The organism is Bacillus sp. FSL R5-0443 (assembly GCF_038608285.1).
Lineage (GTDB): Bacteria > Bacillota > Bacilli > Bacillales > Bacillaceae > Bacillus > Bacillus velezensis.
The window spans coordinates 602,501-660,171 of the sequence record NZ_CP152013.1; the positions used below are offsets into that span (position 1 = coordinate 602,501).

Consider the following 57,671-nt stretch of genomic DNA (forward strand, 5'->3'; position numbering starts at 1 on the left):
ACCAAAAAAATAAATGGTCCGGTAGTTCAGTTGGTTAGAATGCCTGCCTGTCACGCAGGAGGTCGCGGGTTCGAGTCCCGTCCGGACCGCCATTTTTATTGTAAACGAAACGATCATGTTTTCGTTTTTTTTTGTGTTTTCTTTTAAATGCTGGCAGCTTGGTATCTAACCAAGCTTTCTTTTATATCGTTAAAGTCTTGGATATTGAAACATAATCCGATACACTAGAAAGAGCTGTATTTCACAAGAGCGTCAGAAAGGGAGACGGGAGATATATGGATGAGTTTGATTTGATTCACAGTATTACGCCGCATTCGCATTATCATCCTTCCGTCGATGTAGGGATCGGTGATGATGGTGCGGTTTATACAGCATCACCCCATATGCAGCAAATTGTCTGCCTTGATACAATGGTGGAGAATGTCCATTTTAAATTAGAGTATTCCTCTCCTCATGATATCGGTTATAAGGCGCTTGCTGTTAACATTAGTGACGTGGCGGCGATGGGAGGCATTCCGAAGTTTTATTTGGTGTCTCTAGCGGTTCCTTCTTGCTGGCAGAAAGCGGACGTCCAGGCAATGTATGAAGGAATGGCGGAACTGGCGAAACTATATCAAATGGATTTGATCGGGGGAGATACCGTCTCCGCTTCCGGTCAAGCCGTAATTACCGTTACTGTCATCGGAGAAGTTGAGAAGGATTGCGCTTGTCTGCGAAGCTCGGCAAGACCCGGAGATGTTGTGTTTGTTACAGGGGATATCGGTTCGTCCGCAGCAGGACTGTCCCTTTTATTGGGAGAAACACTCCCTTCTGCTTTTCATACGACTGATTATTTTATCCGAAAACATAAACGGCCCGTTCCGAGAGTTCAGGTCGGCCGCTTCTGCTCTCAGCTTCAGCGCGCGGCTCTGAATGATATCAGTGACGGATTGGCTAGTGAGCTGCATGAAATAGCTGGGGCAAGTTCAGTTACGATAGAAATTGAAGAACAACTTCTGCCGGTGCATCCGGATTTGCCTGAGGCAGATTCTGAGTGGAAAAAATGGGTGTTATTCGGCGGTGAAGATTTTGAATTGGTTGGAACGGTTTCTCAGCAAGAGTGGATTTCTTTGCTTGATTACTGCACTCAATCGGGCATTCCGATTGCAAAGATAGGAGCGGTAACTGAACGGAAGGAAGCATGTGTTCTTTTGACAGCCAATGATCAGAGACAAATCGTCCTTGAGAAAAAAGGATACAATCATTTTAAATAAGACGGGTGACTCACTTTGAAGACATTACAATGGAGAACGAAAAACCCCGAAGAAACGAAAGCCGTAGCCAAGCTTGCCGCTTCTTTGGCAAAGCCGGGAGACATTTTGACACTGGAAGGCGACTTAGGCGCGGGAAAAACGACTTTTACAAAGGGTTTTGCCGAAGGACTGGGAATCACGAGAGTGGTAAACAGCCCGACTTTTACAATTATAAAAGAATACCATGACGGTTCGCTTCCTCTATATCATATGGATGTGTATCGTATGGAGGATGAAAGCGAAGACTTAGGGCTTGAAGAATATTTTGAGGGACAAGGCGTCTGCTTAATTGAATGGGCTCATTTAATTCAGGATCAGCTGCCTGCTGAACGGCTGCAGATCGTCATCACAAGAGCCGGTGATGAGGCAAGGGACATTACCTTTACGGCTTGCGGAACACGGTATGAAACGCTTTGTGAGGAGATAAATAAACATGACAATACTGGCAATTGATACGTCAAATTACACGTTGGGTGCCGCGCTCGTTCGTGACAAAACGGTGATGGCGGAGTATATTACATATTTAAAAAAGAATCATTCCGTGCGGGCCATGCCTGCTGTCAATTCATTGCTGAAGGATTGCGGCCTAACACCGCAGGACCTTACGAAAATAGCGGTGGCGAAAGGACCGGGTTCGTACACAGGTGTCAGAATCGGTGTGACGCTGGCAAAAACATTGGCATGGTCGCTGAAGCTTCCGGTTTCCGCTGTCTCGAGTCTGGAGGTGCTGGCGGCTAACGGACGGCACTTTCAAGGACTGATCTGCCCGTTATTTGATGCCCGGCGCGGACAGGTATATACGGGACTTTATGAATATCAGGACGGCCGATTACAATCCGTTCTTCCTGATCAGAATGTCCTTTTGACTGATTGGCTCGGCATGCTGAAAGAAAAAGCGTCTCCGGTTTTATTTTTAGGGCACGATACAGCCATTCATGAAGAAACCATTCTGCATGAGCTGACATCTCAAGCAGTGATTGGAACGGCTGCACAGCATAATCCGCGGCCGTCAGAGCTGGCGTTTTTAGGCTTGGAAAAAGAGGAAGCGGATGTCCACAGCCTTGTTCCGGATTATTTGCGTCTGGCAGAGGCTGAAGCGAAATGGATGGAATCTCAAAAATAGGGTGATAGGGATGAAAACGAAAACGGCGATTCGAAGCATGCGTCCGGAAGATATTGATCAAATTTATGAAATTGAAACAGCATCCTTTACTTCTCCGTGGACGAAGGATTCATTTTATCATGAGCTTTTGGAAAATCCGTATGCTCACTACCTTGTCATTGAAAAGGACGGCTGTCTGGCGGGGTATTGCGGAATCTGGATTATTATAGATGACGCGCAGATCACGAACATAGCCATTAAGCCGGAATATCGGGGCCAATCATTGGGAGAAGCGCTGTTTCGCTCTGCGATAGAATTGTGCAGAGAAAAAAAGGCAAGAAGGCTCTCTCTCGAAGTCAGGGTCTCAAATCATCCCGCCCAATCCTTATATAAAAAATTCGGTCTTCAGGCCGGAGGAATCAGAAAACAATACTATACAGATAACGGAGAAGATGCGTTATTAATGTGGGTGACATTACATGAGTGAAAAACAAGATATTTATGTACTAGGAATCGAAACAAGTTGTGATGAAACAGCAGCCTCAGTCGTAAAAAACGGGAATGAAATTATTTCAAACGTTGTCGCTTCTCAAATTGAAAGCCATAAACGTTTCGGCGGGGTCGTGCCTGAAATAGCGTCCAGACATCATGTGGAGCAGATTACCCTTGTGATTGAGGAAGCTCTTTCAAAAGCGGAGATGGGCTTTGATGACCTTGATGCGATTGCCGTAACGGAAGGACCCGGACTTGTCGGAGCCCTGTTAATCGGAGTCAATGCGGCAAAGGCGTTAAGCTTTGCCCATCAAATACCGTTAGTCGGCGTCCATCACATCGCGGGCCATATTTATGCAAACAGGCTGATAGGAGAGCTTCAATTCCCGGCGCTTGCTTTGGTTGTGTCAGGCGGACATACGGAATTGGTTTATATGAAAGAGCACGGTTCATTCGAGGTTATCGGTGAAACGCTGGATGATGCCGCAGGCGAAGCTTACGACAAAGTGGCAAGAACGATGGGGCTTCCTTATCCGGGAGGGCCGCAGATTGATAAGCTGGCTGCTGTGGGAACGGATTCCATTCCGCTTCCGCGTGCGTGGCTGGAAGAAGGGTCTTACAATTTCAGCTTCAGCGGCCTGAAGTCAGCCGTGATTAACACGCTTCATAACGCCTCGCAAAAAAATGAGGTGATTCCTCCTGAGGATCTTGCCGCAAGCTTTCAGCAGAGTGTCATTGATGTACTGACGGCAAAAACCTCTAAGGCCGCGAAAGAATACGGGGTTAAACAAGTGCTGCTGGCAGGGGGCGTAGCCGCTAACAAAGGGCTGAGAGCCGCACTGCAGCAGGAATTCAGTCATTCGGGAGATCCCGAGCTTGTCATCCCGCCGCTTTCCTTATGTACGGACAATGCAGCGATGATTGCGGCTGCCGGAACCGTTGCTTTTGAAAAGGGGATTCGGGGCTCATATGATATGAACGGACAGCCCGGTTTGGAATTAACATCCTTTGATCGTCTCACGTTGTAAAACGTGAGGCTTTTTTTTACTTATTAACAGATAATTCGAACATATCCACAGGATTGTGAATACGTTCAGAAATCCAGGCTGGATAAGGGGCTGCAAGTTGTTAGTAAAGTGGATAAAGTCAGAAAATTTTGTGGATAGTGTGTATAAAACGCTTACTTACATGGCTGACAAGGAAGATAGCTGTGGATAAAAAAGCACCCCTTAAAGAGGTGCTTGACGTTTTCTATTCTTCTGAGGAGAGTTCCTCCCATTCTGCTAATAAGTTTTCGAGCTCTTGATTCAGAGCTTCATTCTCCGCGTGAATGGTCTGTACCTTTTCATGATCCTGATACACGTCAGGATCGCACAGCAGCTCCTCATTGGCGCTGATTTTCTCTTCGGCGGATGAGACGGCAGCTTCAATTTCTTCAATGCGTCTCAGGCGCTGCCGTTCTTTCTTCTTCCATTCTTTTTCTTCCTCGTAAGTTCTTTTCGTATCCTGTTTGACCTTGCCGGCAGGCTGAGCCTGCTCCTTTTCCTGCCGCTTCATTTCTTCCAGTTCCAGCTGCTGGGCTTTTTTCTCGGTGTAATAGTCATAGTCACCCAAATATTCTTCTGCATGATCCGGAGACAGCTCCAGCACCCTTGTGGCGATCCTGTTAATAAAGTAGCGGTCATGCGATACAAATAACAGTGTTCCCGGGTAGTCGATCAGGGCGTTTTCCAGCACTTCTTTACTGTCCAGATCAAGGTGGTTTGTCGGTTCATCAAGGATGAGAAAGTTTGCTTTTTGCAGCATCAGCTTGGCAAGCGCGACTCTTGCTTTCTCACCGCCGCTTAGAGAACGGACAGGTTTCAGGACATCGTCTCCGCTGAACAGGAAGTTGCCGAGGCATGTCCTGATCTCTTTTTCCGGCATGTCCGGATATTCATCCCACAGCTCGTCCAGCACGCGTTTGGACGAGGTCAGTTCAGCCTGCTCCTGATCATAATAGCCGATTGTGACATTGGAACCGTACGTGATCGATCCGGATTCGGGGCTGAGCGTGTTCATAATGGTTTTCAGCAAGGTTGATTTGCCGATTCCGTTCGGTCCGACGAGGGCGGCGCTTTCGCCTCTTGTAATGCCGAAGGTCAGGTTTTTCAAGAGCGGCGGCTGGCCGTCATAGCTGATGGAAACATCCTGTACGCGCAGGACGTCGTTTCCGCTCTGTTTTGTAATGTCAAAACGGAAGGCGGCTGATTTTTCATCCCCGAGCGGCTTTGCCATGACGTCCATCCGTTCAAGCTGTTTTCTTCTGCTTTGGGCTCTTTTCGTTGTAGAAGCTCTGGCCAGATTGCGGTCGACAAAATCTTGAAGCTTGGCGATTTCGTCCTGCTGTTTTTCATACAGCTTCAGGTCTTTCTCATACTGCTCAGCTTTTTGTTCTAAATAGGCGCTGTAGTTGCCGAGGTATTTTTTGCTTTCTGTCCGTGAGACCTCGTACACTTGGCTGACGACTTTATCAAGAAAGTATCTGTCGTGGGAAACGATCAGGATGGCGCCTGAATATCCCTGTAAATAATGCTCAAGCCATGTAAGCGTATCGATGTCGAGATGGTTCGTCGGTTCATCCAGAATAAGGAGATCAGGCTGGGTCAGCAGCAGTTTTCCGAGCGCAAGTCTTGTTTTCTGACCGCCGCTCAGGCTTTGCACTTTCACGGAATCGTCAAATTTTCCGAAGCCGAGGCCGTGAAGGATAGATCGGACATCCGCTTCATATTGATAGCCGCCTTTATCCTTGAAATCCTGCTGAAGCCTGTCATAGGTTTTCATCAGCGTCTCAAGCTCCGCGGGGGCGGCCGTGGCCATCTTTTCTTCAATAGAGCGCATCTCTTTTTCCATTGCTTTCAGGAAATCAAAAACGCTCAGCAGTTCTTCTTTTATGGTAAGCTGGGATTCCAAGCCTGTGTGCTGGGCGAGATATCCCATCGTTAATTCTTTCGGTTTGATTAATTCACCCTTTTCATATGAAAGGTGACCTGCGATAATTTTAAGGAGAGTTGATTTGCCGGCTCCGTTTCTGCCTACTATGGCGATGCGATCCCGAGATCTGACTTCAAGCTTTATATTGTTTAAAATAGGATCAGCGCCAAAAGATTTGGATAGCTGATTAATTTGTAAGATCATCATATTATTTCACCTCTGTTATAATAAGTTAAGTGTAGCTTATCAACCTGCTGTCAGCAAACAATACATCAGAATTGGAACATTATAGGATAAGACATCAGGGAGAAAATAGTGTATGATCAGAAGTAAGGAGAGTTTAAATATGAATGGATTTTCTCATTTTAATGAAGAAGGCCGTGCCCGCATGGTGGATATAAGCGATAAATCTTCAACAGTCCGTACTGCCGCTGCGATATCCAGCGTACACATGAAGCATGACGTGTACAGCAGAATCAAAAACCGCGAGATCGGAAAAGGAGACGTGCTGGCTGTCGCACAGGTGGCAGGAATTATGGCCGCAAAGCAGACGTCAGCGATTATCCCGATGTGCCACCCGCTTTCTTTAAGCAGCGTCGACATTTCATTCGGCTGGGAGGAAAAGGATTCCGAAGCCGTTCTTCATATACAGGCAAGCGTAAAAACGAAAGGGAGTACAGGTGTGGAAATGGAAGCGCTAACTTCCGCTTCAGTCTGCGCTTTGACCGTTTATGACATGTGCAAGGCGCTGGATAAAGGAATGGTCATCGGCCCGACCTGCCTCATGGAAAAGACAGGAGGCAAAAACGGTGATTTTAAAAGAGATGCATCTGAGTATAAAGTGGAGGACCAATCATGAACAAGGATCAATCAAAAATTCCACAGGCGACGGCAAAACGGCTGCCGCTTTATTATCGCTTTTTAAAGAATTTACACGCGTCAGGAAAACAGCGCGTTTCATCAGCTGAACTGAGCGACGCGGTAAAAGTCGATTCGGCCACGATCCGCCGGGATTTTTCCTATTTCGGGGCGCTCGGCAAAAAAGGATACGGCTATAATGTGGATTACCTGCTGTCATTTTTCAGAAAAACACTGGATCAGGATGAAACGACGAACGTCATTTTGATCGGTGTCGGGAATTTAGGGACGGCGTTTCTTCACTATAATTTCACAAAAAATAATAACACAAAAATATCTATGGCTTTTGATGTGAATCAGAGTAAAATAGGAACTGAGGTAGGCGGTGTGCCTGTCTTTGATCTTAATGATTTAGAGCTTCACATTAAGGATGAACCCGTGGCGATTCTTACCGTTCCTGCGGTTGCCGCCCAGTCAATCACCGACCGGCTCGTGTCGCTCGGAATCAAGGGGATCCTTAACTTTACGCCGGCCCGTTTGAATGTGCCGGATCACATTCGAATTCATCATATAGATTTAGCTGTAGAGCTTCAATCATTGGTTTATTTCTTGAAGCATTATTCTGTTTTGGAAGAAATTGAATAGCGAAAGGAGGAGCTGCACATGATCGGTCCTGGAAGCCTGGCGGTTATCGGTGTGGTAGCGGTGATTATTTTCGGTCCGAAGAAGCTTCCCGAATTAGGAAAAGCGGCGGGGGACACGCTTCGTGAATTTAAGAACGCTACTAAGGGATTAGCCGGTGAAGAAGAGGAAAAAAAGAAAGAAGAACAGTAAGATAGGATGACGCGTATGAGAGTGAATCAAATGACGCTTGTGGAGCATATTGCCGAACTTCGGAAACGATTGCTGATTGTGGCGTTATCCTTTACGGTTTTCTTTATTGCCGGCTTTTTTCTGGCAAAACCTATCATTGTGTATCTTCAAAAAGCCGATGAAGTAAAAGAGCTCACCCTTAATGCTTTTAACCTGACGGATCCGCTGTTTATCTTTTTGCAGTTCGCGTTTATCATCGGCATCATTTTGACTTCGCCGATTATTCTCTATCAGATTTGGGCGTTTGTCAGCCCGGGTCTGTATGAGAAGGAGCGCAAAGTAACACTCAGCTATATTCCGATTTCGATCGTGCTGTTTGTCGGCGGTGTGTCGTTTTCTTATTATATTTTATTTCCGCTGGTCGTTGATTTTATGAAGCGGGTTTCGAATGACCTGGATGTCAACCAGGTGATCGGGATCACCGAGTACTTTCATTTTCTGCTGCAGCTGACGATTCCGTTCGGACTGCTGTTTCAGATGCCGGTGCTGATCATGTTTTTAACGAGACTCGGTGTGATCACGCCGATGTTTTTATCGAAGATCAGGAAGTACGCGTATTTTGTGCTGCTTGTGATCGCCGCGATGATTGCGCCGCCTGAGCTGCTGTCTCACTTGATGATTACCATTCCGCTTTGCATTTTATACGAGATCAGTATCCTGATTTCAAAAGCGGCGTATCGGAAAAGGCAGACCAGCAGTGAATCCGATCAGGACGTATCAGCATAAAAAAAGCCATTTCTCAATGATGAGAAATGGCTTTTCTTTTATTTTTGGTTTTTCTTCACTTTAAATGAGAAAGCGAACATTTTAAACGAGATGCTGATATTATAAGCGGCGAAAACCATCAGCAGTATGGAATAAAAAGACCACATGCTTCCCGGAGAGCTTGCGGCCAAATACGTAAAGATACAGCCGACTGCGAAATAAATCAAGCCCCAAGTCATTGGGTTCCTCATACAAACAATCCTCCAATAATTAATTGCATTTGCTCACTATGCTGTTCAATATATTTTTGGGCGGGGCCGAGCTGCATGACCACGACAATGGTATTCATCATGACATGGGCGAATATCGGCACAATAATCCGTTTCGTCTGCACATACAAGAACGCAAAGGTAAAGCCCATGGCCGTATACAGCAGCAGGTGCGTGAGGTCTTGATGCACAATGCCGAAAATGACGGAACTGATCAGTCCGGCGATAAAGAAATTCGTTTTTTCATATAATACACCGAAAATGATCTTCCGGAAAATGATTTCTTCAAGAATCGGCCCGACGATAGAAGAAACGATAATCATGAGCGGCATGGCTTTAATAATGCTGAGAATGGCTTTCGTGTTTTCGGAACCGCTGCCCACATGAAAGACATACTGCTCAATCATCCCGGCGATTCCCTGAGAAAATAAAGCGAGCCATATTCCCGCGACCGCCCAGAGAACGGACATGCCGGCGGATGCTTTCTTCCCGTTTCTTAATGTCTGCTTCGGCGCGGTTCTCAAAATCAAGAGAACGATAATCAGGCAGATAAAAAAGCTTACGACGGAATAAATCCCCTGAGCCATGGTGAGATTCGCATTCGTAGGGTGCCCGCCCGCATAGCCGAATTTGTACATTAAAGGAATGCCGATCAATGCGGAAAGCTGCATGATAACATATGTCAAAATGATATACCAATACTGTTTTCTCAAATGATATGTACTCCTTTATCCTATAAAATCAACTTATTTGTTCTTATTGTAACACAAGTGAACTTGACGTGAAAAAAGGAGAAAATCAGTGCGAGAGAGAATCATGTAAGCGTGAAAATTTTTTATTCTTATGACTTGAAATTGGAAGTGAGATTCTTTATTATAATAACTGTGTTAGCACTCTTTAGAGCTGAGTGCTAAAATTACATATTCATACTATTGAGGAGGTTATTACATTGTTAAAGCCATTAGGTGATCGCGTTGTCATTGAACTCGTAGAATCTGAAGAAAAAACTGCCAGCGGAATCGTATTACCGGATTCTGCAAAAGAAAAGCCGCAAGAAGGCAAAATCGTGGCAGCCGGTTCAGGTCGCGTGTTGGAAAGCGGAGAGCGCGTTGCTTTAGAAGTAAAAGAGGGCGACCGCATTATCTTCTCAAAATACGCCGGTACTGAAGTGAAATACGAAGGTACTGAATACTTAATCTTACGTGAAAGCGACATTTTAGCTGTAATCGGCTAAGCAAATAAATATTTTTAAAAATTCGAGGAGGTTTCGTTAACATGGCAAAAGATATTAAGTTTAGTGAAGAAGCACGCCGCGCTATGCTTCGCGGTGTCGATGCGCTTGCTGACGCTGTAAAAGTAACTTTAGGGCCAAAAGGACGCAACGTGGTTCTGGAGAAAAAATTCGGTTCTCCGTTAATTACAAATGACGGTGTGACAATCGCAAAAGAAATTGAACTTGAAGATGCGTTTGAAAACATGGGTGCGAAGCTTGTAGCTGAAGTAGCCAGCAAAACAAACGACGTTGCCGGTGACGGTACGACGACTGCGACTGTACTTGCGCAGGCTATGATCCGCGAAGGCCTTAAAAACGTAACTGCGGGGGCTAACCCTGTCGGCGTGCGTAAAGGTATGGAACAAGCCGTGACTGTAGCAATCGAAAACTTAAAAGAAATTTCTAAGCCGATCGAAGGCAAAGAGTCTATCGCTCAGGTTGCTGCGATCTCTGCTGCTGATGAGGAAGTCGGAAGCCTTATCGCTGAAGCAATGGAGCGCGTAGGAAACGACGGCGTCATCACAATCGAAGAGTCTAAAGGATTCACAACTGAGCTTGAAGTTGTGGAAGGTATGCAATTCGACCGCGGATATGCGTCTCCTTACATGGTGACTGACTCTGATAAGATGGAAGCGGTTCTCGATAATCCATACATCTTAATCACAGACAAAAAAATCACAAACATTCAAGAAATCCTTCCTGTGCTTGAGCAAGTTGTACAGCAAGGCAAACCATTGCTTCTGATCGCTGAAGATGTTGAAGGTGAAGCTCTTGCTACACTCGTTGTCAACAAACTTCGCGGCACATTCAACGCTGTTGCCGTTAAAGCTCCTGGCTTCGGTGACCGCCGTAAAGCAATGCTTGAAGACATCTCTGTTCTTACTGGCGGAGAAGTAATCACAGAAGACTTAGGCCTTGATCTGAAATCTACTGAAATCGGACAATTGGGACGCGCTTCTAAAGTTGTGGTAACGAAAGAAAACACAACAATCGTAGAAGGCGCCGGCGACACTGAAAAAATCGCTGCACGCGTCAACCAAATCCGCGCTCAAGTGGAAGAAACAACTTCTGAATTCGACAGAGAAAAATTACAAGAGCGTCTTGCGAAACTTGCTGGCGGCGTAGCTGTCATCAAAGTCGGCGCTGCGACTGAAACTGAGCTGAAAGAGCGTAAACTTCGCATCGAAGACGCACTCAACTCCACTCGCGCAGCTGTTGAAGAAGGCATCGTATCCGGCGGTGGTACAGCGCTAGTCAACGTATACAACAAAGTCGCTGCAGTGGAAGCTGAAGGCGATGCGCAAACAGGTATCAACATCGTGCTTCGCGCGCTTGAAGAGCCGATCCGTCAAATCGCGCACAATGCTGGTCTTGAGGGATCTGTCATCGTTGAGCGCCTGAAAAACGAAAAAATCGGCGTAGGCTTCAACGCTGCAACTGGCGAATGGGTAAACATGATCGAAAAAGGTATCGTTGACCCGACAAAAGTGACACGTTCTGCTCTGCAAAACGCAGCTTCTGTAGCAGCAATGCTCTTAACAACTGAAGCCGTTGTCGCTGACAAACCGGAAGAAAACGCCGGCGGCGCAGGAATGCCTGACATGGGCGGCATGGGCGGTATGGGCGGCATGATGTAAAAAATTATGATCCCTGTTTGGACATAAGGGGTTGCCAGATGTAATGCCATACGAGGTCTCTCACAAGTTCAATGAATTTGTGAGGGGCTTTTTTTATTTCTATCATTCATCTCAAATTACGAATGAATGATGCTAATTTATTTAAGTTAGCATCGGCTATAGTACAAGATACTCTCAATTTTCCAAAAACAGATTTAATAATTCATTTGAAGCAGTTACTAAGGATGCAGAGTGCTATTTAAACACCAACAATCCTGTCTATCTGAAATTTAAACATCATTTTACTGTTAATAATTATACCCAAGAGGATGGTCAAACAATTGCACAAGCATTTGCAGATTGCCTTAAAGAAAAATAAAATCTGAATAATTAATTCTTCCCAAAAGTAATGCACATTATGAGGGGGCGCATATCATTGTGATACAGTTAAAGATTATATATAAGGCAGTATTAGTAATTTTAATAAGTGCCTGTTTATTATTGTTTAATGGATGGTATTTTCATAAATGTATTATTGATCCGCATTACTACCAATTAACAGATTTTTCGGAAGAAGATATTCAAATTTTTGAGCATTTTTATAATATTGATCTACCTTCAAACACGAAGTTTATTAAAGCAGAGCAATTTGAAACAGGGGTAGGTAATTATTCTGCGATTTTGTACGTAGCATTACCTGCCAAAAAGGTAAAGCCTTTAGTTTCTGACTATTCTTATATGCCTATCTTTTATAACAATAGGTATACAGTATTTTATGGTGTTAATATTACAAGCAGCAATAAGGAAACAGCACAAATTACATTTGGAGCAGACGATAGTTCGCTGAATGGTTCTTTATGGAGTAAGCAAGTAAGGAATCTCTTAGAATCGAAAGGGAAGTATATTGGCGTTTCAGATGAAACTTATGTTATTTCTGCGTTTTTAATTAACGTCGTTTTTATTGCATTACTTGTTTGGATCTTGAAAAAGAGCAGAAGAACTAGAGTTTGAATTAAGAAATATTTGAACTCACCAGCATAATGTTGATTAGGAATACTTAAGGGTATATCGGACAGAAAGAGTTTTCATTGCACAGATCTTTATTAAATAATAACACTAAACCAATTTTAAATGCAGTTCAAGGGTATTAGAATAGTCTTGTTTAATAGTATGGAAGGAAAGAGAAAGGGGAAACATGAGGAACTTATCATGCTGTTATTCACATTGTGTTTTCTACCCCATATCCATTGGGCGCTTGGAAGGACACCTTGGCAAAGGTTTTATAGATGATACTATACTTCAAATTTTAAGCTTCATTTCACAAAAATCTTAAATTTGCATTAATATTATAAATTTCTATCATACTTATTCATTTCTCGGAAGAAAGATATGGAAAAACCTCTGTTTTTTTTAGGAAAATATGTTATTATAATTTTGGATTTAAAATATTAAAAAGAAAAGAGGAATTCTAAAGATGAAAAAGTTAGTAATGACCCTGTTTACAGCAGTACTTTTGGGAGTTGCTATTTTCGCAGGTGGGTCAGAAGCCTTAGCTATGGATTCGAAAGGTACAATCAAATTTAAAACAGATGCTAATACATATACGAAAAGTGCTACTTCCATTGTAGTTACGGGTACTTTGGCTAGGGATTTAGATAATGGCTTTTCAGTAATTATCTTAAATAATAAAGGTAAAGTATTTGCCAGAAAAGATATTTCGCATAGTATTGGTTCACGTAATTTTCGTGTGAGTTTTTCAACGAAAAATCTTCCTGCAGGTAAGTATGATGTGCAAGTTGGACAGGATTGGGGAGGAAGATATTGGTCAGGTGAACTAAAACATTATATTACAGTACAGCATTAATACGGCTGTATAAGTATTAACCTCTTGTTGTTAAAAAGTTTAACTTTAGAAATTTGTTTTCTGTGAAAAATTAATTTTTCAATCAAGGTATCTTAATCAATTTACTGTACTGATAAAGATACCTTTTTATCTTTAAAAACAACAAGGTCATGAGTGTTTTTCAAAGCTCTTACCGCTAGCCGCAATGTATTTGTCTTTTAAATGAGAATATCCATTTGCTCCACCTCACCCCGAATCCCAATCCCAGGCTCCCACGAATCAATCAGACGAATCGCCTTTTGATTAGCTTCTATCGCTTTCGTAGTTTCTCCTTTTCGATACAACAGCTGTGCCATTCCGTAATGATAGTAAATCAGTTCAACTTGATTGGCGTTGTGTTTGTCATAGAGCATTTGTTCAAAGGCTTTTTCCGCTTTTTCGAGTTGATCACACTTGACGTAAGCCATGCCCAGGTTAAAATAGGCTTCTATCGTTTTTTCGCCGCCGTATGCGGCGCTGGTTGTGTTTGCCGCTTCGTATAATGTGATGGCTTCTTCGTAGTGAGAGCGGGCGAAACTCAGGTCGCCGCGGACCAGAAGAACCCTGTGCCGGATAATGGGCGAGACGGGCTGATCTTTGATGCCGTCCAGCATTGCTGCCGCTTTGTCCGGTTCTCCGATTTTTAACAGCAGCCTTGCTTGCAGGGCGATTCCCCATACTTTCAAGTCATCGTGATCCGGCGCGCCTGATTGTTCGAGTATCTTCAGGCCGGCTTCTATTTGCCTGAGAGCTTCGTCTGAATCGTTGACTTCCATCAGCGCCCAGCCTGCCGTGTCGATCCGAAAGTAAGCTTCCCGTGTGTGTTCGCCTGATTGATGGGCGGCATCGGCAGCTTTTAATCCGTATTCGATTCGCAGGGGCAGGCTGATTCTGCTTAGAAAATGGCTGATACGGATGATGAGTTTGATCAGGATTTCATGTTGTCCGGTTTCGCTCGACCATTCGATGACCTTCAGGATATTCGGCCATTCCTTTTTCATTTGCTCTAAATTCCGTCCCAGCAGGTAGCTCCAATAGACAGAATTGGGCTGTTCCCGTTTTATATGGGTTTCCGCATAATCCATATAATAATGCGCCCAGCGGCTTCGGGCTTCTTTTGCAAAATCATGATTTTCGGATAAGTGCTGTTCTCCGTAAGCGACAACAGTTTGATGGGCTGAATATTGAATTCTTCCTTCGCTTCGTTCCGGCTGTATTAAAGCATATGACCGCATTTGCTCAATCGCGTAATGAAAACGGCGGGCGTCTAATCCGGCCGCTTGAGCCAAGCTTTTTTCGTCAGGGGGTTTAGCGAAAAAGCAAAGCGTCTGCCATAGTTTTCGTGTGTCTTCATGACATCTGTCCCATGTGCGGCCAAAGAGAACCTCAAACAATTCCAATAATGAGTAACCCGCTTGTTTAAGCTCTTGAATGAGCTGGGGAGCGGGGATGTCGTCGTCTGACATGTATGCAATGCTGAGTGCCATGGCCTTCGGGTTGCCGGCGGCTGCCGAGACAAATTCATTCTTAAGGTCAGGCGATAGCTGCAACAGCTGCTCCAGCTTTTCCCGTTTATGCGGGAGATTGCATGTTTGCAGACAGCGATGCACTTCTTGATGAAAAAAATCAAGGGCATCCGTTTGTTCAAGGCCGCCCAGCTGGATGGCCGCCAGTTCCCCGAGGCCGTCCCGGTATGTCTGTTTTACGTTTTCCCGTGCCGTAAGGAGGACTTTTACGCCTTGCGGAAGGCCGATGATAAATTCGTGAATGTCACGTTCAGCTGTATCAATGCTGTCAACAATCAGCAATACCGGTTTTTCGTTTGAATGAGCGGCTAATGCATTGCGGACGACGAACCGTTTTTCGTTGATTGATTTGTCGATTTGTTCGGTGCGTCCGAGCTGATAGGCGATCGTGTTTAAAAAATCGCTGAAGCTCAATCCTTTCCAGTCCGCGCTGATCCAGATGATGCTGTTGAATGCCGGCCAATCTGGTGAACCGCCGGCACAAAGGTAGGCTGCTTCAAGAGCGATTGTTGTTTTTCCCATGCCGGCCCAGCCCGTGATTAAACAGACCGGTGACGGAGACAGCATCCATTGCCGAATCGCCTCTATATCAAAGTTGCGTCCGATAAAGTTTCCCGTCCGGCGTGACGGTAAGTTATGCGTGACGGACTTTCTTGTAAGCGCATTCGTTTCGTGGCTTAGTCTGTCATGAAACAGCCGCTTTACTGCTTTTTCAACATCGTCATCACTCGGTGCTCCGAATGATCCGTCTTTCCGGAGTATTTTTGCTTTTTTTAGACAAGACGCCGTCCAAACGGGCAATGCGGGCTTGATAACGGGAATCGTGGTGTTTTCCAGAAGGCCGGTCAGCCATTCAGGATCCATGTCAGTCTTTTCTATAATGATCCAGATCATGCCGAACAGCTTTCCGTCGTCAATTCGTCCGGGAATGTAGTTTGCGCCCATCTGTCCGATCCAGCTTTTGATCGTGTTAGAGGAAACGCCTAATCGGAGTGCGATTTGATCTATATAAGACTGCCCTGTTTTTTCGTTCTTTTTCCTTCTGACTTTATAATCAGGATGAAGTTTCAGCGATTTGACGGCAGGTGCCAGCAGTTCTGCAAATTGTGTCCGGTTTTCAAGTTCAGCCATTAGCCTGCACCTCCTATTAGTACTATTTTATCAATTCAGTGTTTTTTGTATATGAAAAAATAAAAAGTACAGTGCCGCTGTCCTTTTATACAGCAGGAAAGGCTGTTGTACGTCTTGAAAAGCAGATAAAATAGGGGCAGTAACAGAGAAAACAAAAATGTATGCACTTACATTTCAAAGCAGAGAAAGGATTTTGCCAAATGACTCACACAGTGCCTCAAAACATGAAAGCGGCGGTTATGCACAACACGAGAGAAATCAAAATCGAAACATTGCCCGTGCCTGAAATCAATCATGATGAAGTGTTGATTAAGGTGATGGCTGTCGGAATTTGCGGATCTGATCTGCATTACTATACAAATGGCAGAATAGGCAATTATGTAGTGGAAAAACCATTTATCCTCGGTCATGAATGTGCGGGAGAAATTGCCGCCGTCGGATCGTCTGTCGATCAATTCAAGGTAGGAGACCGTGTCGCCGTCGAACCCGGTGTCACATGCGGACGCTGTGAGGCGTGTAAGGAAGGGCGTTATAATCTTTGCCCGGATGTACAGTTTTTGGCGACACCACCGGTTGACGGCGCGTTTGTCCAATATATCAAAATGCGCCAGGACTTTGTTTTCTCGATTCCGGATTCACTATCCTATGAAGATGCGGCTTTGATTGAACCGTTTTCTGTCAGCATTCATGCGGCCTCGAGAACGAAGCTTCAGCCCGGTTCAACGGTTGCGATCATGGGAATGGGCCCTGTGGGGCTGATGGCCGTTGCGGCAGCGAAAGCATACGGGGCAGGCACAATTATTGTGACCGACTTGGAGCCGCTGCGGTTAGATGCCGCGAAGAAAATGGGCGCGACGCATGTCATCAATGTCCGGGAACAGGACGCCGGTGAAGAAATCAAAACGATCACGAATGGCAAGGGCGTTGATGCTGCTTGGGAAACAGCGGGGAATCCGGCGGCATTGCAATCCGCACTGGCTTCCGTGCGCCGGGGCGGAAAACTGGCGATTGTCGGTTTGCCTTCTCAGAACGAGATTCCGCTCAATGTGCCGTTTATTGCAGATAACGAGATTGATATATACGGAATCTTCCGTTATGCGAATACGTATCCGAGGGGAATTGAATTTCTCGCTTCCGGCTTAGTGGACACGAAGCATCTTGTAACGGACCAATATCCGCTGGAGAAGACGCAAGAGGCGATGGAACGGGCCTTTCAATACAAAAATGAATGCTTAAAAGTGATGGTGTATCCAAATCGCTGAGTGAACGGGGAGGATCTTTGCATTCTCCCTCTTGCCTATCAAAAATGAAAACGGATTCTTGGGGTGGGAAATGATGATTGAAACAGAAAAAGCAGCGGCAGTAAAGACGAAATATCGCGGCCTGTCCTGGATGGAACGGATCGGCTACGGATTCGGCGATATGTCGTACAATATTATCTTTCAGTTTGTAAACGCATACTTATTATTCTACTATACAGATGTCGGCGGCATTAATCCTGCGGTCATCGCAGCTTTGTTTCTTATCGTAAGGGTGCTGGACGCTATTTTTGACCCGATTATGGGCGTGATTTTAGACAAGACGAATACAAGATGGGGAAAGGCAAGGCCGTATCTTTTGTGGGTGGCGTTTCCTTTTGCGCTATTTACGTTCTTATGCTTCACGACCCCTCATTTCGGCGAGACGGGGAACATGGTTTATGCGTACATCACTTATATTCTGCTTGGGATGTCCTTCAGCATGCAGACGATTCCGGTCAACAGCTTAACGGGGCGGATGACGAATTCCGTGGAGGAACGGACGGTTCTGACGACGACCCGGATGATTTTGGTTTATATCGGAATTCTGTTATCGATTTCCTGTGCGACACCGCTTGCGGACGCCATCGGCGGGAAAGATCAGGCGTTTGGATTTCAGATGACGGCGCTCATCTATGCGGCGGTGAGCATCGCATTGAATCTGTTCAGCTTCTTTACTGTGCGGGAACGGATTCAGCCTGAAAAAAGAAAAAAACAAGGAATGAAAAAGACGTTGTCCGTTTTGTTCCGAAACAAGCCTTTGCTCATTTTGGTTTCTGCATTTTTGGCGTTTGCGATTGGGTTTAACATTAAGCTCAGCACGATGGTGTACTATTTTACGTATAACGTCAGCCATAAGGAATTTGTGTTTTTAGGAACCGTGTTGTTTTTCGGCGCAGCGCTGATCAGCAATCTGTTTATTCCTTTCTTTTCTGAGAAGCGGGGCCGGAAGCAGGTTATGATCATCACGGCGGCGCTATCGCTGATTTCTTATGCGGGCCTTCAGTTTACATCGTATTCTTCGCTGCCGCTTATTTTCTTTTGGCTTTTCGTTTCGGGATTTTTCACGACGCCTTTAAATACGCTTGCTTGGGGAATGGTTGCCGATTGTGTCGATTATGCGGAATGGAAAACCGGAGTCCGGGCTGATGGCGTGGTGATTTCGAGCATGAGTTTCATCAATAAGCTCGGAGTTGCGTTAGCCGGGTCATTTTCGGCCGTTTATCTCGGAATCGCCGGATATGCCGCGAATACCGATCAGACCGCCTCGTCATTGAATGCGATTAAAAATATGAATGCGCTCATTCCGGGATTGTTCATTCTGCTGTCTATTATTCTTATTTCTTTTTATCCTTTAACTGAAAAAAAATATCAGCAGATGATGTCTGATCTGGAGCAAAGGGCTGCCAGATAAGTATACGTAAAATTTAAAATATTCTATGTAAACGGTTGTATTTATGACAGAAAGCACTATACTGAAACTATAATCGAGAATTGATAAATGAGTGTGATAATGTGAGAAGCCAATCTGTTATTTGTATTGGAGAATTGTTAATTGATTTCTTTTGTACCGATGTGGATGTTGATTTGACGAAAGGGCGCAACTTCTTAAAAAGTGCCGGCGGCGCACCGGCGAATGTGTCGGCAGCGATTGCTAAGCTGGGCGGAGACGCGGCTTTCAGCGGAAAAACAGGCAAAGATCCGTTCGGGTATTTTCTGAAGCAGACATTGGACGCCGTACACGTCGATACCTCTATGCTCGTCATGGATGAGAAAGCGCCTACAACGCTTGCGTTTGTTTCATTAAAACAAAATGGGGAGCGCGACTTTGTGTTTAACAGAGGAGCGGACGCTTTGTTTACGCTGGATGATATTGATCTGGAAAAGGTAAACGATGCGAAAATCGTTCATTTCGGATCAGCGACAGCATTGTTATCTGATCCGTTTTGCTCAGCCTATTTACGGCTGATGTCGATTGCGAAAGATAATGGACAGTTTATTTCCTTCGATCCTAACTACCGTGAGGATTTATGGAAAGGAAGAGTTTCAGAGTTTATAAACACCGCAAAAAAAGCCGTTGCCGTAAGTGATTTTGTGAAAGTCAGTGACGAAGAGCTTGAGATCATCAGCGGTGCGAAGGATCATAAAGAAGGTGTTGCGGTTCTTCATGAGCTCGGGGCCGGTATTGTGGCGGTGACACTCGGGAAAAGCGGGACCCTTCTTTCAAATGGGAAGGATATTGACATCATTCCGAGCATTCCGGTGACATCAATAGACTCAACGGGAGCGGGAGATGCGTTTGTCGGCGCGGCGCTGTATCAGCTGGCGCGCACGGATGAGATTCAGACGGCAGCCGATGATTTTGCGAAGCTGCGTGATATTGTCTCATTTGCCAATAAGGTGGGGGCGCTCGTGTGCACCAAAATCGGTGCGATCGATGCTTTGCCGAGTTTAAAAGAGGTTGAAGTATCACTGTAAAATATCGAGGATGCTTCTTGAAAGTCATCGGACTTCGGGAAGCATCCTCTTTTATTTAGGCCTGAAACCCTTTTCGATATAAGGTATACTTTAGAAAGGCATCCAGTAAATTGAACCGATGTGAAGTACATACAATCACGTTTTTATCAGTTCTGAGTAAAACCAAGTTTCTGCTGCTGCCGTCATGTATAGTGTGTCGGCCTGTGATATTGAACCGCGGAGGAATGTTTTTCATGAAACATGTTTTTCTTATTGTGCAATGCGCGTTTTCTGTTTTTTGTTTTCTTTGTCTCGCCGCTGTCAATTGGTATCAGGGGAGTGAGCTTGTTTCTGATTCGTTTGATTGGAATGATACGGCGAAATTTTCAAAGCTTTTGAATGGGACGGATACGATTACAAGTCCTGAACAGATTTCGCAGCTTGATTTCTTTGTGTATGCGGCGAAACATTATCCGTTAGTGAGCGGGTTGATGATCGGGCTGTTTGTTTATTTTTTGTTCTCACTGTATCTGGTCATAAAGAATTTCCGCCGGCACAAATGGGCTGAATGAGACTATTTTCATATAAAATACATAAATTTATGAGAAAATGAAACTTTTTTCGAAAAAAAACAGTATAGATAACTATGAACTTGTTACTATTTAATTTTGGGAGGAAAATGAAAAATGAGTATTTTAGGAAGATTTAAAGACATCATGTCAAGCAATATCAATGCGCTGCTGGACAAAGCTGAAAACCCTGAAAAAATGGTTGATCAATATTTGCGGAATCTGAACAGTGATTTAGGAAAAGTGAAAGCGGAGACGGCTTCTGTCATGGCTGAGGAACAGCGGGCGAAAAGAGCGTTAACAGAATGCCAGGCTGATGCCGAAAAGATGGAAAGTTATGCGATGAAAGCGTTGCAGGCCGGCAATGAAGCCGATGCGCGGACGTTTTTGGAAAGGAAAGCGGCTGTTGAATCAAGACTGACTGAGCTGCAGACGGCTTATCAGCTCGCTTCTTCCAACGCGTCTCAAATGCGCAAAATGCATGACAAGCTTGTCGCTGATATCGGAGAGCTTGAGTCGCGCCGAAATGCCATCAAAGCGAAGTGGTCTGTGGCAAAGACGCAGGAGAGAATGAACAAATTGGGGTCCTCTGTGTCAAATGCGGGCCAATCGATGACAGCTTTCGGCAGAATGGAAGACAAGGTCAACCAAGCGCTTGATCATGCCAATGCGATGGCTGAGCTGAACGCGTCTCCGAAAGACGATATTGACGATCTGACGGCTAAATATGACAGCAATCAAAGCAGTGTCGATGATGAATTGGCGGCGCTCAAGCAGAAAATGCTTTTCAGTAAAGATCAATAGACAGCGGGCTGCAGCTTTGTCCGATATAAAGAGAAAGTGAGAGAAACAGAATGATCATTTCTTATAAATGCCCGAACTGCGGCGATGATATGGTCTTTGACAGTTCATCCGGCATGCTGACATGTCACAGCTGCGGGCGGCAGGATCAGATTGAGAGCCTGCCAAAAGAGTATATAACGACGAGATTTTCTGAAAATGAGGCGAACGAGTACCGGTGTGAGAATTGCGGTGCGGTATTAATGACTGAGGCGGAAACGACGGCCACGACGTGCGGGTTTTGCGGAGGAGCCGCCGTTCTCGCCGACCGATTATCGGGAAATCTCGCGCCTTCGATGGTGATTCCTTTTACGATCAGTAAAGAAGAAGCCATGAGCGCTTTTAAAAAGTGGTGCCGAAACGGCCGTCTGACACCGAAAGGATTTATGTCTGCTGATCGGGTGAAGAGCATAACGGGCATGTACGTGCCGTTTTGGATGTTTGATTTAAACAGCAAGGTTCAGGTCAATGCCGTTTGTACGAGAGTGCATCACTATGATGATGGAGAATACCGGGTGACGGAGACCGAGTATTACAACGCGTACCGCGATATCAATCTTGATTATCTCAAAATTCCGGTCGACGCTTCAGAAAAAATGAGTGATGAATTAATGGACAAATTGGAGCCTTACTCATACAGTGAGCTGAAGGAGTTTAATACGGCCTATTTAGCGGGATATATAGCGGAAAAGTACAATTATACCGATGACGATCTCTTTCCGCGGGCGAAGGATAAAATCAGCCATTATATTGATTCTTATATCAGATCCACCTTCTCCGGATATACGACTGCTGACATTACGGATGAGCAGATTCAGACCGATAAAATCAGCAGCTTTTACGTACTGCTTCCGGTCTGGATGGTCAGCTACGACTATGAGCGGGCTGAGCACATTTTTGCGATGAACGGGCAGACGGGCAAGGTTGTCGGCAAACCGCCCATCAGTGCCGGAAAAGTGGCCGCGTGGTTCGGCGGCATAACCGCCGGTGCGTTTTTAGCATTAAGACTCGTCTCACTTATGATAGGAGGCGGTTTTTGATGAAAGTATCGATAAAAAAAGCGTGTCTCTTCTGCTTCGTCCTTTTTCTGATGCTGTCTTTTGGTTTACATACATCGGCGTCTGCCGCGGAACAGAAGCAATATGTTTATGACAATGCTCATTTATTAACGAAGGATGAAACGAAGAAACTTGAGGAATTGGCCGGGAAGCTCGGGGCAAAGCGCCATACCGATTTTATCATTCTTACCGCAAACGGAACGGGCGGTAAGGACATCGAGCAGTACGCCGGTGATTTTTATGACAGTCATTTTAGCGGAAACACGGCGATTTTGACCATTGATATGAAAAAGCGGGAAGTATTTATCTCCGGATATAAAAAGGCGGAGACGTATTTGAATAACAGCCGGCTGAATACGATCAGAAATACGATCTCGTCAGATATTTCCGCAGGCCATTATGAAAAGGCGTTTCAGACCTACATCAAGTTGGCTTATAAAGATATGGGGAAAAGCCCGGACGACAAGTCTGACAATCTGCTGCTCACATGGTGGTTTCAGCTCATTATTGCCGCAGCCGCGGCCGGCATCGCCGTCACTGTGATGGTGTACAATTCCGGCGGCAAGGTCACCGTCACCGGCAGCACGTATATGGATCACGATACGTCTGAAGTGCTGAGCCAGCACGACACATATATCCGAACCGACGTTACAAGAGAAAAAAAGCCTGATAAAGATAATGACAATGACGGCGGAGTCACGAGGGGCGGCACGAGTTACAGCGGAAGCAAGGGAAGTTTTTAAATTATATGTAAAGGATTTGAGCATACATGGGTTTTTTCAGAAATCAGTTAGCAAATGTGGTGGAATGGGAAGAATTCAGAGATGACATGGTTTTCTATAAATGGAACAACCGTGAAATTAAAAAAGGCAGCCGTCTGATCATCCGGCCGGGACAGGATGCCATCTTTTTATACAACGGGAAGATTGAAGGGATTTTCCGTGATGACGGCGATTATGATATCGAATCAGAAATCATTCCGTTTCTATCTACACTAAAAGGGTTTAAGTTTGGCTTTAACAGCGGCATGCGGGCTGAAGTGCTGTTTGTGAATACGAAGGAGTTCACCGTGAAGTGGGGCACAAAAAACGCTATCAACATTCCGGCGGCAGGTATGCCGGGCGGTATGCCGATCCGCGCAAACGGCACATTTAACTTCAAGGTCATTGACTACATCGGATTGATTGATAAGATTGCGGGTGTCAAAGACAGCTATTTAGTGGAGGACATTAAAATCCGGATTACGTCTATTCTCGATCAGCTTTTGATGAAATGGATCACCAGAGAAGGAAAAGACATGTTCAATCTGCAGTCGAATTCCTTTGAAATCGGAAAAGGGATTCAAGAAGATCTTGATATGCAGCTGATCGGAGACGGCATGTCGATTACGGGCTTCAATATTATGAGCTTTAATTATCCGCAGGAAGTTCAGGATATGATTACGAAAAACGCTTCTTACGGCATGGTGGGCGATGTGAACCGCTATCAGCAGATTTCCATGACGGACGGAATGTCATCCGGCAAAATGAACGGAAGCGGCGCCGCCTCAGACATGGCGGGCATGATGATGGGAATGAATGTGGCAAATCAAATGATGAACCAAATGAACCAAAATCAGCAGAACCAGCCGCAGCAAAATCAAAGTCAGCAGAATCAGGGGACGGCATCGGCGAACGGCTCGGAAGGAGCGGCTAAGCCGAAATTCTGTCCGAACTGCGGAACGAAAACGGAAGGCGCGAATTTTTGCCCGAATTGCGGACAGAAGCTTGCCTGACGATATACGAAAAAGAGGCCTTTTTGGGGCCTCTTTTTTTTGTCATGATTTCATTGTTTGAACGATGAGGGATGTCAGCGCTTTAGACCCCTCAGGTATGAGATGGACGCCGTCCGGTGTGAAGTATTCAGGGTGCTGCAATGCTTTTGCGTGCCAATCGACAAGCGTCACATTTTTCCGTGACTCGGCCTGCCGGCGCAATGACTCGTTTACTTTGCTTTCCCACTGCCGCGGCACACGTGTGTTGACAAGATAGATATCGGCTTTTGAAAAGGAGCTGATCAGTGATTCAATTTGGCTGTTTGTGAAATAGCCGTTCGTCCCTAACTCGATGATGACCGCCTTGTTCGGCTGATTAAATGACGCATATTCCGAAGTGAGCTGGAGTGCTTGAGAGACTTGTCTTCCTACCTTTCCGTCGATGGTGACATGAGGGAGGGACTGCCGCAGGTATGACGCAATGTCCAGCATCACCGAGTCACCGATGGCCAGCACGTCTTGCTGAGGCTGTGTTTGTTTTGGATCAGCCGTTTTTTGAGATGACTGTTCCTTTTTCTCTTCGTTTTTCTTTGTATTTGATTTGTCTGTTGGTTCTTTCTTGTTTTTGTCTGACGCGGTATCCGTTTTTTCGCCGCCGTGTTTTTTCTTGCTGTCATCTTCTTTTGCCGGTTGATCGTGATCGGCCGTCTTATGCGAAGAGGCGGCGGTTTCTTGCTGATCATTTTGCGCGTACGTCCATTGCGGCTGTTTTTTCTCTTCGGCTATTCCTGACAGCCCGCCCGCAAATACGAGAATGGCGGCAAGAATGAGGCCGAGCGACATTCTGCTGATGACAGAGGACGTCTTCCATTCCAGAAAGCGGTTCAGAAACACGCGGCGTAAAAATGGCCGGAAGCCCGCAGTGCGGATCGGCTGTTCAATGAAATGGTAAGAAAGCTCGGCAAGAATGAAAGTGGCGCCGATTCTGACGGCGCAGTGCCAATAAACCGGATTTCCGATTTCCTGCACGGGTGTGCTCAGTACGAAAACCGGGTAATGCCAAAGGTAGATTCCGTATGATCTCGTTCCGATCCACCGAAGCGGCTTCCATGAAAGAACATGTCCCAAAAAGCTGCTCGGATGGCATAAACATGCGACAAGAACAGCTGCGGTGATGCTGATCAAAAGCATGCCGCCCTTGTACAGGAAGGGTTCATATTCATCCGTGTAAAAGACGCAAAGCAGCAGCGCGGCAAAAGCGGCAAGCTCCGTCCCGTGAAGCAGGTGTTTCATGCTGCTCGGCAGCCGTTTGGAAGATAATCGTTTCATCGGCCACACTAAAGCTAAAGCGCAGCCGATCAGCAATTCAAATGAGCGGGTATCCGTCCCGTAATAAACGCGGCTCGGATCTCCGCCGGGCACATACATCATACTCATTACGACTGCCGAACATAACGCGAGAAACATGACCGCGGCCGCAAGCCGGGCCCGTGTTTTACATATGTACATTCCCGCAAGCAGCAGGAAGGGCCATATGATATAAAACTGTTCTTCAATCGCCAGCGACCAAAGGTTTTTTAATGGCGAAGGGGAGCCGAAGCTGTCGAAATAAGAAAGCTGATGAAAGATAAACCACCAATTGCTTATGTAAAAAAGTGAGGAGACCGCATCCCCGCGTACGGTATGCAGGAGCTCGCTGTTAAACAATACGACCCAAATGACCGTCGTGATAATCATGAGATAAGCCGCCGGCAGAAGCCGCCTGATCCGGCGCACCCAAAAATCACGCAAATCAAGGGTGATGGCATTGCCTTGGGCAGGCAATATAATAGATGTAATTAAATACCCCGATAAAACAAAAAAGATATTAACACCAATGAAACCGCCGTCGGCCCAGTTAAAATTCAGATGATATGCGATAACTGCGAGGACGGCAAAGGCGCGAAGTCCATCCAGTCCGGGAATATAGCGGTGATGCAGTGACTTGTCTGACATGGTATTCCTCCAATAATGTGTGCGGAAATTCTCGCTGTTTTGCGGATGGCTATGGCAGGTTTCTGTACAGTCTTCCATTTGTTCCGTTAATTAGACGCATTCGGAAGGGGATTTTGTTTCAGAAAAAATGAATGAAATGCTGTGATTTTCTTAAACTTTTCAGCCCCCGTCCGGCGTCTGTTATATGAAAAGGGTCCCTTGTGCATCTTGGCTGTTGCGGGACGAAAGAAAAAATCCATGATCTGCGGATATCATGGATTTTTTTCTTTCTTTATCTGATGTAGCGGTCTCCGACAAGCAGCTTGGAGATGACGGAGGTCGGTATTGTAAACTCTGTAACGCCCATATATCCGGGTGCCGCTTCATATTCGTCAAATGAAATAACAAGTTTGTGCTTATCTGTAATATAAAAATTCTGGTCGGCGCGGATGGCTTTAAAAGGCTCCGTCATATCATCATCTTCGACCCAGTATATTTTATTCGGATCTTCTTTCATCTGTTTTTTCATTTGTTCTTTAATATTTTCGCTGATGACTTTAATATAACGGTCATCTTTAAATAGACTCTTTAACGTAAGCACGGCCTCATTCTTTTTATCAATCGTGATGTAACGGCTTTGCGTATAAGATGAAGCTTGTGTTTTTTCGATATCACGGCGGATTGAGATCAAATCCGCTGTGTCAGTAACGGTTTCATAATCGCTGTAAATACTGAGGTGGCCTTTTTTGCTTTTTGAGGTCGCCTTCATAAATTCCTGATACAGCTCTTTGCTTTCTTTCATATAATGCCGGTTGATGCTGTCTTCGAGTTTATGATCGGAAAGGCCGGACAGAGCGGGCGTTTTTACATCAATGCTTGATTGGTTCTTTTCTTTCTTCATCTCCGTGAATGTGATGGCTTGTACGACTTTGCCGATGACGGGGATTTTAGACATGGCTTGTGCGGCATCCGGGTTGATATTGACAACGGCGGTAAATAAGACGGCCGCAGCGACTGCCGCGGATGTCGGCCACATCACGATTCGTTTTTTCTTCGGTTTTTGCTGAAGGGCTTTTTCGACAATGCTGTCCAGTTCCTTAGGAATGGGCACACTTTTATACTCTTCTCTTAATTGTTCTAATCTCTTTTCCATTAAGAAAGATCCTCCTTCGTCAGCTGAATGCGCATGAGCTTCAGCCCCCTGTAAAGGCGTGTTTTGACGGTGTTGATGTTTTCCCCCGTGATGTCCGCGATTTCTTCTAATTTCAGGTCTTCAAAGAAACGCAGAATGATAATGGTTTTATATTGATGCGGCAGGTCATCAAGCGCTTCGTGAAGGTCTGTGTCTTTGTAGTGATCTTCCTTTCCGCGGCTTAAAAACTCGATCGTTTCATCGTCCATCACTTTCAGTTTTTTCTGTTTGCGGAGAAAATCAATGGCCGTGCGCACTAAAATTTTATAAAACCAGCTTTTGATCACATCGGGGTTTTTGACGGATTCGACCGATGTCAGCGCTTTTTGAATTGATTCTTGAACAATATCTAACGCGTCATCCTTGTTCTTTACGTAACTGTACGCCAGCCGGTAAAAGTCTTCCTTGCGCTCAGTTATGCACGTCACAAGCGACGCTTTGGCTGTTTCGTTCTTCATTGCTTCAAAGGGCTCCTTTTTTAAAAATACGTATCATAGGCTGCTGCCTAAGGATAGACGGGACAGGGTGAAAAATAGTTTGCGCAGAGGGGATCATTTTTAAAAGGAAAAGGAAGGAAAGACGATGAGATGAAAAAAAGAGCCGGAACGGCTCTTTTTCGGATGTGTCTGATATTCAGCTGAACGGTTTAGTTCGGTTTGACTAAGATTTTCACTTGGTTTTTCTCTTTGATTAAAGCGCCGAAGCCTTCTTCAATCAGATCGTCGAGCACGATTTTTTTCGTGACGAGCTTATCTGCTGAGAAGTAGCCCTCTTTCATCAGTGCAAGAACGGAAGGGAAGATGTCACGGTATCCGATAATGCCTTTTACGGTCCGTTCTTTGATAACGATATCGTTCGGATGAATTTCCGCTCCTTTTTCCCAGATGCTGACGATAACCGTTTCACCGGCAATGTTTGTTGACTGGATCGCCTGGCGGAGAACGACAGGAACGCCTGTTACTTCATAAGAAACATCAACGCCTCCGTTTGTGCGTTTAGCGATTTCTTCAACGACATCGTCCGTTTTTGACGGATCAATGATGATAGCGCCGAGTTCTTTCGCTTTTTCCTGACGTTCCGGTGAAAGTTCAACCGCGTAAATATCTGTGGCGCCGGCCGCTTTCAAGGCTTCAATCACAAGCAGCCCGATCGGTCCGCAGCCAAAAACTGCCGCCTTGTCGCCCGCTTTTAATTTGCTTTGGCGGACGGCGTAAAGCGCTACCGCTGACGGCTCAACAAGCGCGCCCTGTTCGTAAGAAAGCTCTTCAGGAAGCTTAAACAGCAATTCTTCGTCAACGGATACATATTCAGAAAATCCGCCGCCGCCTCCAGCTAAGCCTAAGAATCCCATTTGTTCATCAAGGTTATAGGCTCCCTGATGTCCGTGTGTGGCAAAAATCGGTTCCACGACGACACGGTCGCCGACGCTGTAATTTTTGACGCCTTCGCCCACTTCAACGACTTCTCCTGAGAATTCGTGACCCATCGTGACGGGCGCCATTTCGTTTGTTAACGGATGAGGTTTGCCGACCGGAATAAAGATCGGGCCTCCCAAATATTCATGAAGGTCGCTTCCGCAAATCCCGCACCATTTGACTTTAATTTTGACTTTACCCGGTTCTGCTTTAGGTTCATCAATGTTTTCGATTCGAATGTCTTTTTGATTGTGCCATCTTGCCGCTTTCATTGATTATCACTCCTAGTCTGATTGAAACGAGTATAGGTACATGATCAATATGAACCACGGTTAAAAGGAATAAAGTGCCTGCTTCCTAAAGCCTGATTTCTCAAAATATATCATATTATGCAACTATCAATAGGCCTTATAAAAAGTCCATATTGAATGCAGAAATACTCTATGAATATTATAACGCTAATGAATTAAATTTTGTAGTATAATTTACCATGGAATTATATAGAACGGGAAATTGTGCCATCGTTATGTGCATGTCTCATCACGTTGTAATGAACATGTAAAGTGATTGAAATATTATAATCGTCTTCTTGGTGTATAATTTTGCCTAGAATAAAGAATCAGGAGGACGAAAGCTTGAAGAAGTTATTCTTAGCCTTATTGATTTTAGCAGGAAGCACGCTGGGAGCGATCAGTTACTCTTCTGATGCAAGCGCTAAAAAAGTGAACGGAAATATTACATGGTATAATGGAGTCGGTAAAAAAGGATCTTCCGGTAAAAAACTGGGACACTGGGATTGCGCGACAAAATTAGGATTTGACGTTCCGAGAAACGGAACGAAAATCAGAGCTTATGCGAAAGCAAAACCGAAAAAGGTTATCACCGTATACAAAAATGATGTAGGCCGTCTGCCGAATGCCGTATTGGATGTCAGCCCGAAAGCGTTCAAAGCGCTCGGATATCCATTAAGCAAAGGAAGAGTATCCGGACACTACAGCTATTAAAATAGACCATCTTAAAAAGCAAGGACACTGATTCTTGCTTTTTCTGATTGACGGAGAGATTGATAATGAAGAAGAAACGATGGATCTGGATGTTGCTGGCTGCCGTTTTGGCGGCGGCGGTCATCGCGTCCGTTTTACTGATTAAAGGAAAAAGCGACGGCGGCGGGAAAGCCGTTGTCTCCGGCGGCCATGACAAGCTGCTTGTTTCCATTACAGACAAAGATCTGATGACGAAATATTACAAGGACGGCCGCGTGCTGTACGAGGAAAAGCTTTCGGCATATCCGGCGTTTGCGCTGGATGACGCCCATCAGGTGCTCTATTTTGTCGGGAATAATGACCAAAATGAGATGCGTCTCTATAAGCTTGATCTGAAGACGAAAAAGAAGACGGTGCTTTATAAAGGAACGGCAAGCGCTGACAGTCTGTTTTTATCAAAGGATCTGACGCACATTTATTTCCGTCTCGGAAAAGCGGATGAAGATATTTTCCGTCTCGCATCTTTTGATTTGAAAACGAAACGTTATGAAAATCTGTATCCCGCCGCCGATGAGAAAGATGACAGTGTAAGCAGCTTCTTTTATAACCGGAGCCAAAACGATTTTGCGCTTCTGCATTATTCCGTAAAAGAGGATTATCAAAAAACGGATGAGGCAAATGAGAAGGGGATTGACCCTGAACCGACGAATATCCGGTTTGCAGCAGGAGCGGGCGAACACCTTCAGGATCTGACAAATCTTGAGCAGTTTATCAGCGACGTGGCGGTGTCACCGGACGGAAAGAACCTTGTCTTTACATCTTATACACAAAAAGGGACGGAACAAAAAGCGTCCATCCGTCTGATGAATGTCAAAACGAAAAAAGATGAAACGATTATCTCAAACGGGAAGGACTTCGCTCCGCTGATTGATGCCCAGCCTCAGTTTTCTAAAGACGGCAGCATCATTTATTTCATGGCGGAAGCAAAAGGCGCTAAGCGTCTGAAGGATGAAACGGGGCGGAATGCGAAGGTCCGGACCATTTATGCTTATCATTTGGATACGAAAAAATGCGAAAAAGTCTGGGAAAATGACAACGGCATTATTAACAGTTTTTCCGTCATCCAATCATGAAAAAAACACTCAGCGCCCGCTGGGTGTTTTTTAATGAACAAAGCTGGCTGCGGCTGAGGCGAGCCATTTGAAAAAACGGAGAATCGGAACGGCAAAATGAAGCGTTTCGATGAATGACTGTGCGGCAAGGTTCATTTTCCGCCGTTTTGCCATTTCCTTCAGATCGTTCTGCTGCCGATCGTTTTTCATGTTCATTGCTCTTTTGCATCATAAAAGGACATAATAAGAGCAAAGGCCTCTCATGAGACATGGAGGCCTTCTCTATGTTGAGACTCGTAAAAGGGAGGTCTAACTTGATGCCGTTTGATTATTGTTTTGGAGATTTACCAACGAACGGACGCCGTCGATCATTTTACTGCCGCAAAGGGGGCAAGTCGGGGTATCACTGCCGGCAAAATTCTTTCTGCTCCAGCCGATACAGTCCTCTTTTGTGCATTCCCACGTACTGACATCTTCTTTAGGCAGCGGTTCCTGATTACGTTTGTTGTAGTAAGACATAAAGTCACTTCTTCCCTTATGAATTTTCGTGCACTCCTTCATTGTCTCATACTTTTCCCTAATCTCCTAATTCCTTTTTCTATCCAGATTTCCAATGAGGGTGCATCGTCTTCCTGTTATTACAGTATATGCAAATAAGTGTCTTCTTATTTTTTCTTTTTGGATAAATAAAAAAGCCCCTTCTCTAAAAGGGGTGATATTTGTTTACTGCTTATCCGTGACGTCCATCGGTCTCATCATGTCGTAATCTTCATGTTCTAAAATATGGCAGTGCCATACGTAGCGTCCGCTGTAAGGAGCGAAGGTCGCCGCGATTCTGATGACCTCTCCCGAGTGCGCCTGCACGGTATCTTTCCAGCCTTTCTCACTTGGAGGAGGCGGGACGGCGGGGCCTGTATACACAATGTCGCCGAATTTGTTATAACGCTCTAAGTCAAAAGGACGCCGGTCAAGGATTTGGAAGGAAACAAGGTGCAAGTGTATCGGATGGGTTCCCCCCATCGGATTAATAATCGACCAGATTTCCGTTGTGCCGAGCTTCGGCGCTTCTGTCACAGGATCATGCCATCGCTTGTTATTCAGCGTCAAAACGGGCCGGCCGTATTTGTCTTGCGTATTTGTAAGTTTAAGCGTCCTGATATTGTGTATTCTCTTTGATGTCACATTAGGCATTGTTGAAAGATATTTAGGCTTCCGGCTTGTGTCTGCTCCCTTCAGCGGTTTTGTGACGCGGAATTGCATCACATTGGCGTCTGTATCCGGATCGGCGTCGCCCCCGCAGCCGGTGCCGTTCGTTAAAATGATATGTTCTCCGTCAAAGGCGGAGAAATCGATGAGCACATCATACCGCTCTGCCGGGGCTAAGCTGATAGATTGTGTTTTGACAGAGCGGGGAAGCAACCCGCCGTCAGAACCGATTTGGATAAACTTCCCGCCGTTATTGAGCGAGAGAGAAAATGTTCTCGTATTGGAGGCATTAAGGATGCGGAAACGATATGTCCGAGGTTCAACTTCCATATACGGCCACGCTTTACCATTGACGAGAATGGTATTTCCGCAAAAAAACGGGACGATGGAAGGGTCGGGCAGCGTTTCGGAAGGGGTAGCAGGCCCGCTCGGATAAGACAAGGAACCGTCGTCATTTAACGTGCGGTCCAAAATCATAAGCGGTACGTCGTACTCTCCGGAGGGAAGCTTCAGCTGCTTTTCTTTTCGCTCGCGGATGATATACATCCCGGCAAGCCCGGCGTACACATTGAGCCTCGTAATCGCCATGGCGTGATCGTGATACCATAACAGAGCCCCGCGCTGTTTGTTTGGATAATGGTATACCTCTCTCTCAAAATAAGGACCCGTTTCCTTAAAATCCTTTGTGAACCATGCTTCCGGGTAGCCGTCGCTGTCCGGCGGCGTTGCTCCTCCGTGTAAATGGACGACGGTTTTGACATCGGGTTCCTGATGGCCGCTTTCTGAATGGTGAATGGTATGATCCACGGGCAGAAAATGCTTATCCGGAAGGTCATTCATCCATTTAATATAGACGTTTTCATCTTGGTTCACGTCGATCGTCGGGCCGGGAAATAAACCGTTATACCCCCACAGCCGGGTCGGCGGGAGATCGCGGTGCAGCTTGTGAAAGCATTCCTTCATGGTGACTTCATAATACGTGCTGCCGTCTGATTTCTTCTGCGGCTGGAGTGTTTCGATAATCGGCAGTTCATCTGCAAATTTTTCTAGTGCCATTTTTCATCCTGTCCTTATCATTTATTGAAATCCTGTACTACAGTTAATGCTGCCTGGAACAGGTTGGTTAAAAAAACACCCGCCCTTTTTGAGGGGGGTGTTTGCGGTTATTGCGCAATCCGGCTTTCGGAAGCGCTCTCTTTCGGTTTTTGTTTTTTGCGGAATACATATGAGGCAAGTACCACCAGAGTAATAAATCCTGTCAGCAGAAATTCAGACCGCATTGAACTGATAAACAGCATAGATAACAAGATGGCGCAAATGGCGATGATCGTCAGGTAGGTTAAGTACGGATAGAACCACATTTTGATTTTAAGAGATTCAGGGTTTGTCCGTTCGATTTTCTTTCTCATTCTCAGATGTGAGACGGCGATGACGAGATAGACGAGCAGTGCGATCGCCCCTGATGAATTGACCAGGAACAAAAATACGGAGTCGGGAGAAAAGTAGTTCATAACAACGGCAATATAGGAGAAAAAGGTGCCGGCGATAATGGCTTGAACCGGTACGCCTCTTTTACTCAGTTTCATAAAACGCCGCGGCGCTTCATTTCGCTCTGCCAGTGAATACAGCATCCGTGACGTCGTATAAAGCCCGGAGTTCAGGCAGGACAGAACGGCTGTCAGGACGATGAAATTCATGATTTGAGCGGCTGCGGGAACCCCGATATGGCTCAAAACGGCAACGAAGGGGCTTTCCAAAATATTGGCTGAATCCCATGGCAGCAGTGTGACCACAACCGCAATGGAACCGACGTAAAAAATAATGATCCGCCAAACGACTGACCGGGTCGCCTTTGTGACGGATTCGACCGGATTTGACGTTTCTCCCGCTGCGATTGCGACGATTTCAGATCCCATGAAAGAAAAAATGACAACGACGATGCCGAGCAGAACGGAACTTGGACCTTTAGGGAAAAATCCGCCGCTGCCCGCCAGATTTTCCAGCCCGACCGGTTTGCTGCCGGGGACGATTCCGAAAATGAACGCAAATCCCGCGATTAAGAAGACAACGATCGTCGCTACCTTCACTAAGGAAAGCCAGTATTCAAATTCGCCGAACGATTTAACTGAATAAATATTCGTCAGTGTTAACAGCACGGTCAGAAGCAGACTCGTCAGCCATAACGGAATGCCCGGGAACCAGTACTGTATGATTCCGGCGCCTGCAATGGCTTCAATGGCAATGACGATGACCCAGAAAAACCAATACAGCCATCCGATCGTAAAACCGGCCCAAGGACCGATGGCGTCATGCGCGTACTGTGAAAACGAACCGCTTGTCGGGTTGACGGAGGACATTTCCCCCAGCATTCTCATAATAAAAATCACTAATAATCCTGCTAAAGCGTAGGAGACAATCGCTCCGGGTCCGGTGGAATGAATGACTGATCCGCTTCCGACAAATAATCCGGCGCCGATCACGCCGGCAATTGAAATCATAGTCATATGCCGGGTTTTTAATCCCTTTGATAAAGAGTTAGGCTGATTCATTCTTTGCCTCCTTTTGGTTTGTTTATGCTGAATATTCCGACAAGTATTATTCTATCATAAATGCCACAGGCAGTTGAAAATGATGTAAGAAAATATGACATTTTTTCTCGTCCGTACAGCAGAAGGTGCCGGAAGGAAAAGAAATAATTTTCTGTTATTTCTGTGTTTTAATGGGTTTGAAAATAATTCCATGAACATGGGTTGGCGATAATCCTTGATACGATTGGGATGAGAGGGGTTTTGTGAATAAAAATAAGTTTCCTGAGCGCATAAATGTTCTATGCTTACTATTTTTCTGTGGAAAGTGAATCATGTTTCTATAGACACTGTATCTTCGCTTTGTATGATAATGAAGGAAAAATTGAACGGGAAGGAGGATTTTCAGTGGAGAGATATCATGAATTGAAAAAAGGCGAAACCGGAGCGATTGTCAGTATTGGCGCATATGCGGCATTGTCGGCTGTGAAGCTTGTGATCGGTTATTTGTTTCACTCAGAAGCGCTTCAGGCCGACGGTTTAAATAATACGACTGATATCGTGGCATCTGCGGCTGTTTTCATCGGTTTGCGCATCTCTCAGAAACCTCCTGACGAAGATCATCCTTACGGCCATTTTCGGGCAGAGACCGTCGCGTCACTCATCGCTTCCATTATTATGATGCTTGTCGGAATGCAAGTGCTGTTCAGCGCCGCGCAATCTATTTTTTCCGTTAAAGAGGAAACACCGGATATGATAGCCGCCTGGACGGCCGCGGGGAGCGCGGTCGTGATGCTGATGGTCTACCGCTATACGAAAGGGCTTGCGAAAAAGGTAAACAGCCAGGCGCTTTCAGCTGCGGCTGCTGATAATAAATCAGATGCGCTCGTCAGTATCGGCACGTTTATCGGAATTTTTGCTTCACAGTTCCATTTGGCTTGGGTGGATACGGTTACCGCGTTTATCATCGGGCTGATCATCTGCAAAACCGCGTGGGATATTTTTAAGGAATCCTCTCATTCGCTGACTGACGGTTTTGATGTCAAACATATTTCTGATTATAAAAAGACGATTGAACAGATTGCGGGCGTCAGCCGTTTAAAAGATATTAAAGCGAGATATCTGGGCAGCTCCGTTCATATTGATGTCGTCATTGAAGTGCCGTCAGATCTGAACATTAAAGAGAGTCATGAGATCGCCAATGAGGTAGAACGCAAGATGAAAGAGGAACATGCCATTGACCATTCACACGTTCATATGGAGCCTCTCCAGCTGAAATAAAGCTTCCTTTCTAAAGGGAGCTTTTTCCTTTTTCAGACTGGAAACAATTCGCTGGAAACGTTTTTTTATACTGTTTATATTTTGTGGTAAAGTTAGGTTACGATAATTGAAATTTGAGAGATGACTAGGAGGAGAAGAATGGCTTATAAAGAAGAGCTGCATCCGCTGCTGGAGAAAGCCGTTGAGCATATTGAAAACATCATCATAGGAAAACGGGATATCGCCATACTCAGTCTGGCCGCCATTCTCGCAAAAGGGCATGTGCTGCTGGAAGACGTGCCGGGAGTCGGAAAAACGATGATGGTCCGCGCTTTGGCCAAGCTGATCGGAGCTGACTTTAAGAGGATTCAGTTCACGCCGGATCTTCTGCCGTCAGATGTGACGGGTGTCTCTATTTATAATACGAAAACGATGGAATTTGAATACCGCCCTGGACCGATCATGGGGAATATCGTGCTGGCTGATGAAATTAACAGAACCTCTCCGAAAACGCAGTCTTCCCTGCTTGAGGCAATGGAGGAAGGGAATGTCACGATTGACGGAAAGACAATGCGGCTGGCTGAGCCGTTTTTCGTCATGGCCACACAAAACCCGGTTGAATATGAAGGAACGTATCCGCTTCCCGAAGCCCAGCTTGACCGGTTTTTATTTAAGCTGCGCATGGGCTATCCGACTGCCGAGGAAGAGCTTCAAGTTCTGTCTTTGCAGGAAGGGCGCAATCCGCTTGAAACAATCGAGCCCGTCATTTCTAAAGAACAGTTTATCAGCCTTCAGCAAAAATTGGAGCAGGTGCGGGTGGATGATGGAATTAAAGCGTATATCGTCGGCATTACTCAGCATACCCGCCGGCATCCGTCCGTACATCTGGGCGTAAGTCCGCGCGGTTCAATCTCATTAATGAAAGCCGCGCAGGCGTACGCGCTGCTTCATGACCGCGATTACGTCATTCCTGATGACGTCCAGTATTTGGCTCCGTATACGCTGCCGCACAGAATGATCCTGACCGCCGAGGCGAAATTTAACGATGTGACGCCGGAAGCGGTTATAGAAGACATCATGCAAACGGAAAAAGTCCCCGTTCAAAGGATGTCGGTCCGCTAATGAGAAAGAAGATGCATTGGCTTCTATATGGCTGGAAGCTGCTTATGTTGGCCGTACTGACGGCGGCTGTCTTTTCTTATGCCATGTTTCAGGGCGGATTTGTGAGCTGGTTTTTATTTTATGCGTTTTTGCCGTTTACCGTTTACGCCGGGCTGGTCGCTGTGTACCCGCTGCGGGCGTTTCAGGTGACGCGTGACGTGTCCTCTGCCCAGTTAACCTCAGGCGACAGGCTGTCTGTCACCATCAGGCTGACGAGGCGCCTGCCGTTTCCGCTGACATATATGGTCATTGAAGATGTGATGCCGGAAACGCTTGGCGAGAGGCGCAGTGCGAAACAGCTCGTGTTTCCGTGGTTTCAAAGGAAGCTGACGTTACAATATGAGCTGCCGCAGGTGCCGCGCGGAGAGCATCATTTACATACGATAAGAGTGCGGACGGGAGATGTTCTCGGGCTTTTGGACAAGACGGCGTCGTTTTCCGTTACGGATACGGTTCTGGTTTTCCCGGCGTACGGGTCTGTTCACTATAAGCCGCAGGCTGCCTCCGGAGAAGAGGGTGCGGCTGCCGGCGCTCCGTTTCAGGTACACCGCTCCGCAATGGCTGCGAGCGTCAGAAATTATCAGCCGGGCGACCGGTTTTCCGCACTTGACTGGAAAACATCGGCGCGGCGAAATGAGCTGATGACGAAGGAATTTGACCCGCTGCAGAGTGTGAATATGGTTCTCCTTTTGGACTGCAGGCCGTCCCCATCGTTTGAAGCCGCGGTATCAGCTTCGGCATCCCTGCTTTACACGGCGCTTGTGAAGGGCTCTCCCGCAGGATTTATTTCATTGGGGAGCGACCGGACCGTATTTCCCGTCCGGGAGGGAGACCGGCATTTCAGAAAGATGCTGCGTTACCTGGCATCAGCTTCAGAATCGGAAGAAGCCGATGCAGGCGGGCGTTTAGGAAAAGAGCTGGCGGATCCGCGCGTCCGCAAAGCTTCCATTGCCGTCGTGACGGGCAGTCTTACAGAAGACCTTCTCAAACAGGCTGAGCCCGGCCGTGCTGACATGACGGTGTTTTTGGCGAAAGAAACGAATGCCGCGCTTTCGGAGAAAGAACGGAAACTCGCTCTCATCTTCGCTCAAAAAAATATTAAGGTGCAAATGATCAGGGACAAACGGGTGTCCCATGTTGTTTAGAAAGAGAGGTGGCGCGCCATGCCGCATGACGAGAACCAGGGAAGCAGGCTGAGTCTGCTGCTGTTTTATTTTCTCGCTTTTTTATTGTTATGGGAATGGCTCAGGCCGCTGCACAATTTTACAGATACAAAACATACCGGTTTTTTCATCGTTTTTATCGGTTTGGCATTTCTGCTGTCATTCTTCCGGATGAGGTGGTACGTCACCGTGCCGTCCTGCATTCTGTTTACGTTGATCAGTATTCACATCCTGTTTTATAAAGGTTCGGTTTTTCAGCCGGAATGGCTCGTTTCTTTTTTGCGGGACGTCATGCAAAATGCCCGCCACATCGGGACCGGAAGATGGAATGATATGAATCCGTCATTCCGCACATTGCTGTTTTTTGTACTTTTATGGCTGCTCGTGTATTTGCTGCATTACTGGGTGATCTATCAGCGGAAAATATTATTCTTTTTTATCATGACGGTGGCGTATATCACCGTGCTTGATACGTTTACTCCTTATGATGCCGCGTACGCCGTCATCCGGATCGTCTTTATCGGCTTTTTGATGATGGGGCTTTTGTATATGGAGCGCATCCGGCTTACGGAACACATAGCGTTTAAAAAAAGATTGATACTCAAATGGTTTCTGCCGCTGATGCTGTTTATCTGCGCTTCCGTCGTGTTCGGTCTGGCGGCTCCGAAATCAGACCCGAACTGGCCGGACCCCGTGCCGTTTCTTAAAAAAATAACAAACCACAAAGAAGTGCCCGCCGCCGAAAGCAAAATCGGCTACGGCAATCATGATGAAACATTGGGCGGCCCTTTTCAGCAGGATGATACGCCGGTTTTCACATGGAACGGAAAAGAACGGGCGTACTTCCGGGTGGAAACGAAGGATACATACACGGGGAAAGGCTGGGTGGAGACCGATCAGGGCATGTCCTATAAACTGAACGGCGGCAACGTGGAAGATATATGGTTTGACCGGAGTGTGCAGACGAGACGGTATACGGCACAGGTGTCCATTGATGAGAATTATCTCTATAATCACGTCATGTATCCGATCGGCGTCTCCAATATTAAACCGAAGCACTCGATTCAGCTTGAAATGAACGGAAACACCGAGCAAATTACGCCGGTCAGTGAACAAGTGGGCAACATCCGCAATATGGGACGGTACACGGTGACTTTTCAGGCGCCCGTCTTTAAGCTGAATGATCTCAGAAAAGTGAAAGTGAAACGATACCGTGAGCAGAATCAATTCAATGACCGGTATTTACAGGTCCCCGACAGCCTTCCGAAAAGAGTGAGACAGCTTGCGGACAGACTGACGCGGGATCATCATAATATGTTCGATAAAGCGAAGGCGATCGAGGATTATCTCGGATCTTCCGCATTTTCGTATAATACACAGGATGTCGCGGTTCCGGAGCACAATCAGGATTATGTCGATCAATTTCTGTTTGAAACGAAAAGAGGATATTGTGATAACTTTTCATCGGCAATGGCTGTGCTGCTCCGCTCTGCGGGAATCCCCGCCCGTTGGGTGAAGGGCTATACATCCGGCGAATATAAAGGGGCAGGCGACCATAACGGCCACATTTATGAAGTCACAAACAACAACGCCCATTCGTGGGTAGAAGTGTATTTTCCCGATCAGGGCTGGGTGACGTTTGAGCCGACAAAAGGCTTCACCAATCCGACGGAGTTTACGTCAGAGCAAAATCATACCGCGGCAAAAGACAGCGGAGGCTCAGCGGGAAATTCGGATGAACCGTCTGACAAGCAGCGTCAGGAAACAAAGCCGGAAAAAGAGGAAAAGCCGAAAAAGCGGGATCACAGCGCGGCACCGCAGCCTGTGATCCGCAACAAAACCGCGGCACAGCTATGGCCGTATGCAGCCATCGTCATCGTGATTTCAGCCGCGGCGGCACTCGCCTGGCTTCTCCGGGCGCGCTGGATTCCGCACGTTACAGCAGCCAGATTGAAGCGGCGAACGGATGAAGACGTCTTTTTCGACGCATATGCCGCGCTGCTCCGCCAGCTGAAACGAAAAGGATTCAGCAGGGGAGACGGAGAAACACTGCGCGATTTTGCTGCGAGGATTGACGAGGCGCACCATACAAACGACATGTCCGAGCTGACGCTGCGCTATGAGCGGGCCTTATACCGCAGGGATAATGCCGCAAAGCTTTGGGATGAATCGGGACAGTTGTGGGAAAATATAATTAAAACAAGATAGTCTTGACCGCATATCGTCCTGTTGTTAGAATAAATGAATGTTAAATGGGAGCCCGGGAGCGTTAAAAAGCCGGGCTTCCGTACAAGTCTTGCGCGACAGAGGGCTGAACGTTTGTCCTCCGTTTTTTCTGTGTCAAAAACTTAGAGGAGATTAGGTGACAACCATGACGAAGTTAGTGAATGAAATGATTCTTGTTCTTGATTTCGGCAGTCAGTATAACCAGCTGATTACCCGCCGGATCCGTGAATTTGGCGTATATAGCGAGCTGCACCCCCATACGTTGACAGCTGAGGAAATCAAAGAAATGAATCCAAAAGGAATTATCCTTTCAGGCGGACCGAACAGTGTATATGATGAAGGATCTTTCCGCTGTGATGAAAAAATCTTTGAACTCGATATTCCTGTATTGGGCATCTGCTACGGCATGCAGCTGATGACTCATTACCTCGGAGGGAAAGTCGAGGCGGCAAGCCAGCGCGAATACGGAAAAGCGAACATTCAGATTCAAGGAACTCCTGACTTGTTCAAAGATCTTCCGGAAGAACAGGTTGTGTGGATGAGCCACGGCGATTTGGTTGTAGAAGTTCCTGAAGGCTTCACTGTTGACGCAACAAGCCATCACTGCCCGAATTCAGCGATGAGCAAAGCGGACAAGAATTGGTACGGCGTTCAGTTCCACCCGGAAGTGCGCCACTCTGAATACGGCAATGATCTTCTGAAAAACTTTGTATTCGGCGTTTGCGATTGTGAAGGCAAATGGTCAATGGAAAACTTTATCGAAATCGAAATGCAAAAAATCCGTGAAACAGTCGGAGACAAGCAGGTTCTATGCGCGCTAAGCGGCGGTGTTGATTCCTCTGTTGTGGCTGCTTTAATTCATAAAGCGATCGGCGACCAGCTGACTTGTATTTTCGTCGATCACGGCCTGCTTCGTAAAGGCGAAGCGGAAGGCGTCATGAAAACGTTCAGCGAAGGCTTTAATATGAATGTCATTAAAGTTGATGCGAAAGACAGATTCTTAAACAAGCTGAAAGGTGTTTCTGATCCTGAGCAAAAACGCAAAATCATCGGTAACGAATTCATTTACGTGTTTGATGATGAAGCGGACAAGCTGAAAGGCATCGATTACCTTGCGCAAGGAACGCTTTACACGGATATTATCGAGAGCGGTACTGCAACGGCGCAAACGATCAAATCGCATCACAATGTCGGCGGACTTCCTGAAGATATGCAGTTTGAACTGATCGAGCCGCTGAACACCCTTTTCAAAGACGAAGTGCGCGCGCTCGGCACAGAGCTCGGCCTTCCGGATGATATCGTATGGCGTCAGCCGTTCCCGGGCCCTGGACTTGGCATCCGCGTACTCGGCGAAGTAACGGAAGAAAAACTTGAGATCGTTCGTGAATCAGACGCGATTCTGCGTGAAGAAGTGGCGAACCACGGCCTTGAGCGCGACATCTGGCAGTACTTCACGGTTCTTCCTGACATCCGCAGCGTCGGCGTCATGGGAGATGCGAGAACGTATGATTACACAATCGGTATCCGTGCCGTAACATCAATTGACGGCATGACATCTGACTGGGCGCGTATCCCTTGGGATGTGCTCGAAGTGATTTCGACACGGATCGTCAATGAAGTGAAACACATCAACCGCGTCGTGTATGACATTACGAGCAAGCCGCCTGCAACGATTGAGTGGGAATAAATGAAGATAAAAAAACGTCTCTTTTAAAAAAGAGGCGTTTTTTTTCATCTTTTTGAAACCGTTTTGCCCCGATTCATATCTAACAGCATAGGAGGTGGATAAGGTGAAAGAAGAACGATTGATCAAAAAGGCGAAAAAAGGTGATGCCGCAGCCTTTGAAAAACTGATCACAGCTCATCAGGAGACTTTATATAAAACAGCTTATCTCTATTTGCATCACAAGGAAGATACGCTGGACGCAGTGCAGGAAACGGTTTACAAGGCTTTTCTGCATATCGCGCAGCTGAAGGAGCCGAAATATTTTAAAACGTGGCTGATCCGGATTTTGCTTCATACGATTTTTGCGATGAGGAAAAAGCACGGAGACGTCATTCCGTTTGAGCCGCAACACGATACGCGCGCGGAGAATAAGAACATTGAAGAATACATAGATCTTCGGAATGCCCTGGAAACCCTTGACGAACATATACAGCTGACCATTCAGCTTTATTATTTTCAAGATTTCTCGATTGCTATGATCGCTGAACAGACCGGTATGGCGGAAGGCACTGTAAAAACGCATCTCCACAGGGCGAGAAAAGCATTGAAGCAGGAGCTGGAAAAGGAGGATAAACATATATGGAAAAGCATCAAATGAAGCAATTGTATCAGGACATTGACGTGCCGAAAGCTGAATTGAAAAACGTGATACACAGCGCCGCTGTCCGTGCCGGAAAAGAAGGCGCCGTCAGACGGAGATGGGGACGAAAAGTGATAAACGGACTCGCGGTTGCTGCTGCTTTGTTTATTCTGTATCTGTCCTCAGGCTTATTCATGCCCTCCGTTAATACGGCTATGGGAAACATCCCTGTTGCCGGGCAGATTTACAGGGTATTTCAGGATAAGGCAGGTTCTGCGCTGTTTAAAAGCAATTTGGTGACAAAACTGAACGAGAAAGCGGAATCGCGCGGGATTACGGTTACAGTGAAAAGTGTGTATTACGACAGCGGACAGCTCGTTTACAATTTTACCGTTGACAATTTGAAATCTAATGAGGAGGATATTCCTTTTGAAGTAGATTATAAAGACAGCCGGAATATATTATCTTTGGATTATGACAGTCAGGGCATGAAAAAAGTGAAAGACGGGCAGTACGGGGGGCAGCTTCGCTTTTTTGCGGACGGCCCAAAGATGAAAGACGGTGATAAGCTTCCGCTTGTCATTACACAAATCAAGGATATTCCCGGAAACTGGCGCTTTACACTCCCGATTAAAAAACAAAAGTCCGTTTCTCTTGAAGGAACGAAAGCTGTGAATGTCAACGGGTTATACCGCTTTTTCGATATCCGGGCGGAAAACGGAACGACGGGATCGGCTCTCCTGTATTCAGTCGACTTTCAAAATGCAGCTAAAAATGATGCCATCTCGATTGACGAAGCAACGGATGATGCAGGAAACCATTATGAAATGACGTTAGCGGCTATTGAACTTGGCAACAGGAAGAACCTTCCCGGCGGCGGGAAAAGAGTACGCGGCCAAACACAATTCAGCAAACCGATAGACCCGAAAGCGAAAACACTTTTCATAACGGGCGATGTAAAATCAGAATCAGAGCCTGGAGAAATCGTCCCTCTGAAAACAAAACTGCCCGTCAGTTATAAAACGAAACATCATCATGTCGGCATCACCATCAAAAAGATCAAACAGCAAGGCAGACGGGTGATCGTCGATTATCAATTCACAGGAATTAATTACAACAAAGCAGATAAAGATCAGCTGATGAATGTCGGTGAGTCAATCGGTCTCGGCAATACGAAAAAAATGAAAACCTGGCCATCGCTTAATGAGTATGAAAAAGGCTATTATCTGAAAGGGAATAAGGCGAAAGTCACGAACCTTAAAACGGGTGAAATGGAATCCGTTTTTGAATTAGATGATTCGTCCGATAAAGACTATTCGTTGCGCGATTTCTCATTCGATTCATATGCTTTGTACGTCAATCAAACGGCTATGAACTTGCTGGCGGATGATAAGGGGATCACATTCGCGGTGCCGGTCCGGCCTGCGGACGGAAAATGATGTCTGGAAGGCGGGTTTTGCCGTCTTCCATTTTTGGTCAATTAACGAATAAACCAAATTTTTTTAACGGGATTGTTCGTTTTTTTTATTGAGTTTTCAAAATTGAATTGATACAATAGACTCAGAAATCAAATATGCAGATATCGTATAATGGCGGGGATATGGCCCGCAAGTTTCTACCAAGCTACCGTAAATGGCTTGACTACGGATCAATCTCAATCGTTTGATATAAATAATCCATTCTTATTTATTCAGACTGAACGTATGTAGTCAAGCGTCCCAAATGTATTTGGGGCGTTTTTTATTTGGCGGATAACGGGCAGAATAAATGGGAGAGAATGAAGGAGGCAATTGGCTTGAAGCAATTTTTTCAGTTTGATGAGCTGGGGACAAGCTATCGTAATGAAATCATCGGCGGTTTAACGACCTTTTTGTCAATGGCGTACATTCTGTTCGTCAATCCGCTGACATTGTCTTTAAACGGTGTGAAAGGATTTCCCGAAGCATTAAAAATTGATCAGGGCGCGGTGTTCACCGCTACAGCCTTGGCGTCTGCGGCCGGCTGTATTTTAATGGGGCTCATTGCAAAGTATCCGATCGCGATTGCGCCGGGTATGGGATTAAATGCGTTTTTTGCTTTCTCTGTCGTACTCGGCATGGGGATTTCATGGCAGGCTGCGCTTTCCGGCGTCTTGATTTCCGGAATTATCTTCGTGGCGCTTTCGCTGACGGGACTGCGGGAAAAAATCATTAATGCGATTCCGCCTGAGCTGAAATTGGCGGTCGGCGCGGGTATCGGTTTGTTTATCACATTTGTCGGTTTGCAGGGTTCGGGCATTATTGAAGCGAACTCATCGACTTTGGTGTCTATAGGCAATATTCACAGCGGCCCTGTGCTGCTGACGGTTTTCGGTGTTATTGTGACGGTCATTCTGATGGTGCTTCGCGTAAACGGCGGCGTATTTATCGGAATGCTTCTGACGGCGGTTGCCGGCATGGTTTGCGGACTGATTCCGGTTCCGACGCACATTGTCGGCAGCGTGCCGAGTCTTGCGCCGACTTTCGGACAGGCGTGGATGCATCTTCCGGATATCTTCTCCGTCCAAATGCTGATTGTCATTTTAACGTTCCTGTTCGTCGGGTTTTTCGATACGGCCGGAACGCTGGTGGCTGTAGCGACACAGGCCGGGCTGATGAAGGAAAACAAACTTCCGCGTGCGGGAAGAGCGCTTCTGGCGGATTCAACATCAATCGTTATCGGAGCCGTACTCGGTACGTCTACAACGACTTCTTATGTTGAATCCAGCTCAGGCGTTGCGGCGGGGGCGCGCTCCGGCTTCGCGGCTGTTGTGACGGGCATTCTCTTTTTGCTGGCGACGTTTTTCTCGCCGCTTCTGTCAGTTGTCACCACGAATGTGACGGCTCCGGCTTTAATTATTGTCGGCGCGCTGATGGTGGCGCCGCTCGGGAAGATCGCCTGGGATAAATTCGAGGTGGCTGTGCCGGCATTCTTAACGATGATTATGATGCCGCTGACGTACAGCATTGCGACGGGGATTGCGATCGGTTTTATATTCTACCCGATTACAATGATCTGCAAAGGAAAAGGAAAAAGCGTTCACCCGATTATGTACGGGCTGTTCGTCATCTTTATCCTGTATTTCATCTTCTTGAAATAACGGAAAAACCGGCTGAGTTAAGCCGGTTTTTTGTTTTTGTCCTATTCCGTAAAACCAATACATACTATAAAACGTCATGTGGGTGTCCGGGTGAAGAAAACCGCTTGACTGTTTAAGGACGCTTCGGTACCTTATATAAGTGTTTTATTTTCTTGTTTAACAAATTCCGCCGTATTTTTTTGATAGGAGTTGCTGACATGACGGAAGAAAGAAAAGAAACGTTGGAAGAAGAAAAACAGCATCAGGGGACTGATGAAGAACCGCTGTCGAGAATGTCCAGAAATGCGGGACGTTATCAAAAGCAAAAGAAAAAAGATAAGGAACGGCGCCCGGCTCCGGCTTTTACGGAAAAACTCGCTTCTGCATGGGCCGCGGTCAAACGTTATTGCCGTTTCGCGCTGCGCATTTTGACATCACCGGTGAAGGTCGTTGGGGAAGACGGCTTTTCCCGCTTTAAATATGCTCTTATTTCAATGCTTGTATTCAGTATCTTTTTCTCAATCGGAAATTGGTTTCAGCTGAGGGCTAGCCAGCAAAGGCCTCTCGGATACGGAGAGCGGCATCATACGTTTTTTGACGGTTTTACCGTCGTTCTCGTGTATACGCTCGTCTTTTTTGCCGCTGCGGCCGGCGCGGTCTGGCTTGTATCACGTTATATGATGAAACAGAAAATTACGATGCGGGATGCGGCCGCGGGGGTCGGATCGCTTTTGGTTCCGGCTGTCGCCAGCTCTATCGTGTGGATGATTTTCGCGATATTGAATCTGCCGGTCATCACCGTGGTGTTTACGGCGCTGACCTTGTTTCTGGCCGTCTCGGCGATGGTGCAATTTGTGCAGATTCTTTACAAATCGGCTGAAAAGCCTGCGGCTGACGTGATGTACTGTATTTCCGCGGCGGTCATCATCATGCTCGTTTTTACGGCTGTGACATGGCCGCTCATTTCCGAGTACTTTACTGCTTCGCTGATTCCTTTATAAGTCGAAATTTGTCTTTCACAATGTTTACAAATATTTCTAATGAAGCGTGTTGTTTTGAAAAGCCGTCCGATATATGATGGGAGCAACAGAGATTGGAAAGCGGCATTAATCTTTATGATTCGGAAAGGATGATGAAGATGGCCCCGTTGTTGCGAGAAGCCATTAATCGGAAAAAACAGCACCTGAGGACAAAACTGATCCGCTCAGGGTTTTATCAAGACCATGTTCAGGAACTGTCCGGATACACGCTGAGTGAACTTGAGAAGGAATATGAAGCCGTCAAACGATTGAAAAAAGCCGATCTTCACTGATAAGAGCTTGAAAGTCTGCCTTGCGGGGCGGGCTTTTTTTTTCTTTTGAAAATGATCAAAAGAGGGTAAACTATCCTTAATTGAAAGATTGGCTTTTCAAATTATCAGAGGAGGGGGAATCAATGATGCAGACGATTTTATCCAACAGTATAGGTATGGTTCTCATTATTCTCATCATTAACATTATATATGTCTCTTTCTTTACGATCAGGATGATTCTGACATTAAAGGGACAGCGCTATTTCGCCGCAGGCATCAGTACGATTGAAATCCTTGTGTATGTAACCGGCCTGAGTCTCGTGCTCGGCAATCTGAATCAAATTCAAAACGTCATTGCCTATGCGCTCGGCTACGGCCTCGGCGTCATAGTGGGAATGAAAATTGAAGAAAAACTGGCGCTCGGCTACATAACAGTCAACGTCATTACGAAAGAGCTTGATCTGGACCTGCCGAAACAGCTCCGGGAAAAAGGATACGGAGTCACAAGCTGGGTCGCGGGCGGCCTTGAAGGGGACCGGACCGCCATGCAGATTCTGACGCCGCGCAAATATGAGCTTCAGCTGTATGATACGATTAAAACGCTCGATGAAAAAGCGTTTATCATCGCTTTTGAGCCGAAAGCGATCCACGGCGGATTCTGGGTGAAAGCAGTGAAGAAGAGGAGAATTAAGGAATGACAAAGCCAAAGAAGAAACGGTTTGAAGTAACGGAACATGAAACGATTGATACTATTCTCACTTTAATGAAGGAAGAGGGCTATATGCCCGTCCGGCGGATGGAAGAGCCGATCTTTACAGAAAAGAAAGAAAATGGATCAATTCAAGTCGTTCCTTGCGGGAAAAAAATCGTATTTGAAGGGAAATTGATCTAAACACGAACATTAAAAGAAAGAATTTTTATATCGTTCGATAATGTCGTTGACATTATCCAAGTCCGTTGTTAAGATAAACATGAAATCAAAACACGACCTCATATAATCTTGGGAATATGGCCCATAAGTTTCTACCCGGCTGCCGTAAACGGCCGGACTATGCAGGAAAGTGATAAACAGCTGACATGGATATCGCAGAAGCGAACGACTGACGATACGCGCGCCATGCCCGGTTTGTATTGCTTCCTCATAGTTGCAATATAAGCCGGGCTTTTTTTTCTGAAAAACAAAGCATGAGAAGGTGGGAACAGAATGCAGCCGCTAGCAGGAATCATCATGGGAAGCACTTCCGATTGGGAGACAATGAAACATGCATGCGACATACTTGACGAACTTCACATTCCTTATGAAAAACAGGTGGTATCCGCGCACCGGACGCCTGATTTGATGTTTGAATATGCAGAAAGCGCCAGAGACAGGGGCTTAAAAGTCATTATTGCCGGAGCCGGGGGAGCGGCGCATCTGCCGGGAATGACGGCGGCCAAAACAACGCTGCCGGTGATCGGCGTACCGGTTCAGACAAAATCGCTTAACGGGCTTGATTCTCTTCTGTCTATCGTACAGATGCCAGGCGGCGTGCCGGTCGCGACGACGGCGATCGGGAAAGCGGGCGCAGTAAACGCTGGTCTGTTAGCCGCGCAAATTTTGTCGGCATTTGACGACGACATTGCGGATAAACTAGAGGCGAGAAGAAATGCGACAAAACAAACGGTGCTGGAAAGCAGTGATCAGCTTGTCTGATAAAAAAACGATTTACCCCGGCGCCGTCATCGGCATTATCGGAGGCGGACAGCTCGGAAAAATGATGGCTGTCGCCGCAAAACAAATGGGCTATAAAGTCGCTGTCGTCGATCCCGTGAAAGACTCGCCTTGCGGACAGATCGCCGATATTGAGATTACCGCCCAGTACAATGACCGTGAAGCGATTCAAAAATTGGCCGGAGTCAGTGACATCATTACGTACGAATTTGAAAATATCGATTACGAGGCGCTCAACTGGCTCAAAGAACATGCATATCTTCCCCAGGGAAGCGAGCTGCTGCTCATCACCCAAAACAGGGAAACGGAAAAAAAGGCGATCCAGTCAGCAGGCTGTCAAGTCGCTCCTTATCGGATCGTAAACAGCGGACGGGAGCTTGAGGAAGCCGTTCAGGCACTGGGGCTCCCGGCGGTGCTGAAAACATGCCGCGGCGGATATGACGGCAAAGGCCAATTTGTCATTAAGGAAGAAGGACAGACAGATGAAGCGGCTGTGCTGTTAGAGAACGGCACGTGCATACTTGAAAGCTGGGTATCGTTCCGGATGGAGCTTTCCGTTATCGTGACGAGATCAGTACACGGTGAGATTTCAACCTTTCCGGCTGCTGAAAATATCCACAAAAATAATATTCTGTTCCAAAGCATCGTGCCCGCGAGAGCGGAGGAAACGGTTCAGAAGCGGGCAGAGGCGCTTGCCGTTCAGCTCGCGGAGAAATTGGAACTTGTCGGGCCGCTTGCGGTGGAAATGTTCGTCACGGAAGACGGAGACCTTTTGATTAATGAACTGGCGCCGCGTCCTCACAATTCCGGGCATTATACGCTCGACCTTTGTGAAACGAGCCAATTCGAACAGCATATCAGAGCGGTCTGCGGACTTCCTCTCGGCAGAACCGATCTTCTCAAACCGGGAATGATGGTGAATCTGCTCGGTGATGAAGTGAAGCTTGCGGAGGAGCATACGGAGCTTTTAAAGGAAGCCAAACTGTACCTGTACGGAAAACATGAGATTAAAAAAGGCCGCAAAATGGGGCATATGACATTTTTGCGGAAGCCTGATGAAACATGGATTCAGGACATCACGAACATATGGATGAAAAGAGACGGAGGACGAGCATAATGATCGAACGTTATTCAAGACCTGAAATGTCCGCGATCTGGACGGACGAAAACAGATACCAGGCATGGCTGGAAGTCGAGATTTTAGCCTGTGAAGCCTGGGCTGAGCTTGGCGTCATTCCGAAAGAAGACGTCAAAGTCATGCGCGAAAACGCGTCTTTCGACATCAACCGCATTTTGGAAATCGAGCAGGATACGCGTCATGACGTCGTTGCATTCACCCGCGCGGTTTCAGAATCATTAGGCGAAGAAAGAAAATGGGTTCACTACGGCCTGACGTCAACAGATGTCGTGGATACCGCTCTTTCCTATCTATTAAAACAGGCGAATGAGATCTTGCTCAAGGACATTGAGAGATTTGTTGACATTATAAAAGAAAAAGCGAAAGAACATAAATACACGGTCATGATGGGCCGCACGCACGGCGTACACGCGGAACCGACGACATTCGGCCTGAAACTCGCGCTTTGGCACGAAGAAATGAAACGCAACCTTGAACGTTTCAAGCAGGCAAAAGAAGGGATCGAAGTCGGGAAGCTTTCCGGCGCGGTCGGCACATATGCAAATATTGATCCGTTCGTAGAGCAGTATGTCTGTGAAAAACTCGGCCTGAAAGCGGCGCCGATTTCCACTCAGACATTACAGCGCGACCGACATGCGGATTACATGGCGGCACTGGCTTTGATCGCGACGAGCATTGAAAAATTCGCAGTGGAAATCCGCGGTCTGCAAAAGAGTGAAACACGTGAAGTGGAAGAGTTTTTTGCTAAAGGACAAAAAGGTTCATCGGCTATGCCTCATAAACGGAATCCGATCGGGTCGGAAAATATGACGGGCATGGCGCGCGTGATCCGCGGGTACATGCTGACGGCATACGAAAATGTACCGTTATGGCATGAGCGTGATATTTCTCATTCATCAGCTGAGCGCATCATTCTTCCTGACGCGACAATCGCGCTGAATTACATGCTGAACCGATTCAGCAATATCGTCAAAAACTTAACGGTATTCCCGGAAAATATGAAACGCAACATGGACCGCACACTCGGTTTGATCTATTCTCAACGCGTGCTGCTTGCTTTAATCGACACGGGTCTGCCTCGTGAAGAAGCATATGACACGGTTCAGCCGAAAGCGATGGAAGCATGGGAAAAACAAGTGCCGTTCCGCCAGCTTGTCGAAGCGGAGGAAAAAATCACGTCCCGTCTCACACCGGAACAGATTGCCGATTGCTTTGACTACAATTATCATTTGAAAAACGTCGACTTGATCTTTGAGCGTTTAGGTTTATAGAAGAAGCCAGCCGGAGGCGGCTTCTTCAGCCGCCGTAGATTGAATATTCCCAACATTCGGGTTAGGAGGCCTTCCGTGAATATTGTGAACAATAATCTTCTTTATGAAGGAAAAGCGAAACGAATTTATCAAACTGAAGACGAACAGATTCTCCGCGTGGTCTACAAGGATTCCGCAACAGCCTTTAACGGTGAGAAAAAAGCGGAGATCAGCGGAAAGGGCCGTCTGAACAATGAAATTTCAAGCCTGATTTTCAAACATCTGCACGCCGAAGGAATTGACAACCACTTTGTGGAGCGTGTTTCAGAATCAGAGCAGCTTATCAAAAAAGTGACCATCATTCCCCTTGAAGTCGTGGTCAGAAACGTTGCCGCCGGAAGCATGTCGAAACGTCTCGGCATCACGGAAGGAACTGAGCTTCCGCAGCCGATTATCGAATTTTACTATAAAGATGACGCACTCGGCGATCCGCTCATCACAGAAGATCATATCTGGCTTTTAAAAGCGGCGGCTCCTGAGCAGGTGGAAACGATCAAATCGATTACAAAACAGGTGAATCAAGAGCTGCAGCATATTTTTGAAGACTGCGGCGTCAGATTAATAGATTTTAAGCTGGAATTCGGCTTAGACGCAGAGGGACGGGTGCTTTTAGCGGATGAAATTTCTCCTGACACGTGCCGTCTGTGGGACAAAGACACAAACGAAAAGCTCGATAAAGATTTGTTCAGACGGAACCTGGGAAGCTTAACCGACGCATATGAAGAGATTTTCAAAAGACTGGGAGGCATTTCATAATGTATAAAGTGAAAGTTTATGTCAGCTTAAAAGAAAGTGTGCTCGATCCTCAAGGAAGCGCGGTGCAGCATGCATTGCACAGCATGACCTACAATGAAGTGCAGGATGTGCGCATCGGAAAATACATGGAGCTGACGATTGAAAAATCTGACCGCGATCTTGACGCGCTCGTGAAAGAAATGTGTGAAAAGCTTCTTGCCAATACAGTCATTGAAGACTACCGATATGAAGTTGAGGAGGTTGTCGCACAGTGAAATTTGCGGTGATTGTGTTACCCGGCTCCAACTGTGATATTGATATGTTCCACGCCGTAAAGGACGAACTCGGCGAAGAAGTCGAGTATGTCTGGCACGAGGAAACAAGCCTTGACGGATTTGACGGCGTGCTCATCCCCGGCGGGTTTTCATACGGCGACTACTTGAGATGCGGCGCCATCGCCAGATTCGCAAACATCATGCCGGCTGTGAAAAAAGCGGCTGCCGAAGGAAAACCGGTTCTCGGCGTCTGCAACGGATTCCAGATTCTGCAGGAGCTCGGACTTCTGCCCGGCGCGATGAGACGCAACAAAGACTTAAAGTTCATCTGCCGCCCGGTTGAATTAATCGTGCAGAACGGCGGCACGTTATTCACATCTTCCTATGAAAAAGGACAATCGATTACGATTCCGGTTGCTCACGGCGAAGGCAATTTCTACTGTGATGACGAAACGCTTGAAAGATTAAAAGAAAACAATCAAATCGCCTTCACATACGGCGGCGATATTAACGGAAGCGTCAGCGGCATTGCCGGCGTCGTGAATGAGAAAGGCAACGTATTAGGCATGATGCCTCACCCTGAGCGCGCAGTCGATGAACTGCTCGGCAGCGCAGACGGTCTTACATTGTTCCGGTCTATCGTGAAAAATTGGAGGGAAACTCATGTCGCTACTGCTTGAACCAAGTAAAGAACAAATAAAAGAAGAGAAACTCTATCAGCAAATGGGTGTCAGTGATGACGAGTTCGCACTCATTGAATCTATTATCGGAAGATTGCCGAACTACACGGAAATCGGGATTTTTTCCGTCATGTGGTCAGAGCACTGCAGCTATAAAAACTCAAAACCGGTTTTACGCAAATTCCCGACTAGCGGCGAACGCGTGCTGCAGGGTCCCGGAGAAGGCGCGGGAATCGTTGACATCGGTGACAATCAGGCGGTCGTGTTCAAAATTGAATCTCATAACCATCCGTCAGCGATTGAGCCATACCAAGGTGCTGCGACGGGAGTGGGCGGCATCATCCGTGACGTTTTCTCAATGGGCGCCCGTCCGATAGCTGTATTAAACTCTCTTCGATTTGGTGAGCTCACTTCACCTCGTGTGAAGTACTTGTTTGAAGAAGTAGTGGCGGGAATCGCGGGATACGGAAACTGTATCGGAATTCCGACGGTCGGCGGAGAAGTGCAGTTTGACGCAAGCTATGAGGGCAATCCGCTTGTCAATGCAATGTGCGTCGGCTTAATTGATCATAAAGATATTAAAAAAGGCCAGGCGAAAGGTGTCGGCAACACGGTCATGTACGTCGGCGCTAAAACGGGCCGCGACGGCATACACGGCGCTACTTTCGCATCGGAAGAAATGTCAGATTCATCTGAAGAAAAACGTTCCGCGGTGCAGGTCGGCGATCCTTTCATGGAAAAACTTCTCCTGGAAGCATGCCTAGAAGTCATCCAATGCGACGCCTTAGTCGGCATTCAGGATATGGGGGCGGCCGGTCTGACAAGTTCGAGTGCTGAAATGGCAAGCAAAGCCGGCTCAGGCATTGAAATGAACCTTGATCTCATTCCGCAGCGGGAAACAGGTATGACCGCTTACGAAATGATGCTTTCCGAGTCTCAGGAACGCATGCTTCTCGTCATTGAACGCGGACGTGAACAGGAAATTGTCGATATTTTTGATAAATATGATCTTGAAGCGGTTTCCGTAGGTCATGTTACGGATGATAAAATGCTCCGCCTCCGCCATAACGGAGAGGTTGTTTGCGAGCTTCCGGTCGACGCGCTGGCGGAAGAAGCGCCTGTATACCACAAGCCGTCAGCAGAACCCGCGTACTACCGCGAGTTTCAGGAAACGGAAGTTCCCGCGCCTGAAGTAAAAGATGCGACAGAGACGCTTTTTGCCCTGCTGCAGCAGCCGACAATTGCCAGCAAAGAGTGGGTGTACGATCAATATGACTACATGGTGCGCACAAATACGGTGGTCGCTCCGGGCTCTGACGCGGGAGTGCTCAGAATCCGCGGCACGAAAAAAGCGCTGGCGATGACGACGGATTGTAACGCCCGTTATTTATATCTAGATCCAGAAGAAGGCGGGAAAATCGCAGTTGCCGAAGCGGCGCGCAACATCGTATGCTCCGGCGCCGAACCGCTTGCGGTCACGGATAATCTGAATTTCGGAAACCCGGAAAAACCTGAAATTTTCTGGCAGATCGAAAAAGCGGCCGACGGCATCAGCGAGGCGTGCAATGTTCTCAGCACTCCCGTCATCGGCGGTAACGTATCACTTTATAATGAATCGAACGGAACGGCGATCTACCCGACGCCTGTTATCGGCATGGTCGGCTTAATTGAAGATACCGCTCATATTACGACACAGCATTTCAAACAAGCGGGGGATCTTGTATACGTGATCGGCGAAACAAAACCTGAGTTTGCCGGAAGCGAACTGCAAAAAATGACAGAAGGCCGCATTTACGGCAAAGCGCCGCAAATCGATCTTGATATAGAGCTGTCACGCCAAAAAGCATTGCTTGACGCGATTAAAAAAGGCTTCGTTCAATCAGCGCATGACGTATCAGAAGGCGGCTTAGGCGTAGCGATTGCAGAAAGCGTCATGACGACGGAAAACCTTGGCGCCAACGTGACTGTAGAAGGGGAAGCGGCATTATTATTCTCTGAATCTCAATCCCGCTTCGTCGTTTCGGTGAAAAAAGAACACCAAGCGGCGTTTGAAGCGGCTGCGGCCGATGCGGTTCATATCGGCGAGGTAACGGCTGACGGACTTCTGGCGATTCAAAACCAGGACGGACAACAATTGGTTCACGCGCAAACGAAAGAACTTGAGCGCGCGTGGAAAGGAGCTATTCCATGCTTGCTGAAATCAAAGGCCTGAATGAAGAATGCGGTGTGTTTGGCATCTGGGGACATGAAGAAGCTCCGCAGATCACGTATTACGGCCTGCACAGCCTCCAGCACAGGGGACAGGAAGGCGCGGGAATTGTCGCAACTGACGGTGAAAAACTGACGGCGCATAAAGGACAGGGGCTTATTACCGAGGTTTTTCAAAACGGCGAACTGAGCAAAGTGAAGGGAAAAGGCGCGATCGGGCACGTCCGTTATGCGACGGCTGGCGGAGGCGGATATGAAAATGTTCAGCCGCTCCTGTTCCGTTCGCAAAACAACGGCAGCCTCGCGCTCGCCCATAACGGCAACTTGGTCAACGCCACACAGTTGAAGCAGCAGCTTGAAAACCAAGGGAGCATCTTTCAGACTTCCTCCGATACGGAGGTGCTGGCTCATCTGATTAAACGCAGCGGACACTTTTCGCTGAAGGATCAAATCAAAAATTCGCTGTCCATGCTGAAAGGCGCTTATGCCTTTTTAATCATGACTGAAACAGAAATGATCGTAGCGCTTGACCCGAACGGACTCAGACCGCTGTCAATCGGCATGTTGGGTGATGCTTACGTCGTCGCTTCAGAAACGTGCGCATTCGATGTGGTCGGTGCGACATACCTTCGCGAGGTAGAGCCGGGCGAAATGCTGATCATCAATGATGAAGGCATGAAATCAGAGCGTTTCTCCATGAATATCAACCGTTCCATCTGCAGCATGGAGTACATTTATTTCTCAAGACCTGACAGCAATATCGACGGCATTAACGTGCACAGCGCCCGGAAAAACCTCGGAAAAATGCTTGCCCAGGAGTCCGCGGTTGAAGCGGATGTCGTCACAGGCGTGCCGGATTCCAGTATTTCTGCAGCCATCGGCTATGCCGAGGCAACGGGCATCCCGTACGAACTCGGTCTCATTAAAAATCGTTATGTCGGCAGAACGTTTATCCAGCCGTCACAGGCTCTCCGTGAGCAAGGTGTCAGAATGAAGCTGTCCGCCGTCCGCGGTGTTGTCGAAGGAAAACGGGTCGTCATGGTTGATGATTCCATCGTGCGCGGGACGACAAGCCGCCGGATTGTCACAATGCTCAGAGAAGCGGGAGCGACAGAGGTGCACGTCAAGATCAGTTCACCGCCGATCGCTCATCCGTGCTTCTACGGCATCGACACATCAACCCATGAGGAGCTGATCGCTTCCTCTCATTCTGTGGAAGAAATCCGCCAGATCATCGGTGCTGACACGCTTTCTTTCTTAAGTGTAGACGGATTGTTAAAAGGAGTCGGCCGAAAATTTGAAGACACCAATTGCGGACAATGCCTCGCTTGTTTTACGGGCAAATATCCGACGGAAATTTATCAGGATACAGTGCTTCCTCACGTAAAAGAAGCGGTGCTGACAAAATAAAATGTGAAAATGACATAAAGGCAGCGGGAATTCAGGCTGCCTTTCTCTTTCTGCCTTTTAAGGAGAAACGAATTGACAAGGAGTGATAGGGATGTCTGATGCTTATAAAAATGCCGGAGTTGACATCGAAGCCGGATACGAAGCCGTCAAACGAATGAAAAAACACGTGGAGCGCACGAAAAGGCTCGGCGTTATGGGAAGCCTGGGCGGTTTTGGCGGAATGTTTGATCTGTCAGAGCTTCCGTATCAAAAGCCTGTTTTAATTTCCGGAACAGACGGTGTCGGCACCAAATTGAAACTCGCATTTTCAATGGATAAGCATGACACGATCGGCGTCGATGCGGTCGCGATGTGTGTAAATGATGTGCTTGCCCAAGGAGCGGAGCCGCTGTTTTTCCTTGATTATTTAGCGGTCGGCAAGGCCGATCCGGTAAAAATTGAGCAGATCGTTCAGGGCGTGGCGGACGGATGCGAGCAGTCAGGATCAGCGCTTATCGGCGGTGAGACGGCGGAAATGCCGGGGCTGTATACGGCTGATGAATACGATATTGCGGGCTTTTCAGTCGGCGTCGCGGAAAAAGACGAAATCGTCACCGGTGAACATATCGAAGAGGGGCATCTCTTAATCGGACTTACTTCAAGCGGCCTTCACAGCAACGGGTTTTCCCTAGTGAGAAAAGTGCTTCTTGATGACGGCGGACTTGATTTGGATACTGTCTATGAACCGTTTGCGCGTCCTCTCGGAGAAGAATTGCTGGAACCGACGAGAATATATGTGAAGCCGGTGCTCAAGGCGGTGAAAAGCGGTAAGGTGGACGGCATGGCGCATGTGACAGGCGGAGGATTCATCGAGAACATCCCGCGGATGCTGCCGGACGGATTGAGCGCGGAAATTGATCACGGATCATGGCCGATCCCGCCGATTTTTCCGTTTCTGCAGGAGCACGGCAAGCTGAAAGAAGAAGAAATGTTCAATGTCTTTAATATGGGCATCGGTTTTGTCCTTGCCGTTAAAGAAGAGGACTTGACAGACGTTATCGACACGCTTGAAGCTCAGGGCGAGAAGGCTTATCTGATCGGCCGGGTCAAGCGGGGCGAAGGCATTTCTTTCGGCGGTGCGGCTCTTTTATGAAAAAGTTTGCGGTATTTGCTTCAGGAAACGGATCGAACTTCGAGGCCATTGCCAAACGCATGAGAGAAGAGAAGTGGGATGCGGAGCTCTCGCTTCTCGTGACGGATAAGCCTCAGGCAAAGGCGGTGGAAAGGGCGGAGGCTTTACACATTCCGTCATTCGCCTTTGAACCGTCATCTTTTGAAAACAAAGCG

The 57,671-nt window shown here is 46.8% G+C and carries 57 protein-coding genes, 2 tRNA genes and 2 riboswitches (2 of these 61 running past the window's edge); of the genes, 47 read left to right on the plus strand and 12 right to left on the minus strand.

The features are described 5' to 3' along the window. The 7 genes from NYE28_RS03165 to tsaD all read left to right on the plus strand — a co-directional run. Window positions 1-4: transfer RNA gene (locus NYE28_RS03165), tRNA-Met, on the plus strand (it extends 73 nt beyond the left edge of the window). Window positions 5-15: 11 nt separating this feature from the next. After that, a tRNA-Asp gene (locus NYE28_RS03170) sits at window positions 16-92 on the plus strand. Window positions 93-275: 183 nt separating this feature from the next. After that, window positions 276-1,253 carry a thiamine-phosphate kinase gene (thiL, locus tag NYE28_RS03175; protein WP_080131033.1) on the plus strand — a complete coding sequence of 326 codons (978 nt, stop codon included), beginning with the start codon at window positions 276-278 and terminating at the stop codon, window positions 1,251-1,253. A 15-nt stretch (window positions 1,254-1,268) separates the two neighbouring features. Further along, a complete protein-coding gene (tsaE, locus tag NYE28_RS03180; protein WP_007408853.1) occupies window positions 1,269-1,745 on the plus strand; it encodes a tRNA (adenosine(37)-N6)-threonylcarbamoyltransferase complex ATPase subunit type 1 TsaE in 477 nt (158 codons plus the stop codon). Next, window positions 1,726-2,415: a tRNA (adenosine(37)-N6)-threonylcarbamoyltransferase complex dimerization subunit type 1 TsaB gene (gene tsaB / locus NYE28_RS03185; RefSeq protein WP_007408854.1), complete on the plus strand. Its 690-nt coding sequence runs from the start codon at window positions 1,726-1,728 to the stop codon at window positions 2,413-2,415. The genes tsaE and tsaB overlap by 20 nt, the downstream gene beginning before the upstream one ends. 10 nt (window positions 2,416-2,425) lie before the next feature. Beyond that, entirely contained in the window at window positions 2,426-2,881 is a 456-nt protein-coding gene (gene rimI, locus NYE28_RS03190; RefSeq protein WP_003155993.1) for a ribosomal protein S18-alanine N-acetyltransferase, read from the plus strand. Continuing rightward, complete coding sequence (tsaD, locus tag NYE28_RS03195) at window positions 2,874-3,914, plus strand: tRNA (adenosine(37)-N6)-threonylcarbamoyltransferase complex transferase subunit TsaD (RefSeq protein WP_020955419.1); 1,041 nt, start codon at window positions 2,874-2,876, stop codon at window positions 3,912-3,914. The genes rimI and tsaD overlap by 8 nt, the downstream gene beginning before the upstream one ends. 223 nt (window positions 3,915-4,137) lie before the next feature. Here tsaD and NYE28_RS03200 read toward each other — a convergent pair whose 3' ends face one another. Then, a complete protein-coding gene (locus tag NYE28_RS03200) occupies window positions 4,138-6,066 on the minus strand; it encodes an ABC-F family ATP-binding cassette domain-containing protein (RefSeq protein WP_015239290.1) in 1,929 nt (642 codons plus the stop codon). A 139-nt stretch (window positions 6,067-6,205) separates the two neighbouring features. Here NYE28_RS03200 and moaC point away from each other — a divergent pair, with 139 nt between their 5' ends. Genes moaC through tatC form a run of 4 tightly spaced genes read left to right on the plus strand, consistent with a single transcriptional unit; the run spans window position 6,206 to window position 8,316 of the window. Then, complete coding sequence (moaC, locus tag NYE28_RS03205; protein WP_003155986.1) at window positions 6,206-6,718, plus strand: cyclic pyranopterin monophosphate synthase MoaC; 513 nt, start codon at window positions 6,206-6,208, stop codon at window positions 6,716-6,718. Beyond that, window positions 6,715-7,362, plus strand: coding sequence for a redox-sensing transcriptional repressor Rex (locus tag NYE28_RS03210; protein ID WP_003155984.1), 648 nt, complete (start codon window positions 6,715-6,717; stop codon window positions 7,360-7,362). The genes moaC and NYE28_RS03210 overlap by 4 nt, the downstream gene beginning before the upstream one ends. A gap of 18 nt (window positions 7,363-7,380) precedes the next feature. After that, window positions 7,381-7,551, plus strand: a complete 171-nt coding sequence (locus NYE28_RS03215; protein ID WP_003155981.1) for a twin-arginine translocase TatA/TatE family subunit — start codon at window positions 7,381-7,383, stop codon at window positions 7,549-7,551. A 6-nt stretch (window positions 7,552-7,557) separates the two neighbouring features. Beyond that, window positions 7,558-8,316: a twin-arginine translocase subunit TatC gene (gene tatC, locus NYE28_RS03220; RefSeq protein WP_094032596.1), complete on the plus strand. Its 759-nt coding sequence runs from the start codon at window positions 7,558-7,560 to the stop codon at window positions 8,314-8,316. 38 nt (window positions 8,317-8,354) lie between these two features. On the opposite strand, the gene NYE28_RS03225 is transcribed toward tatC, so the two are convergent. Together NYE28_RS03225 and NYE28_RS03230 are read right to left on the minus strand one after the other, a co-directional pair. Next, window positions 8,355-8,546, minus strand: coding sequence for a YdiK family protein (locus tag NYE28_RS03225; protein ID WP_003155975.1), 192 nt, complete (start codon window positions 8,544-8,546; stop codon window positions 8,355-8,357). Continuing rightward, entirely contained in the window at window positions 8,543-9,277 is a 735-nt protein-coding gene (locus tag NYE28_RS03230; RefSeq protein WP_007408860.1) for a type II CAAX endopeptidase family protein, read from the minus strand. The genes NYE28_RS03225 and NYE28_RS03230 overlap by 4 nt, the downstream gene beginning before the upstream one ends. 236 nt (window positions 9,278-9,513) lie before the next feature. On the opposite strand from NYE28_RS03230, the gene groES reads away from it, so the two are divergent. The 4 genes from groES (at window position 9,514) to NYE28_RS03250 (ending at window position 13,317) form a co-directional block, all read left to right on the plus strand. Further along, on the plus strand, window positions 9,514-9,798 hold the full coding sequence (gene groES / locus NYE28_RS03235) for a co-chaperone GroES (protein WP_003155970.1): 285 nt from the start codon (window positions 9,514-9,516) through the stop codon (window positions 9,796-9,798). 41 nt (window positions 9,799-9,839) lie between these two features. Next, window positions 9,840-11,474, plus strand: a complete 1,635-nt coding sequence (groL, locus tag NYE28_RS03240; protein ID WP_003155941.1) for a chaperonin GroEL — start codon at window positions 9,840-9,842, stop codon at window positions 11,472-11,474. 417 nt (window positions 11,475-11,891) lie between these two features. Then, the gene (locus NYE28_RS03245) at window positions 11,892-12,464 is read left to right on the plus strand and encodes a hypothetical protein (RefSeq protein WP_025284352.1); all 573 of its coding nucleotides are present in this window, start codon (window positions 11,892-11,894) and stop codon (window positions 12,462-12,464) included. 463 nt (window positions 12,465-12,927) lie between these two features. Beyond that, window positions 12,928-13,317: a hypothetical protein gene (locus tag NYE28_RS03250; RefSeq protein ID WP_025284353.1), complete on the plus strand. Its 390-nt coding sequence runs from the start codon at window positions 12,928-12,930 to the stop codon at window positions 13,315-13,317. 197 nt (window positions 13,318-13,514) lie between these two features. Here NYE28_RS03250 and NYE28_RS03255 read toward each other — a convergent pair whose 3' ends face one another. After that, window positions 13,515-15,992, minus strand: a complete 2,478-nt coding sequence (locus NYE28_RS03255) for an NB-ARC domain-containing protein (protein ID WP_342490291.1) — start codon at window positions 15,990-15,992, stop codon at window positions 13,515-13,517. Window positions 15,993-16,192: 200 nt separating this feature from the next. Between NYE28_RS03255 and gutB the strand changes: the two genes are divergently transcribed. The 8 genes from gutB (at window position 16,193) to NYE28_RS03295 (ending at window position 23,988) form a co-directional block, all read left to right on the plus strand. Then, on the plus strand, window positions 16,193-17,254 hold the full coding sequence (gene gutB, locus NYE28_RS03260) for a sorbitol dehydrogenase (protein WP_342490292.1): 1,062 nt from the start codon (window positions 16,193-16,195) through the stop codon (window positions 17,252-17,254). A 73-nt stretch (window positions 17,255-17,327) separates the two neighbouring features. Continuing rightward, complete coding sequence (locus NYE28_RS03265) at window positions 17,328-18,704, plus strand: MFS transporter (protein ID WP_342490293.1); 1,377 nt, start codon at window positions 17,328-17,330, stop codon at window positions 18,702-18,704. A gap of 101 nt (window positions 18,705-18,805) precedes the next feature. Beyond that, entirely contained in the window at window positions 18,806-19,768 is a 963-nt protein-coding gene (locus NYE28_RS03270; protein WP_100001269.1) for a carbohydrate kinase, read from the plus strand. A 233-nt stretch (window positions 19,769-20,001) separates the two neighbouring features. Beyond that, window positions 20,002-20,319, plus strand: a complete 318-nt coding sequence (locus tag NYE28_RS03275) for a YjdJ family protein (RefSeq protein ID WP_015239299.1) — start codon at window positions 20,002-20,004, stop codon at window positions 20,317-20,319. A gap of 114 nt (window positions 20,320-20,433) precedes the next feature. Further along, a complete protein-coding gene (locus NYE28_RS03280) occupies window positions 20,434-21,120 on the plus strand; it encodes a PspA/IM30 family protein (RefSeq protein ID WP_015239300.1) in 687 nt (228 codons plus the stop codon). Window positions 21,121-21,170: 50 nt separating this feature from the next. Continuing rightward, window positions 21,171-22,196 carry a TFIIB-type zinc ribbon-containing protein gene (locus NYE28_RS03285; RefSeq protein WP_007609808.1) on the plus strand — a complete coding sequence of 342 codons (1,026 nt, stop codon included), beginning with the start codon at window positions 21,171-21,173 and terminating at the stop codon, window positions 22,194-22,196. After that, window positions 22,196-22,957: a TPM domain-containing protein gene (locus tag NYE28_RS03290; protein ID WP_099566460.1), complete on the plus strand. Its 762-nt coding sequence runs from the start codon at window positions 22,196-22,198 to the stop codon at window positions 22,955-22,957. The genes NYE28_RS03285 and NYE28_RS03290 overlap by 1 nt, the downstream gene beginning before the upstream one ends. A gap of 26 nt (window positions 22,958-22,983) precedes the next feature. Continuing rightward, window positions 22,984-23,988, plus strand: coding sequence for an SPFH domain-containing protein (locus tag NYE28_RS03295; RefSeq protein ID WP_337681338.1), 1,005 nt, complete (start codon window positions 22,984-22,986; stop codon window positions 23,986-23,988). A 42-nt stretch (window positions 23,989-24,030) separates the two neighbouring features. Here NYE28_RS03295 and NYE28_RS03300 read toward each other — a convergent pair whose 3' ends face one another. The 4 genes from NYE28_RS03300 to NYE28_RS03315 form a co-directional block, all read right to left on the minus strand. Further along, window positions 24,031-25,962, minus strand: a complete 1,932-nt coding sequence (locus tag NYE28_RS03300) for an acyltransferase family protein (protein ID WP_337681339.1) — start codon at window positions 25,960-25,962, stop codon at window positions 24,031-24,033. A gap of 271 nt (window positions 25,963-26,233) precedes the next feature. Next, window positions 26,234-27,094 carry an anti-sigma-V factor RsiV gene (gene rsiV, locus NYE28_RS03305; RefSeq protein WP_251248679.1) on the minus strand — a complete coding sequence of 287 codons (861 nt, stop codon included), beginning with the start codon at window positions 27,092-27,094 and terminating at the stop codon, window positions 26,234-26,236. Next, complete coding sequence (locus NYE28_RS03310; RefSeq protein ID WP_003155802.1) at window positions 27,094-27,591, minus strand: RNA polymerase sigma factor; 498 nt, start codon at window positions 27,589-27,591, stop codon at window positions 27,094-27,096. Before NYE28_RS03310 ends, rsiV begins: the two co-directional genes overlap by 1 nt. A 188-nt stretch (window positions 27,592-27,779) precedes the next feature. Further along, the gene (locus NYE28_RS03315; protein ID WP_007408876.1) at window positions 27,780-28,820 is read right to left on the minus strand and encodes a 2,3-butanediol dehydrogenase; all 1,041 of its coding nucleotides are present in this window, start codon (window positions 28,818-28,820) and stop codon (window positions 27,780-27,782) included. Between the two features lie 363 nt (window positions 28,821-29,183). Here NYE28_RS03315 and NYE28_RS03320 point away from each other — a divergent pair, with 363 nt between their 5' ends. After that, window positions 29,184-29,552 carry an RlpA-like double-psi beta-barrel domain-containing protein gene (locus NYE28_RS03320; protein ID WP_007408877.1) on the plus strand — a complete coding sequence of 123 codons (369 nt, stop codon included), beginning with the start codon at window positions 29,184-29,186 and terminating at the stop codon, window positions 29,550-29,552. A gap of 65 nt (window positions 29,553-29,617) precedes the next feature. After that, window positions 29,618-30,664: a PD40 domain-containing protein gene (locus NYE28_RS03325; protein ID WP_043021619.1), complete on the plus strand. Its 1,047-nt coding sequence runs from the start codon at window positions 29,618-29,620 to the stop codon at window positions 30,662-30,664. Between the two features lie 30 nt (window positions 30,665-30,694). On the opposite strand, the gene NYE28_RS03330 is transcribed toward NYE28_RS03325, so the two are convergent. The 4 genes from NYE28_RS03330 to gabP all read right to left on the minus strand — a co-directional run bounded on the left by NYE28_RS03330 (window position 30,695) and on the right by gabP (window position 34,398). Then, window positions 30,695-30,853: a hypothetical protein gene (locus NYE28_RS03330; RefSeq protein ID WP_012116985.1), complete on the minus strand. Its 159-nt coding sequence runs from the start codon at window positions 30,851-30,853 to the stop codon at window positions 30,695-30,697. Between the two features lie 99 nt (window positions 30,854-30,952). Continuing rightward, entirely contained in the window at window positions 30,953-31,162 is a 210-nt protein-coding gene (locus NYE28_RS03335; RefSeq protein WP_007408879.1) for a cold-shock protein, read from the minus strand. A gap of 204 nt (window positions 31,163-31,366) precedes the next feature. After that, window positions 31,367-32,905 carry an outer spore coat copper-dependent laccase CotA gene (gene cotA, locus NYE28_RS03340; RefSeq protein ID WP_032871767.1) on the minus strand — a complete coding sequence of 513 codons (1,539 nt, stop codon included), beginning with the start codon at window positions 32,903-32,905 and terminating at the stop codon, window positions 31,367-31,369. A gap of 107 nt (window positions 32,906-33,012) precedes the next feature. Further along, window positions 33,013-34,398: a GABA permease gene (gene gabP, locus NYE28_RS03345; protein WP_332286625.1), complete on the minus strand. Its 1,386-nt coding sequence runs from the start codon at window positions 34,396-34,398 to the stop codon at window positions 33,013-33,015. A 384-nt stretch (window positions 34,399-34,782) separates the two neighbouring features. Between gabP and NYE28_RS03350 the strand changes: the two genes are divergently transcribed. The 22 genes from NYE28_RS03350 to purN all read left to right on the plus strand — a co-directional run. Further along, window positions 34,783-35,655, plus strand: a complete 873-nt coding sequence (locus tag NYE28_RS03350; protein ID WP_014417084.1) for a cation diffusion facilitator family transporter — start codon at window positions 34,783-34,785, stop codon at window positions 35,653-35,655. 138 nt (window positions 35,656-35,793) lie between these two features. Next, window positions 35,794-36,756: a MoxR family ATPase gene (locus tag NYE28_RS03355; RefSeq protein ID WP_007408884.1), complete on the plus strand. Its 963-nt coding sequence runs from the start codon at window positions 35,794-35,796 to the stop codon at window positions 36,754-36,756. Further along, window positions 36,756-37,940, plus strand: a complete 1,185-nt coding sequence (locus tag NYE28_RS03360; protein WP_160222897.1) for a DUF58 domain-containing protein — start codon at window positions 36,756-36,758, stop codon at window positions 37,938-37,940. Before NYE28_RS03355 ends, NYE28_RS03360 begins: the two co-directional genes overlap by 1 nt. 18 nt (window positions 37,941-37,958) lie before the next feature. Beyond that, window positions 37,959-40,166: a DUF4129 domain-containing transglutaminase family protein gene (locus NYE28_RS03365; protein ID WP_218791510.1), complete on the plus strand. Its 2,208-nt coding sequence runs from the start codon at window positions 37,959-37,961 to the stop codon at window positions 40,164-40,166. Between the two features lie 163 nt (window positions 40,167-40,329). Then, a complete protein-coding gene (gene guaA / locus NYE28_RS03370) occupies window positions 40,330-41,871 on the plus strand; it encodes a glutamine-hydrolyzing GMP synthase (RefSeq protein WP_007408887.1) in 1,542 nt (513 codons plus the stop codon). Between the two features lie 103 nt (window positions 41,872-41,974). Continuing rightward, a complete protein-coding gene (locus NYE28_RS03375) occupies window positions 41,975-42,508 on the plus strand; it encodes a sigma-70 family RNA polymerase sigma factor (protein ID WP_033574951.1) in 534 nt (177 codons plus the stop codon). Continuing rightward, entirely contained in the window at window positions 42,490-43,929 is a 1,440-nt protein-coding gene (locus tag NYE28_RS03380) for a DUF4179 domain-containing protein (RefSeq protein ID WP_342490294.1), read from the plus strand. Before NYE28_RS03375 ends, NYE28_RS03380 begins: the two co-directional genes overlap by 19 nt. 123 nt (window positions 43,930-44,052) lie before the next feature. Next, a riboswitch (purine riboswitch) is annotated at window positions 44,053-44,154 on the plus strand. A gap of 131 nt (window positions 44,155-44,285) precedes the next feature. After that, window positions 44,286-45,608, plus strand: a complete 1,323-nt coding sequence (locus NYE28_RS03385) for an NCS2 family permease (RefSeq protein WP_337681340.1) — start codon at window positions 44,286-44,288, stop codon at window positions 45,606-45,608. 197 nt (window positions 45,609-45,805) lie between these two features. Next, entirely contained in the window at window positions 45,806-46,588 is a 783-nt protein-coding gene (locus NYE28_RS03390) for a hypothetical protein (RefSeq protein WP_342490295.1), read from the plus strand. 137 nt (window positions 46,589-46,725) lie between these two features. Continuing rightward, window positions 46,726-46,899 carry a Fur-regulated basic protein FbpA gene (locus NYE28_RS03395; RefSeq protein WP_076982879.1) on the plus strand — a complete coding sequence of 58 codons (174 nt, stop codon included), beginning with the start codon at window positions 46,726-46,728 and terminating at the stop codon, window positions 46,897-46,899. A 122-nt stretch (window positions 46,900-47,021) separates the two neighbouring features. Then, on the plus strand, window positions 47,022-47,576 hold the full coding sequence (locus tag NYE28_RS03400) for a DUF5698 domain-containing protein (protein ID WP_007408893.1): 555 nt from the start codon (window positions 47,022-47,024) through the stop codon (window positions 47,574-47,576). After that, window positions 47,573-47,770, plus strand: coding sequence for an NETI motif-containing protein (locus NYE28_RS03405; protein WP_003155772.1), 198 nt, complete (start codon window positions 47,573-47,575; stop codon window positions 47,768-47,770). Before NYE28_RS03400 ends, NYE28_RS03405 begins: the two co-directional genes overlap by 4 nt. A 78-nt stretch (window positions 47,771-47,848) precedes the next feature. Continuing rightward, window positions 47,849-47,950, plus strand: a riboswitch (purine riboswitch). 132 nt (window positions 47,951-48,082) lie between these two features. Beyond that, entirely contained in the window at window positions 48,083-48,571 is a 489-nt protein-coding gene (purE, locus tag NYE28_RS03410; RefSeq protein WP_007609846.1) for a 5-(carboxyamino)imidazole ribonucleotide mutase, read from the plus strand. Beyond that, the gene (gene purK / locus NYE28_RS03415; protein WP_051058653.1) at window positions 48,525-49,706 is read left to right on the plus strand and encodes a 5-(carboxyamino)imidazole ribonucleotide synthase; all 1,182 of its coding nucleotides are present in this window, start codon (window positions 48,525-48,527) and stop codon (window positions 49,704-49,706) included. The genes purE and purK overlap by 47 nt, the downstream gene beginning before the upstream one ends. Next, entirely contained in the window at window positions 49,706-50,998 is a 1,293-nt protein-coding gene (purB, locus tag NYE28_RS03420; protein WP_007408896.1) for an adenylosuccinate lyase, read from the plus strand. The genes purK and purB overlap by 1 nt, the downstream gene beginning before the upstream one ends. A 75-nt stretch (window positions 50,999-51,073) precedes the next feature. Continuing rightward, window positions 51,074-51,793 carry a phosphoribosylaminoimidazolesuccinocarboxamide synthase gene (gene purC / locus NYE28_RS03425; protein ID WP_342490296.1) on the plus strand — a complete coding sequence of 240 codons (720 nt, stop codon included), beginning with the start codon at window positions 51,074-51,076 and terminating at the stop codon, window positions 51,791-51,793. After that, entirely contained in the window at window positions 51,793-52,047 is a 255-nt protein-coding gene (purS, locus tag NYE28_RS03430) for a phosphoribosylformylglycinamidine synthase subunit PurS (RefSeq protein ID WP_003155758.1), read from the plus strand. The genes purC and purS overlap by 1 nt, the downstream gene beginning before the upstream one ends. Next, the gene (gene purQ, locus NYE28_RS03435; RefSeq protein ID WP_007408898.1) at window positions 52,044-52,727 is read left to right on the plus strand and encodes a phosphoribosylformylglycinamidine synthase subunit PurQ; all 684 of its coding nucleotides are present in this window, start codon (window positions 52,044-52,046) and stop codon (window positions 52,725-52,727) included. The genes purS and purQ overlap by 4 nt, the downstream gene beginning before the upstream one ends. Beyond that, a complete protein-coding gene (purL, locus tag NYE28_RS03440) occupies window positions 52,711-54,939 on the plus strand; it encodes a phosphoribosylformylglycinamidine synthase subunit PurL (protein ID WP_069007123.1) in 2,229 nt (742 codons plus the stop codon). Before purQ ends, purL begins: the two co-directional genes overlap by 17 nt. Beyond that, a complete protein-coding gene (purF, locus tag NYE28_RS03445) occupies window positions 54,915-56,345 on the plus strand; it encodes an amidophosphoribosyltransferase (RefSeq protein WP_069007124.1) in 1,431 nt (476 codons plus the stop codon). The genes purL and purF overlap by 25 nt, the downstream gene beginning before the upstream one ends. Before the next feature lie 91 nt (window positions 56,346-56,436). Beyond that, the gene (purM, locus tag NYE28_RS03450) at window positions 56,437-57,477 is read left to right on the plus strand and encodes a phosphoribosylformylglycinamidine cyclo-ligase (protein WP_094031563.1); all 1,041 of its coding nucleotides are present in this window, start codon (window positions 56,437-56,439) and stop codon (window positions 57,475-57,477) included. Further along, window positions 57,474-57,671, plus strand: partial view of a phosphoribosylglycinamide formyltransferase gene (gene purN, locus NYE28_RS03455; protein WP_007408902.1) — the start only. It continues 390 nt past the right edge of the window; the window shows 198 of its 588 coding nt (coding positions 1-198); its start codon is at window positions 57,474-57,476; its stop codon lies beyond the right edge, outside the window. Before purM ends, purN begins: the two co-directional genes overlap by 4 nt.

Bases quoted from the DNA above. Each gene is read 5' to 3' on its own strand.
- tsaD (WP_020955419.1), top strand. From the start codon at position 2,874: ATGAGTGAAAAACAAGATATTTATGTACTAGGAATCGAAACAAGTTGT.
- NYE28_RS03310 (WP_003155802.1), bottom strand. From the start codon at position 27,591: ATGAAGAACGAAACAGCCAAAGCGTCGCTTGTGACGTGCATAACTGAG.
- NYE28_RS03335 (WP_007408879.1), bottom strand. From the start codon at position 31,162: ATGTCTTACTACAACAAACGTAATCAGGAACCGCTGCCTAAAGAAGAT.
- purK (WP_051058653.1), top strand. From the start codon at position 48,525: ATGCGACAAAACAAACGGTGCTGGAAAGCAGTGATCAGCTTGTCTGAT.
- NYE28_RS03275 (WP_015239299.1), top strand. From the start codon at position 20,002: ATGAAACATGTTTTTCTTATTGTGCAATGCGCGTTTTCTGTTTTTTGT.
- NYE28_RS03290 (WP_099566460.1), top strand. From the start codon at position 22,196: ATGAAAGTATCGATAAAAAAAGCGTGTCTCTTCTGCTTCGTCCTTTTT.
- NYE28_RS03210 (WP_003155984.1), top strand. From the start codon at position 6,715: ATGAACAAGGATCAATCAAAAATTCCACAGGCGACGGCAAAACGGCTG.
- NYE28_RS03380 (WP_342490294.1), top strand. From the start codon at position 42,490: ATGGAAAAGCATCAAATGAAGCAATTGTATCAGGACATTGACGTGCCG.
- NYE28_RS03355 (WP_007408884.1), top strand. From the start codon at position 35,794: ATGGCTTATAAAGAAGAGCTGCATCCGCTGCTGGAGAAAGCCGTTGAG.
- NYE28_RS03280 (WP_015239300.1), top strand. From the start codon at position 20,434: ATGAGTATTTTAGGAAGATTTAAAGACATCATGTCAAGCAATATCAAT.
- NYE28_RS03315 (WP_007408876.1), bottom strand. From the start codon at position 28,820: ATGAAAGCGGCAAGATGGCACAATCAAAAAGACATTCGAATCGAAAAC.
- purE (WP_007609846.1), top strand. From the start codon at position 48,083: ATGCAGCCGCTAGCAGGAATCATCATGGGAAGCACTTCCGATTGGGAG.
- gabP (WP_332286625.1), bottom strand. From the start codon at position 34,398: ATGAATCAGCCTAACTCTTTATCAAAGGGATTAAAAACCCGGCATATG.
- guaA (WP_007408887.1), top strand. From the start codon at position 40,330: ATGACGAAGTTAGTGAATGAAATGATTCTTGTTCTTGATTTCGGCAGT.
- NYE28_RS03295 (WP_337681338.1), top strand. From the start codon at position 22,984: ATGGGTTTTTTCAGAAATCAGTTAGCAAATGTGGTGGAATGGGAAGAA.
- NYE28_RS03225 (WP_003155975.1), bottom strand. From the start codon at position 8,546: ATGAGGAACCCAATGACTTGGGGCTTGATTTATTTCGCAGTCGGCTGT.
- tatC (WP_094032596.1), top strand. From the start codon at position 7,558: ATGACGCGTATGAGAGTGAATCAAATGACGCTTGTGGAGCATATTGCC.
- purL (WP_069007123.1), top strand. From the start codon at position 52,711: ATGTCGCTACTGCTTGAACCAAGTAAAGAACAAATAAAAGAAGAGAAA.
- NYE28_RS03405 (WP_003155772.1), top strand. From the start codon at position 47,573: ATGACAAAGCCAAAGAAGAAACGGTTTGAAGTAACGGAACATGAAACG.
- NYE28_RS03325 (WP_043021619.1), top strand. From the start codon at position 29,618: ATGAAGAAGAAACGATGGATCTGGATGTTGCTGGCTGCCGTTTTGGCG.
- thiL (WP_080131033.1), top strand. From the start codon at position 276: ATGGATGAGTTTGATTTGATTCACAGTATTACGCCGCATTCGCATTAT.
- NYE28_RS03395 (WP_076982879.1), top strand. From the start codon at position 46,726: ATGGCCCCGTTGTTGCGAGAAGCCATTAATCGGAAAAAACAGCACCTG.
- NYE28_RS03400 (WP_007408893.1), top strand. From the start codon at position 47,022: ATGATGCAGACGATTTTATCCAACAGTATAGGTATGGTTCTCATTATT.
- rsiV (WP_251248679.1), bottom strand. From the start codon at position 27,094: ATGGAAAAGAGATTAGAACAATTAAGAGAAGAGTATAAAAGTGTGCCC.
- NYE28_RS03250 (WP_025284353.1), top strand. From the start codon at position 12,928: ATGAAAAAGTTAGTAATGACCCTGTTTACAGCAGTACTTTTGGGAGTT.
- NYE28_RS03300 (WP_337681339.1), bottom strand. From the start codon at position 25,962: ATGTCAGACAAGTCACTGCATCACCGCTATATTCCCGGACTGGATGGA.
- cotA (WP_032871767.1), bottom strand. From the start codon at position 32,905: ATGGCACTAGAAAAATTTGCAGATGAACTGCCGATTATCGAAACACTC.
- NYE28_RS03360 (WP_160222897.1), top strand. From the start codon at position 36,756: ATGAGAAAGAAGATGCATTGGCTTCTATATGGCTGGAAGCTGCTTATG.
- NYE28_RS03255 (WP_342490291.1), bottom strand. From the start codon at position 15,992: ATGGCTGAACTTGAAAACCGGACACAATTTGCAGAACTGCTGGCACCT.
- NYE28_RS03200 (WP_015239290.1), bottom strand. From the start codon at position 6,066: ATGATGATCTTACAAATTAATCAGCTATCCAAATCTTTTGGCGCTGAT.
- purS (WP_003155758.1), top strand. From the start codon at position 51,793: ATGTATAAAGTGAAAGTTTATGTCAGCTTAAAAGAAAGTGTGCTCGAT.
- NYE28_RS03365 (WP_218791510.1), top strand. From the start codon at position 37,959: ATGCCGCATGACGAGAACCAGGGAAGCAGGCTGAGTCTGCTGCTGTTT.
- purB (WP_007408896.1), top strand. From the start codon at position 49,706: ATGATCGAACGTTATTCAAGACCTGAAATGTCCGCGATCTGGACGGAC.
- NYE28_RS03285 (WP_007609808.1), top strand. From the start codon at position 21,171: ATGATCATTTCTTATAAATGCCCGAACTGCGGCGATGATATGGTCTTT.
- gutB (WP_342490292.1), top strand. From the start codon at position 16,193: ATGACTCACACAGTGCCTCAAAACATGAAAGCGGCGGTTATGCACAAC.
- tsaB (WP_007408854.1), top strand. From the start codon at position 1,726: ATGACAATACTGGCAATTGATACGTCAAATTACACGTTGGGTGCCGCG.
- NYE28_RS03265 (WP_342490293.1), top strand. From the start codon at position 17,328: ATGATTGAAACAGAAAAAGCAGCGGCAGTAAAGACGAAATATCGCGGC.
- NYE28_RS03390 (WP_342490295.1), top strand. From the start codon at position 45,806: ATGACGGAAGAAAGAAAAGAAACGTTGGAAGAAGAAAAACAGCATCAG.
- NYE28_RS03330 (WP_012116985.1), bottom strand. From the start codon at position 30,853: ATGAAAAACGATCGGCAGCAGAACGATCTGAAGGAAATGGCAAAACGG.
- NYE28_RS03215 (WP_003155981.1), top strand. From the start codon at position 7,381: ATGATCGGTCCTGGAAGCCTGGCGGTTATCGGTGTGGTAGCGGTGATT.
- rimI (WP_003155993.1), top strand. From the start codon at position 2,426: ATGAAAACGAAAACGGCGATTCGAAGCATGCGTCCGGAAGATATTGAT.
- purM (WP_094031563.1), top strand. From the start codon at position 56,437: ATGTCTGATGCTTATAAAAATGCCGGAGTTGACATCGAAGCCGGATAC.
- groL (WP_003155941.1), top strand. From the start codon at position 9,840: ATGGCAAAAGATATTAAGTTTAGTGAAGAAGCACGCCGCGCTATGCTT.
- moaC (WP_003155986.1), top strand. From the start codon at position 6,206: ATGAATGGATTTTCTCATTTTAATGAAGAAGGCCGTGCCCGCATGGTG.
- purF (WP_069007124.1), top strand. From the start codon at position 54,915: ATGCTTGCTGAAATCAAAGGCCTGAATGAAGAATGCGGTGTGTTTGGC.